This window comes from Aneurinibacillus sp. Ricciae_BoGa-3, assembly GCF_028421645.1.
GTDB lineage: Bacteria > Bacillota > Bacilli > Aneurinibacillales > Aneurinibacillaceae > Aneurinibacillus_B.
The window spans coordinates 4510515-4568185 of the sequence record NZ_CP116887.1 but is presented as its reverse complement, the minus strand read 5'-3'; the positions used below and the strand labels follow the sequence as shown (position 1 = coordinate 4568185).

Annotated in this window: 50 protein-coding genes, 1 rRNA gene and 1 riboswitch (2 of these 52 cut by a window edge); of the genes, 43 read left to right on the top strand and 8 right to left on the bottom strand. The window is 48.2% G+C overall.

What is annotated here, in order from left to right; translation table 11 throughout:
- Both PP175_RS23290 and PP175_RS23285 read left to right on the top strand, forming a co-directional pair.
- A protein-coding gene (locus PP175_RS23290; RefSeq protein WP_272440575.1) for an amino acid ABC transporter permease crosses the window boundary here: on the top strand, nucleotides 1-3 show its 3' end. Its footprint begins 666 nt before the window's first position; the window shows 3 of its 669 coding nt (coding positions 667-669); its start codon lies beyond the left edge, outside the window; its stop codon occupies nucleotides 1-3.
- 135 nt (nucleotides 4-138) lie between these two features.
- Complete coding sequence (locus tag PP175_RS23285) at nucleotides 139-336, top strand: cold shock domain-containing protein (RefSeq protein ID WP_272440574.1); 198 nt, start codon at nucleotides 139-141, stop codon at nucleotides 334-336.
- Nucleotides 337-453: 117 nt separating this feature from the next.
- On the opposite strand, the gene PP175_RS23280 is transcribed toward PP175_RS23285, so the two are convergent.
- Nucleotides 454-1521, bottom strand: coding sequence for an HD-GYP domain-containing protein (locus tag PP175_RS23280; protein ID WP_272440573.1), 1068 nt, complete (start codon nucleotides 1519-1521; stop codon nucleotides 454-456).
- Between the two features lie 198 nt (nucleotides 1522-1719).
- Between PP175_RS23280 and hpf the strand changes: the two genes are divergently transcribed.
- Entirely contained in the window at nucleotides 1720-2277 is a 558-nt protein-coding gene (gene hpf, locus PP175_RS23275; protein WP_272440572.1) for a ribosome hibernation-promoting factor, HPF/YfiA family, read from the top strand.
- Between the two features lie 98 nt (nucleotides 2278-2375).
- Here hpf and PP175_RS23270 read toward each other — a convergent pair whose 3' ends face one another.
- Complete coding sequence (locus PP175_RS23270) at nucleotides 2376-2528, bottom strand: hypothetical protein (RefSeq protein WP_272440571.1); 153 nt, start codon at nucleotides 2526-2528, stop codon at nucleotides 2376-2378.
- Nucleotides 2529-2608: 80 nt separating this feature from the next.
- Between PP175_RS23270 and secA the strand changes: the two genes are divergently transcribed.
- Together secA and prfB are read left to right on the top strand one after the other, a co-directional pair.
- A complete protein-coding gene (gene secA, locus PP175_RS23265) occupies nucleotides 2609-5125 on the top strand; it encodes a preprotein translocase subunit SecA (RefSeq protein WP_272440570.1) in 2517 nt (838 codons plus the stop codon).
- Nucleotide 5126: 1 nt separating this feature from the next.
- Nucleotides 5127-6240, top strand: a protein-coding gene (gene prfB / locus PP175_RS23260; RefSeq protein WP_272440569.1) for a peptide chain release factor 2 whose coding sequence is annotated in 2 segments (ribosomal slippage) — nucleotides 5127-5207 and nucleotides 5209-6240 — 1113 coding nt in all. Because the reading frame shifts where the segments join, the coding sequence is not laid out codon by codon here.
- A gap of 209 nt (nucleotides 6241-6449) precedes the next feature.
- Here prfB and rarD read toward each other — a convergent pair.
- Nucleotides 6450-7382, bottom strand: a complete 933-nt coding sequence (rarD, locus tag PP175_RS23255; protein WP_272440568.1) for an EamA family transporter RarD — start codon at nucleotides 7380-7382, stop codon at nucleotides 6450-6452.
- Nucleotides 7383-7701: 319 nt separating this feature from the next.
- Between rarD and PP175_RS23250 the strand changes: the two genes are divergently transcribed.
- The 3 genes from PP175_RS23250 to PP175_RS23240 all read left to right on the top strand — a co-directional run bounded on the left by PP175_RS23250 (nucleotide 7702) and on the right by PP175_RS23240 (nucleotide 10688).
- A complete protein-coding gene (locus tag PP175_RS23250) occupies nucleotides 7702-8352 on the top strand; it encodes a DsbA family oxidoreductase (protein ID WP_272440567.1) in 651 nt (216 codons plus the stop codon).
- Nucleotides 8330-9175, top strand: a complete 846-nt coding sequence (locus tag PP175_RS23245; protein ID WP_272440566.1) for a YitT family protein — start codon at nucleotides 8330-8332, stop codon at nucleotides 9173-9175. The genes PP175_RS23250 and PP175_RS23245 overlap by 23 nt, the downstream gene beginning before the upstream one ends.
- A 190-nt stretch (nucleotides 9176-9365) precedes the next feature.
- Nucleotides 9366-10688 (top strand): MFS transporter, encoded by a 1323-nt coding sequence (locus tag PP175_RS23240; protein ID WP_272440565.1) that lies wholly within the window; start codon nucleotides 9366-9368, stop codon nucleotides 10686-10688.
- 133 nt (nucleotides 10689-10821) lie between these two features.
- On the opposite strand, the gene PP175_RS23235 is transcribed toward PP175_RS23240, so the two are convergent.
- Both PP175_RS23235 and PP175_RS23230 read right to left on the bottom strand, forming a co-directional pair.
- Entirely contained in the window at nucleotides 10822-11688 is an 867-nt protein-coding gene (locus PP175_RS23235) for a uracil-DNA glycosylase family protein (RefSeq protein WP_272440564.1), read from the bottom strand.
- Between the two features lie 219 nt (nucleotides 11689-11907).
- Nucleotides 11908-12075 carry a hypothetical protein gene (locus PP175_RS23230; protein ID WP_272440563.1) on the bottom strand — a complete coding sequence of 56 codons (168 nt, stop codon included), beginning with the start codon at nucleotides 12073-12075 and terminating at the stop codon, nucleotides 11908-11910.
- A gap of 267 nt (nucleotides 12076-12342) precedes the next feature.
- Between PP175_RS23230 and argC the strand changes: the two genes are divergently transcribed.
- The 6 genes from argC (at nucleotide 12343) to argF (ending at nucleotide 20724) form a co-directional block, all read left to right on the top strand.
- The gene (argC, locus tag PP175_RS23225) at nucleotides 12343-13380 is read left to right on the top strand and encodes an N-acetyl-gamma-glutamyl-phosphate reductase (protein ID WP_272440562.1); all 1038 of its coding nucleotides are present in this window, start codon (nucleotides 12343-12345) and stop codon (nucleotides 13378-13380) included.
- Nucleotides 13381-13431: 51 nt separating this feature from the next.
- Nucleotides 13432-14229, top strand: coding sequence for an acetylglutamate kinase (argB, locus tag PP175_RS23220; protein ID WP_272440561.1), 798 nt, complete (start codon nucleotides 13432-13434; stop codon nucleotides 14227-14229).
- Complete coding sequence (locus PP175_RS23215) at nucleotides 14226-15407, top strand: acetylornithine transaminase (RefSeq protein ID WP_272440560.1); 1182 nt, start codon at nucleotides 14226-14228, stop codon at nucleotides 15405-15407. Before argB ends, PP175_RS23215 begins: the two co-directional genes overlap by 4 nt.
- Nucleotides 15408-15480: 73 nt before the next feature.
- Nucleotides 15481-16551: a carbamoyl phosphate synthase small subunit gene (locus tag PP175_RS23210; protein ID WP_272440559.1), complete on the top strand. Its 1071-nt coding sequence runs from the start codon at nucleotides 15481-15483 to the stop codon at nucleotides 16549-16551.
- Complete coding sequence (gene carB, locus PP175_RS23205; protein ID WP_272440558.1) at nucleotides 16544-19786, top strand: carbamoyl-phosphate synthase (glutamine-hydrolyzing) large subunit; 3243 nt, start codon at nucleotides 16544-16546, stop codon at nucleotides 19784-19786. Before PP175_RS23210 ends, carB begins: the two co-directional genes overlap by 8 nt.
- The gene (gene argF, locus PP175_RS23200) at nucleotides 19783-20724 is read left to right on the top strand and encodes an ornithine carbamoyltransferase (protein WP_272440557.1); all 942 of its coding nucleotides are present in this window, start codon (nucleotides 19783-19785) and stop codon (nucleotides 20722-20724) included. The genes carB and argF overlap by 4 nt, the downstream gene beginning before the upstream one ends.
- A gap of 66 nt (nucleotides 20725-20790) precedes the next feature.
- Here the strand turns inward: argF and PP175_RS23195 are convergent, their stop codons facing one another.
- The gene (locus tag PP175_RS23195; protein WP_272440556.1) at nucleotides 20791-21246 is read right to left on the bottom strand and encodes a DnaA N-terminal domain-containing protein; all 456 of its coding nucleotides are present in this window, start codon (nucleotides 21244-21246) and stop codon (nucleotides 20791-20793) included.
- Between the two features lie 197 nt (nucleotides 21247-21443).
- Here PP175_RS23195 and PP175_RS23190 point away from each other — a divergent pair, with 197 nt between their 5' ends.
- From PP175_RS23190 to PP175_RS23125, 14 genes are all read left to right on the top strand, one after another.
- Nucleotides 21444-22244, top strand: coding sequence for a hypothetical protein (locus PP175_RS23190; RefSeq protein WP_272440555.1), 801 nt, complete (start codon nucleotides 21444-21446; stop codon nucleotides 22242-22244).
- A gap of 223 nt (nucleotides 22245-22467) precedes the next feature.
- Entirely contained in the window at nucleotides 22468-23145 is a 678-nt protein-coding gene (locus PP175_RS23185; protein ID WP_272440554.1) for a response regulator transcription factor, read from the top strand.
- Nucleotides 23135-24559 (top strand): sensor histidine kinase, encoded by a 1425-nt coding sequence (locus PP175_RS23180; protein ID WP_272440553.1) that lies wholly within the window; start codon nucleotides 23135-23137, stop codon nucleotides 24557-24559. Before PP175_RS23185 ends, PP175_RS23180 begins: the two co-directional genes overlap by 11 nt.
- A gap of 140 nt (nucleotides 24560-24699) precedes the next feature.
- Complete coding sequence (locus tag PP175_RS23175) at nucleotides 24700-25953, top strand: argininosuccinate synthase (RefSeq protein WP_272440552.1); 1254 nt, start codon at nucleotides 24700-24702, stop codon at nucleotides 25951-25953.
- Complete coding sequence (gene argH, locus PP175_RS23170; protein WP_272440551.1) at nucleotides 25950-27374, top strand: argininosuccinate lyase; 1425 nt, start codon at nucleotides 25950-25952, stop codon at nucleotides 27372-27374. Before PP175_RS23175 ends, argH begins: the two co-directional genes overlap by 4 nt.
- Before the next feature lie 109 nt (nucleotides 27375-27483).
- A complete protein-coding gene (locus PP175_RS23165) occupies nucleotides 27484-27867 on the top strand; it encodes an OsmC family protein (RefSeq protein ID WP_272443358.1) in 384 nt (127 codons plus the stop codon).
- 67 nt (nucleotides 27868-27934) lie between these two features.
- Nucleotides 27935-28034, top strand: a riboswitch (SAM riboswitch).
- A 147-nt stretch (nucleotides 28035-28181) separates the two neighbouring features.
- Entirely contained in the window at nucleotides 28182-29813 is a 1632-nt protein-coding gene (locus PP175_RS23160; protein WP_272440550.1) for a sodium:solute symporter family protein, read from the top strand.
- Nucleotides 29814-30089: 276 nt separating this feature from the next.
- Complete coding sequence (locus PP175_RS23155; protein WP_272440549.1) at nucleotides 30090-32477, top strand: bifunctional YncE family protein/alkaline phosphatase family protein; 2388 nt, start codon at nucleotides 30090-30092, stop codon at nucleotides 32475-32477.
- Nucleotides 32478-33260: 783 nt separating this feature from the next.
- Nucleotides 33261-33947, top strand: a complete 687-nt coding sequence (ftsE, locus tag PP175_RS23150; protein ID WP_272440548.1) for a cell division ATP-binding protein FtsE — start codon at nucleotides 33261-33263, stop codon at nucleotides 33945-33947.
- Nucleotides 33940-34833, top strand: coding sequence for a permease-like cell division protein FtsX (gene ftsX / locus PP175_RS23145; RefSeq protein ID WP_272440547.1), 894 nt, complete (start codon nucleotides 33940-33942; stop codon nucleotides 34831-34833). Before ftsE ends, ftsX begins: the two co-directional genes overlap by 8 nt.
- A gap of 26 nt (nucleotides 34834-34859) precedes the next feature.
- On the top strand, nucleotides 34860-36071 hold the full coding sequence (locus PP175_RS23140; protein WP_272440546.1) for a murein hydrolase activator EnvC family protein: 1212 nt from the start codon (nucleotides 34860-34862) through the stop codon (nucleotides 36069-36071).
- Nucleotides 36072-36160: 89 nt separating this feature from the next.
- Complete coding sequence (locus tag PP175_RS23135) at nucleotides 36161-37618, top strand: S41 family peptidase (RefSeq protein WP_442870495.1); 1458 nt, start codon at nucleotides 36161-36163, stop codon at nucleotides 37616-37618.
- 282 nt (nucleotides 37619-37900) lie between these two features.
- Nucleotides 37901-39391: a PDZ domain-containing protein gene (locus PP175_RS23130; protein ID WP_272440544.1), complete on the top strand. Its 1491-nt coding sequence runs from the start codon at nucleotides 37901-37903 to the stop codon at nucleotides 39389-39391.
- Nucleotides 39388-39618 (top strand): DUF2198 family protein, encoded by a 231-nt coding sequence (locus PP175_RS23125; RefSeq protein ID WP_272440543.1) that lies wholly within the window; start codon nucleotides 39388-39390, stop codon nucleotides 39616-39618. The genes PP175_RS23130 and PP175_RS23125 overlap by 4 nt, the downstream gene beginning before the upstream one ends.
- Before the next feature lie 293 nt (nucleotides 39619-39911).
- Here the strand turns inward: PP175_RS23125 and PP175_RS23120 are convergent, their stop codons facing one another.
- Nucleotides 39912-40286 (bottom strand): hypothetical protein, encoded by a 375-nt coding sequence (locus tag PP175_RS23120; protein ID WP_272440542.1) that lies wholly within the window; start codon nucleotides 40284-40286, stop codon nucleotides 39912-39914.
- Nucleotides 40287-40367: 81 nt separating this feature from the next.
- Here PP175_RS23120 and uvrB point away from each other — a divergent pair, with 81 nt between their 5' ends.
- From uvrB to corA, 6 genes are all read left to right on the top strand, one after another.
- Nucleotides 40368-42347 carry an excinuclease ABC subunit UvrB gene (gene uvrB / locus PP175_RS23115; RefSeq protein ID WP_272443357.1) on the top strand — a complete coding sequence of 660 codons (1980 nt, stop codon included), beginning with the start codon at nucleotides 40368-40370 and terminating at the stop codon, nucleotides 42345-42347.
- 10 nt (nucleotides 42348-42357) lie between these two features.
- Nucleotides 42358-45231, top strand: coding sequence for an excinuclease ABC subunit UvrA (gene uvrA, locus PP175_RS23110; RefSeq protein WP_272440541.1), 2874 nt, complete (start codon nucleotides 42358-42360; stop codon nucleotides 45229-45231).
- Nucleotides 45232-45320: 89 nt separating this feature from the next.
- Nucleotides 45321-46253, top strand: a complete 933-nt coding sequence (gene hprK, locus PP175_RS23105; RefSeq protein WP_272440540.1) for an HPr(Ser) kinase/phosphatase — start codon at nucleotides 45321-45323, stop codon at nucleotides 46251-46253.
- A 16-nt stretch (nucleotides 46254-46269) separates the two neighbouring features.
- Nucleotides 46270-46923, top strand: coding sequence for a pyrophosphatase PpaX (ppaX, locus tag PP175_RS23100; RefSeq protein ID WP_272440539.1), 654 nt, complete (start codon nucleotides 46270-46272; stop codon nucleotides 46921-46923).
- A gap of 11 nt (nucleotides 46924-46934) precedes the next feature.
- On the top strand, nucleotides 46935-47450 hold the full coding sequence (locus PP175_RS23095) for an acyltransferase (RefSeq protein ID WP_272440538.1): 516 nt from the start codon (nucleotides 46935-46937) through the stop codon (nucleotides 47448-47450).
- A 49-nt stretch (nucleotides 47451-47499) separates the two neighbouring features.
- Complete coding sequence (gene corA / locus PP175_RS23090) at nucleotides 47500-48423, top strand: magnesium/cobalt transporter CorA (RefSeq protein ID WP_272440537.1); 924 nt, start codon at nucleotides 47500-47502, stop codon at nucleotides 48421-48423.
- 16 nt (nucleotides 48424-48439) lie between these two features.
- Here the strand turns inward: corA and PP175_RS23085 are convergent, their stop codons facing one another.
- Nucleotides 48440-49102 carry a trimeric intracellular cation channel family protein gene (locus PP175_RS23085; protein WP_272440536.1) on the bottom strand — a complete coding sequence of 221 codons (663 nt, stop codon included), beginning with the start codon at nucleotides 49100-49102 and terminating at the stop codon, nucleotides 48440-48442.
- A 249-nt stretch (nucleotides 49103-49351) separates the two neighbouring features.
- Here PP175_RS23085 and PP175_RS23080 point away from each other — a divergent pair, with 249 nt between their 5' ends.
- The 9 genes from PP175_RS23080 to PP175_RS23040 all read left to right on the top strand — a co-directional run.
- Entirely contained in the window at nucleotides 49352-50527 is a 1176-nt protein-coding gene (locus PP175_RS23080) for an ATP phosphoribosyltransferase regulatory subunit (RefSeq protein ID WP_272440535.1), read from the top strand.
- A complete protein-coding gene (gene hisG / locus PP175_RS23075; protein WP_272443356.1) occupies nucleotides 50527-51174 on the top strand; it encodes an ATP phosphoribosyltransferase in 648 nt (215 codons plus the stop codon). The genes PP175_RS23080 and hisG overlap by 1 nt, the downstream gene beginning before the upstream one ends.
- 2 nt (nucleotides 51175-51176) lie before the next feature.
- Complete coding sequence (hisD, locus tag PP175_RS23070) at nucleotides 51177-52448, top strand: histidinol dehydrogenase (RefSeq protein WP_272443355.1); 1272 nt, start codon at nucleotides 51177-51179, stop codon at nucleotides 52446-52448.
- A 12-nt stretch (nucleotides 52449-52460) separates the two neighbouring features.
- Complete coding sequence (gene hisB / locus PP175_RS23065) at nucleotides 52461-53045, top strand: imidazoleglycerol-phosphate dehydratase HisB (RefSeq protein WP_272440534.1); 585 nt, start codon at nucleotides 52461-52463, stop codon at nucleotides 53043-53045.
- Entirely contained in the window at nucleotides 53046-53669 is a 624-nt protein-coding gene (gene hisH, locus PP175_RS23060; protein ID WP_272440533.1) for an imidazole glycerol phosphate synthase subunit HisH, read from the top strand.
- Between the two features lie 24 nt (nucleotides 53670-53693).
- Nucleotides 53694-54431 carry a 1-(5-phosphoribosyl)-5-[(5-phosphoribosylamino)methylideneamino]imidazole-4-carboxamide isomerase gene (gene hisA, locus PP175_RS23055; protein WP_272440532.1) on the top strand — a complete coding sequence of 246 codons (738 nt, stop codon included), beginning with the start codon at nucleotides 53694-53696 and terminating at the stop codon, nucleotides 54429-54431.
- Nucleotides 54432-55190 carry an imidazole glycerol phosphate synthase subunit HisF gene (gene hisF / locus PP175_RS23050; protein WP_272440531.1) on the top strand — a complete coding sequence of 253 codons (759 nt, stop codon included), beginning with the start codon at nucleotides 54432-54434 and terminating at the stop codon, nucleotides 55188-55190. It begins immediately after the preceding gene.
- Between the two features lie 14 nt (nucleotides 55191-55204).
- Nucleotides 55205-55852 (top strand): bifunctional phosphoribosyl-AMP cyclohydrolase/phosphoribosyl-ATP diphosphatase HisIE, encoded by a 648-nt coding sequence (hisIE, locus tag PP175_RS23045; RefSeq protein WP_272440530.1) that lies wholly within the window; start codon nucleotides 55205-55207, stop codon nucleotides 55850-55852.
- 430 nt (nucleotides 55853-56282) lie between these two features.
- Nucleotides 56283-57671 (top strand): 16S ribosomal RNA (locus PP175_RS23040); it runs 146 nt beyond the window's last position.

Below are 57671 nucleotides of genomic sequence, written 5' to 3'. Positions count from 1 at the left end.
TAAATATGCGCCTATTCTTGTCGAAATTATGATTCATTCGTCGAGTGATTCCATTTGACGGGACGTTTTCCCAGATGGTATAGTCAAATTGTGAGAGGCAATGCTGATCATACTTTATTTCGGAAAGGGATGTATTGGATGCAAGGTAAAGTAAAATGGTTTAATGCAGAAAAAGGTTTTGGATTTATCGAAAGAGAAGATGGAGACGATGTGTTTGTTCACTTCTCCGCAATCCAATCTGAAGGTTTCAAAACGCTTGAAGAAGGCCAAAGCGTAGAGTTCGAAATCGTTGAAGGCGCGCGCGGACCTCAAGCAGCAAACGTAATTAAGCTGTAATACGCATCACCTTTCCATTACGAAAATGAGAAAGCCTTTACAGGCTTAACGTATATAAGGTTGAATGATGCAACGATAAAACCCCCGGACTCCGGGGGTTTTTGGCTATCCTTTCTTCTAAACCAGCAGTTCCTCTATGTAGATATCCCGCTCCTCTTTTAACTCCACAAACACATCATTCTCGACTTTAACCAAAGGACGAAGCGGCTCCTGTTCATTGTGCAGAACAATTACGCCTTCTTCACCGGTCGACAACCTCACAGTTGCTCCTGTATAAGACTTCAGTACAAAGGAGATAAAGGGCGTAACGATTTCCGGATTTAATCTCCCATTAAATTGAGATTCGTTTAAATAGGTGCACGCCTTAAACGGCGACAATTTTTTGTGATAAGGCCGGTCCGATGAAAGAGCATCAAACTTATCCGCGACGGCTACGACCTGGGCAGACAGTGGAATGTTGTTCCGCGTCAGACCGAATGGATAACCTGAACCGTCCATTCGCTCGTGGTGAAAGAGTGCCACGTCAGAATAGGCTTTGGGCAGGTCGGGCACTCTAAGCAGCATGGTATGGCCGTGCTGCGTATGCTTGCGCATAATCGCTTCTTCTTCGCGAGTGAGTTCGGATTCCTTGTTGAGAATGGCATCCGGGATAAGCATTTTTCCAATATCATGCACCAGTCCCGCTTCCCCCAATTCGAGGCATGCTTCGTCCGGCAAATATAGCAGGCGGCCAATAAGTGCGGAGAAGATTCCGACATTAATGCTGTGTCGAAATGTGATTTCATCTTTTCCTTTCATACTTTGCAGCGGATGGATGATCGTTGGGGTTTCCAGCGCCTGCTCGACTAGAGGGGAGAAACGGCGCGTAATCTCATCCGTATTGGGCGGATTGCCTGTTTTGGTTTCCAAAAAAAGCTGCTTAATCTGAGACAGCGTCTTTTTATATAGGCCTGCCTGAACAGGGTTGTATGCCCAGACAGTATGGATTTCATCCATGATCTCTTCTGATAGGTTATCGAACACGGGCTCTCGAATGGAGACTTCGTGGACGTTGCTGTTCAGCAATAAATCCAGATCCGTAGCTGTGATGGATTTGCCTGCGCTAAGCAGCAGAATTCCCTGCTCGTTATAGATATCAGTCTCCAATATTTGTCCGATCAGTTCATATGATATAGCCTGTGGCATCTTCATTCCACCCCTTTGTAGTTGGGAAAGCACTTCTATTCTTATTTATACCATATTTTATAGCATCACAAGGTAACTCTTCTGCTTCTAACTAACTTAAATTGGGGAAATTTTAGGGAAAAAAATTCTGCGGCCGAGAAGGATTTACAGAAGTGAATAGGGAATAATTAAGCATAGACGAAAGGAGGAGTATCCATTATGAATTACATCGTCCGTGGAGAAAACATTGAAGTAACACCAGCGCTTCGCGATTACGCAGAGAAGAAATTTGGGCGGCTGGAGAAATACTTCGAAAATACTTCCTCATTTACCTGCCATGTTACCATGCGCGTGCTGCGCGGCGAACAGACTGTAGAGGTTACCATTCCGATGCCGGGTTTAATCCTGCGTGCGGAAGATACGCATAGCGACCTGTATGCAGCCATTGACCTGGTAGTTGAAAAGTTAGAACGTCAAATTCGCAAATATAAAACAAAAGTAAACCGCAAAAGCCGTCAGACTGGATCACCCGCCCCGCTTTTTGTTGAGCTTGAACCTCAGGAGAACGGAGTAGAGGAAGAAGATGACGCAGGCATTTCCGTTGTGAGAACAAAGCGATTCAACCTCAAGCCTATGGATGCGGAAGAAGCGGTTCTTCAAATGGATATGCTTGGCCACAGCTTCTATGTATTCAGCAATGCTGAAACCGATGAAGTAAACGTGGTGTACCGCCGCAAAGACGGGCGCTATGGCCTCATCGAGCCCGAGCGGGTTTAATGTTCAGCAGAATTCAATTGTGATGTTTTAGACACATAATTTTAGCCATATAATAAGGAAGGAATAAGAAAAGGCCCGCATCTACGCGCTTCTTCTTCTTATCCTCTGTGATCAGAAAGGCGCCGTTTACCCGGCGTCTTTTCCCGTTTCTGCACGCCCCCTTTAATTGCTGATTTGATAAATCCTCCACCAAAAATGGCATTTTCCACTTCTATCCGGATTTGACCGGCGCAGCCTTCCTTGTCAAGCATCCGTGATACTGATAAAATGAAAATTTAGAGAGCATACTCTGCCGTCCTACCTGCAACCGACGGCCGGAAGGAGATATCCGATGTTAGGATTAATCAAAAAAATTGTTGGGGATACCAATGAGCGCGATGTAAAAAAGCTCGCCAAAAGGGTTGAGAAAATCAACGCGCTGGAGCCTTCGATTCAAGCTTTAACAGATGAACAATTACGCAATAAAACAGAAGAGTTTAAAGAGCGTCTTGCTAAAGGTGAAACGCTTGATGATATATTATACGAAGCATTTGCTGTCTGCCGGGAAGCTTCACGCCGCGTTCTTGGCATGCGCCATTACGATGTACAGCTGATCGGGGGCATGGCTCTGCACGAAGGCAGAATTGCCGAGATGCGTACCGGGGAAGGTAAAACACTTGTTGCGACCCTGCCAACGTATTTGAATGCACTTGCCGGTAAAGGGGTTCACGTGATTACGGTCAACGAATACCTGGCTGCACGCGACGCGGAAGAGATGGGCCGAATCTACAACTTCCTTGGCCTGACCTGCGCGGTGAACCTGACGGGTATGTCGCCCGAAGAAAAACGTGAAGTGTATGACGCCGATATTACGTACGGTACAAACAATGAGTTTGGCTTCGATTATCTGCGGGATAACATGGTGCTGTATAAAGAGCAAATGACACAGCGGCATCTAAATTACTGTATTGTCGATGAGGTTGACAGTATTCTCATTGACGAAGCGCGCACGCCGCTCATTATCTCAGGGGAAGCGGAGAAATCAACCGAGCTGTACTACGTGGCCGCCCGTTTTGTTACCCGTTTAAAAGAAGAAAAGCATTACACCATTGACTTAAAGGCTAACTCGGTCGCGCTCACAGAAGAGGGTGTGAGCGAAGTCGAGCGTGCTTTTAATATTGATAACCTGTATGACACAGAACATATCTTGCTGAACCACCATGTCAACACGGCGCTCAGAGCCCGCGTTCTCATGAAGCGCGATGTGGATTATGTCGTCAGCGACGGTGAAATTATTATTGTGGATGAATTCACCGGCCGCCTAATGCAGGGCCGCCGTTACAGCGACGGGCTGCACCAGGCGATTGAAGCGAAGGAAGGCCTTGTTGTACAGAATGAAAGCATGACGCTGGCTACCATTACGCTTCAGAACTACTTCCGTATGTATGATAAACTGGGCGGAATGACCGGTACGGCCAAAACAGAGGAAGAAGAGTTCAAGAAAATATACGGCCTCGAGGTTATCGTCATCCCGACCAATAAACCGGTTATCCGGGAGGACAAGCCGGATGCGATTTACAAGTCCGAACGAGGGAAATACGATGCGGTTGTAAAGGATATTGTCAAGCATCATGAAGTAGGCCGCCCGGTGCTTGTAGGTACGACTTCCATTGAGAAATCAGAGTTAATCTCCGACCTGCTTCGCAAACAGGGCGTTCCTCACCATGTGCTCAATGCCAAACAGCACGAGCGTGAGGCTGAAATTGTTGCGGCTGCCGGACAGCGGGGCGCGGTTACCATTGCGACTAACATGGCCGGACGCGGAACCGACATTAAGTTAGGTGAGGGTGTCGCGGAAATCGGGGGCCTTCATATTATAGGTACGGAGCGGCACGAAAGCCGCCGAATCGACAACCAGCTGCGCGGTCGTGCCGGGCGCCAGGGAGATCCAGGTTCATCCCAGTTCTTTATTTCGCTGGAAGATGAATTGATGCGCAAATTTGGTTCAGAAAACATTATGAGCATGATGGACCGGCTCGGTATGGAAGAGGATATGCCGATTGAAAGTAAAATGGTTTCACGTGCGATTGAATCTTCCCAGAAGCGTGTGGAAGGTGCGAACTTCGATATGCGCCGGGTTGTCCTGCAGTATGATGATGTCATGAACCAGCAGCGGACTGTTATTTACAAGCAGCGCCGGGAAGTGCTTGAGTCCGAATCGCTGCGTGATGTTGTAATTGGTATGATTATGTCCCATGCCGAGCGTCTGGTGGACGCGCACTGTCCGGATGAAGTGGTCCAGGAAGAATGGGATCTGGATGCGCTAATGGATCACTTTAACGGCACCTTCCTGTATGAAGGCCAGCTGGATAAAAAGGACATTTGGGGTAAGGATAAAGAAGAGATTGTTTCTATTATTCGGGAACTGGTTGAAAATCTGTACACCCAGCGCGAAGCCGAAATCGGCGATGAAACCATTCGCGAGTTCGAGAAGGTTGTCGTTCTCCGTGCCGTCGATAGCAAGTGGATGGAGCATATCGATGCCATGGATCAGTTCCGCCAGGGTATCCACCTTCGCGCGTATGGCCAGACCGATCCGCTGCGTGAATACCAGATGGAAGGCTTCGAGATGTTCAATGAAATGATTGCCACGATTGAAGAAGAAGTGGCAACCTACATCATGAAGGCCCAAGTTGGAAACAACCTTGAGCGCCAGGAAGTTGCAAAAGGCCAGGCGGTTATGGCTTCAGATGAGCCCGCACCGAAGAAGCCTTCCCGCCGCAACGAGCCAAAGGTAGGCCGCAATGATCCGTGCTACTGCGGAAGCGGAAAGAAATACAAGAACTGCCACGGATTGCAGGAGGGATAATATGTCTGTTTCGTCTTTAACAGAAGCCAAACAGCAGATGACGACAATCGGTAACCGGTTGGATGATATCAGGGGGTCTCTTTGACCTCCCTGAGAAGGAAAAGCAAATTGCGGCCTTAGAAGTAAAAATGGCTGTGCCAAATTTCTGGGATGACAACGATGCTGCCCAGAAAGTCATCGCAGAGGTAAATGCCTTAAAACAGGCGGCTGATGCGTATAAGGCGATGCAGAGTGCTTATGAGGATATTCAGGTCATGATGGAGCTGGCTGCCGAAGAGGACGATGAGTCTCTGCTTCCAGATATCGCTTCCTCTGTTGAAGATCTGAATAAAAAACTCAACGATTATGAACTCGAACTGCTGCTGAGCCAGCCGTATGATAAGAATAATGCCATCCTGGAAATTCACCCGGGGGCTGGCGGTACGGAGTCACAGGACTGGGCGGATATGCTGCTGCGCATGTATATGCGCTGGGCAGATAAACAGGGTTTCAAAGTTGAAACGCTCAACTACCTTCCAGGTGATGAAGCGGGTGTGAAAAGCGTGACCCTTCTCATTAAAGGCCACAATGCATATGGCTATCTGAAGGCGGAAAAGGGCGTGCACCGGCTTGTGCGGATTTCTCCGTTTGACGCGTCAGGCCGCCGGCATACGTCTTTCGTATCCTGCGAGGTGATGCCTGAACTCGATGATGATATTGAGATAGAAATTCGCCCGGATCAGCTTAAAATTGACACGTATCGTGCGACAGGTGCTGGCGGGCAGCACATCAATACGACGGATTCAGCGGTCCGCATTACCCACCTTCCCACAGGGGTAGTGGTAACGTGCCAGACCGAACGTTCTCAGATTAAAAACCGGGAACGTGCGATGAAAATGCTGAAATCGAAACTGTATGAGCTGAAAATTCGCGAGCAGGAAGAAGAAGCGGCGAAACTGCGCGGCGAGCAAAAGGAAATCGGCTGGGGCAGCCAGATCCGCTCGTATGTCTTCCATCCGTACAGTATGGTAAAAGATCACCGCACCGGCGAAGAAACAGGCAACGTGCAGGCCGTAATGGATGGAGATGTAACGCCGTTTATCGATGCCTACCTTCGCCAGCAGCTGCGCAGCTGATCTACCCACCGTTTAATCATGTAGATATCGTACGCTAGACATCAGTCAGTAGCTCTTTTATTTATAAACCGAAATAGAGATTTCCATAATAAAAACCGCTATCTTCTCGATAGCGGTTTTTATTGTGAAATGTCTATCCGACTGCTTGAGGCACGAGCACTCAGAGTCAATGCCTCTTCTAAGCCACTTTGCAAATCATGAACGTTACATTAATGCGATTGCCTTACAAGGCCGGCTTGCGTCCGTTTTTTGATTTGGGGAATCGTAAACAAAACTAAAGCTCCCCATATAAAAACAAACGCAACCAAATCCATGGTTGTAAACATTTCATGATACAAGAAAACTCCAAGCAATAGCGTAATTGTGGGCGACAAGTATTGAAGGAATCCTAGTATAGAAAGGTCAAGTATCTTAGCGGCAATACCAAACCAAAGCAGCGGAGTCGCGGTGGCAACGCCTGCCATAAGTAACAATACCATGCTAAGAGGAGGTAAGGTGAAAACTGTGTCCGTTCCTTTCACATGAAGTACAATAACATAAATTAAAGAGAGCGGGAAAACGATCATCGTTTCCCAAGCAAGACCCACAGTCGAATCCACGGAAACCTTCTTTTTTGCCAGTGCATAAAAACCAAAGGAAAATGCAAGCATAAAGGCCATCCATGGAAACTTGCCGTATGCGAATGTCATGATGGAAACACCAACCAAAGCCAATGCAATTGCAAGCCATCGTAAAAGCGAAAAACGCTCTCGAAGAAAAACAACCCCAAGGAGCACATTGATAATGGGATTCATGTAGTAACCGAGGCTTGCTTCAACCATGTGTCCAGAGTTCACAGCAAAGATGTAGACGACCCAATTAGTCGTGATTAACAACGAAGACAGAACCATCATGAACAAACGTTTAGCGTCTTTAGCAGCTTGCAAAAAATCGTTTAACTTTCTAGAAGCTACAATCAAAATTAAAACAAATACAAAAGACCAAATGATGCGTTGCGCAAGTATCTCGGTCGCGATCATTTTATCAAATAGTTTCCAGTACAAAGGAAGAAGCCCCCAAGAACTGTACGCTAAAATCGCATAGAGCGCGCCCTTTTTATTCATTTCCGATGCCATCCTTTCTGCTAGTAGCGATGAAATCATAATCATAGACTCCTAAACAAATTATATAGAAATTAATACATATGTAAATTTGGAGATATGTTATTAGAAAAGTAAAAATTCGATATAAACTTATAGCGATTGTTGTATCCCTCATTGAAAGTGGAAAGCTATATACAGAAGACACAAACATAAACATGCACTTGACACCTCAATCTACGATGTTTAGTATTTATAGTAACTTTTAAAAAGTTATCTACTTGTATTTGTTAGATGGACAATGTATTGTTCGATCCCATGTCAAAAATGGTGTTTCACTTTGCTCATTTAAGGGATAAATAAACTTTAAAGGATGATTCATATGAAATTGAAGATAAAAGTTTACTCGGATTATGTCTGCCCTTTTTGTTTTTTAGCAGAAAAGCCGCTTGAGGAAGCGATTGAAGGTAAAGATGTAGAAGTTGAGTGGATGCCATATGAGCTTCGTCCTTATCCTAATGAAACGCTCCGCCCAGAAGAAAACTATTTGCAAAGCACGTGGAAACAAGCTGTCTATCCAATGGCTGAGCAAATGGGTATTGATATTGTATTGCCCAACGTTTCTCCACAGCCTTATACGCATTTGGCCTTTGAGGGATACCAGTATGCAAAAGAAAAAGGGAAAGCAAATGAATATAACGATCGGATGCTTCGTGCCTTCTTTCAGGAACAACAGGATATCGGAAATGTTGACATCCTAACAAAATTAGCGGGTGAAATCGGTCTAGATGAAACGGAGTACCGGGAAGCCCTGGTAACAAGAAAATACAAAGAAGCCCATCAGAAAGCTTTGGCACACAGTTATAACGAAGCAAATATTACGGCTGTCCCAACATTTGTGATAGGAAATACAACCGTTACTGGCGTTCGATCAAAGGAAACATTAGAGCAGATCATAAATGACGAAATGAAAAAACAGCCTCTAGAAATCTTAACGGAAGGCATGGCTTGTGGAGTTGACGGTTGTAAGTAAACATTTGCGCCAGTTCATTCTTCTCACAGCCGGTTCCTTCATTGTGGCCGTGGCGTTCAATCTTTTTCTAAATCCATTTCACATTGCTTCCGGCGGTGTGAGCGGCATTAGCATCATTGCTGGAAGCAAGCTCGGGATTCGTCCTGCTTATACACAATGGGCGCTGAATTTCCTGTTCATTATCATTGGATTTTTCACACTGGGCCGCCAGTTTGGCATCAAAACGTTGTATGGCACATTTGTGCTGCCGCTTTTTGTTCTGATGACGGAGCATTGGCCGACCATCACCCATGAGCCGCTGCTGGCCGCCCTGTATGGCGGGGTGGGGATCGGCGTTGGGATTGGGATTGTATTCCGCGCTTCCGCTTCTACAGGGGGAACAGACCTGCTGGCCCAGATTGCCCATAAATATTTAGGGATTGGCTTAGGGGTAGCCGTGTTGTTTATTGACGGCTTAATAGTGTTGACAGCCGCCTTCGCTTTTGGGCCGGAAAAGGCGCTCTATGCTCTGATCACGCTTTTTATTACAGGAAAGACAATCGATGCGGTTCAAATTGGCCTAGGCTATGCGAAGATGGCGTTCATTATTTCAGATAAACGCGACGAGATTCGCGATGCCATTTACAATGAGATTCACAGGGGTATCACTCGCATATCGGCACAGGGCGGCTATACGGAGCAGGATCGGCCCATTCTCATGTGTGTCCTCAACCAGAACCAGATAGCGCGCCTGAAAAATATTGTAAAGCGGCTTGACCCGGATGCATTTGTTATCGTAAGCAATACGAATGAAGTGCTGGGCAGAGGCTTTAGAAATACTTAATGAATCACGGAAGCCTCCAGCTTGCATCTTTAAATTGATGCAGGCTTTTTTGACTTTTTTGAAAAAGTTGGATTTAAAAGGGTTTTCCTGAAGTATGATGAGGGTAAGAGATAGCAACCATCAAAACATAGGCGCATACGCTAGTTGAAATGAAGGCGGATACCCAGACCTGGAGAGGGTGAATCAAGCGATGCAAAAAGGCAGCGGAAAGAAATGGATTCTGGTTCTCTTATTTACGGGGACACTTATTAATGCGATTGACCGGGCCAGCCTGGCAACGGCCAATACAGCTATCGCAAACGACCTTCATCTCAATATGGAGACGATGGGGCTTGTTTTATCGGCATTTGGCTGGACGTATTTGTTGTTCAACCTGCCCATGGGCTGGTTGTGCGACAAGTTTGGCACGAAGAAAGTGTATGGGATATCGGCGCTTATCTGGTCATTGGCTTCAGCGTTAACCGGTGCAGTGAAGGGCTTAAGTATGCTATTGTTCAGTCGGGTTATGGTCGGGGCGGGGGAGGCCGCCAATTTTCCTGCCGCCACCAAAGCAATTGTCGACAACTTCGATGAATCGGAGCGCGGAACAGCGACAGGCATTTATCTGTCAGGGCTGCGGCTTGGCTCTGCGATTACGCCCGCTTTAATGGTGGCCCTTATGCTGTTCTTTGGGAACGAGGCACATCCTAATTGGCGTATTGCGTTTTATGTGACAGGTTTTGGCAGTCTTATATGGGTAGTGCTCTGGTTTCTGACATTTAAGAACAGCAAGAAGCGGAGCCAGCCGCTGCAGTCGTCTGTCCGTACAACGAGTGAACAAGCACCTAAAATGAGCCTGATGCAGCTTCTCAAATACCGGAATACGTGGGCGATTTTCTTTATTAAATTCTTCCAGGACTATTTGTACTATTTATTTCTGACATGGCTTCCAGGTTACCTCTCAACTGCTCGCCACATGGATCTCAAACACGTGGCCTTCTATGCTACGCTTCCCTGGATTGCTGGCATGCTGGCGCAGCCGCTCGTCGGGGTTATATCGGATCGGCTTGTTAAGCGGGGCTATAACGTTACCCGGGTCAAAAAGACGCTGATTGTTATCTCTCAGCTGCTATCGGTGTCCGTGATAGGGGCGGCTTATGCCGGCTCAGCCATATCAGCTGCTGTGCTGCTCGTGATTACGATGGCTGCTGAGTCTGCGTCGACGGCAATCCTATGGTCCATTCCGCAGGACCTGGCACCGGAGGGGAGTGCCGGTGCGCTAGGAGGCCTCATGAACACCGCAGGGGCGTTTGCCTCTATTGTATCTCCCATTCTCACAGGCTTCATTGCCCAGCGGTATGGTTTTGCCTCTGCACTTGTGCTGGGGGGAAGCATGATGATTGCGGCAGCGCTTTCTGTTGTGTTCTTCTTAACAAAGATAAGACCTCTCGATATGCTGAAAAGCGAGCTGCAAATCGAACCCATCGCCTTTAACACAAAGACAGCGGCGAAAAACTCAGCGAACCTCCCGTAATAAATTGAAAGGTCTGCTATTGTAATAAACAGGCCTCAACACAAGCCTCGAATCAATAGAAGCTCAGCAATCCTATAGATGTTGCTGAGCTCCTTTTAATTCTTCATACATTTAAAGTGGATACAGTACCTCTTTATGTTCCCGCATTTTGATTATTATCAATACACTTGCTTCCATTTGAAATATATTTTATAGCTAATTCACCTATTTCTTCCTCGCCTATTATGCTAGCGTTGTAGAGTCCTTGAGCTACTTCCCAAAAGTAGAACATCTTACGTACTTTATTTTTTGTTCTACCAGCGGGGTGAGGTAAATAATAAACATGCTGATGGGGCATTAAATTTTTAACCCATTTGTGTACATTTTTGCTAAATGCAAAAATAACTTCTGGCTGTACAATCTCGATTTCCTGTTTGAGAAAATTGTTAAAGCAGTTATGAATACATTCTGAAGGGTAATATTCTATTCCTTTGAATTCACCTTGGTCGTTATTCAAGCCGCATTTTACTAGATTGGTAACATAAGCATTCTTTAATTTAAAGGTGTTTATTATACTGAGTACTAGGTTTCCATAGTGCTTTCCTTCAAAATGTTGTGGAAATTCTTTATAAGTTCTATCTCTATGAATCCAATACCACTCCTTCACCGGCATTTTTTTTACACCTTCATATGTAATGGACTCATAGGTTTCATTTATTTTGCTTGGTGACTCGAATATAAACATAACCGATTGTTCGTTCCATGAGCTAATGTCGGGTTTGTTTATGTTGATTGCATCAACAAAATCGATGGTATGTGTCCCGTGTGAAATGGTAGATAACTTGTACTCCAGTGATTTTAAGGAGGAATTAATATTTTTCTCTTCACAAGAAGTACAGAAGCCATGTATGTTATGTTTGAAACCATTCTGGCGATAGTTATTAAACGAGTAATTGGAGACATCTTCGTCCGTAATTTTAATTAAATTTGTGAAATTTAGCTGTTTTAATTTATCAATCAATATTCTGTTTCTCCTTACAATTATTCCATTTTCTCATAATATCCACAGAAACTGCTGCAAACCCAAGCTGGATGAATTACATCGATTTTTGTCGAGCCGTCAGGTAAAAATTCAATCTCTTCGAATGCATCATCGATCATTTTACTTTTGCATAGTGGGCAGAACTCAATTCTTTTGTGATACATTTCATTCATAAATTACTTCACGTTCCCTTTAGGATTAAATAAATATCTTCTTCATAACTTTTATGATTTTAATATCCGACTCGTTAATTGATCCCCTATAGACACCTGATGTAGAAAAATTAATTTCTTCCCCATCCTCAAAAATACCATTTACAAACATTTTACTTTGAACTACAAGACTTTCATATAATTTTGTTTCCATTAACAGTCTCCTATCTATCTTCGAATGTGGGGCCACCTGCGAGAAAGTTAATCCCCGTGAATCACAAGCTGATAGCCTGTTCCTGTTACCGTTTACCTATTTGTTACTATATTAACCGCAGTTGCTTAAATTGGCTAACATAAATTTACATATGAATAAAAGTTATGGGAGGATGCATGATTATACTTTTTATTCTTGAATTATTATGAACTAAACTGTATAATAATTCATAAATTGAATCGTACGTAGAGATGGGAGAGAGAGACGGTGAACATTTCAATTATCGGGGCGACTGGATACAGCGGCGTAGAGCTTATTCGTCTGCTGCTCCGGCATCCGGAGGCTAACATTACAGCAGTATATTCTAATTCTCAGGCAGGAAGCTATCTGCAGGATATTTACCCTCATTTAAGCCATACAGCGGTGGATACTCTACAGGAGATTGACACCGCTCGAATTCAGCAGGAGTCGGACGTTGTATTTATCGCAACCCCTTCAGGAGTAAGCGGCAAGCTCGTGCCGCAGCTGATGAATGATACCCTGCGGATTATAGATTTATCCGGCGATTTTCGCTTAGAAACTCCGGAATTATATAAGAAATGGTACGCCAAAGATACCGCGGAGCAGCCGTATCTGGAGCAGGCTGTATATGGACTAACCGAGTGGATGGCGGATGCGGTTCAAGGAGCAAGGCTAATCGCCAATCCGGGGTGCTATCCGACGGCTTCGCTCTTAAGCCTTCTGCCGCTTACGGTTAACGGGCTCATTGATGAGAAATCCATCATTATTGACGCTAAATCCGGTGTAACAGGCGCAGGGCGCTCCGTGAGCCTTGGCAGCCAGTTCTGCGAAGTGAACGAAAGCATCGCCGCTTATAAAGTGGCAAAGCACCAGCATACGCCGGAGATTGAGCAAACGCTGGGCAGGCTGTCAGGCAGAGAGGTAATCATCTCATTCACACCTCATCTTGTACCAATGAACCGGGGAATCCTGACGACCGCCTACGCTTCACTTACTCCGGGCACGGGGCATGAGGCTATCCATCAGGCATTCCACTCGGCATATGAGGGAAAGCCGTTCGTGCGGCTGCGAAAGCCGGGTTCGAATCCGAAAACAAAGGAAGTATACGGGTCCAACTACTGTGACATTGCCTGGCACGTTGATGAGAGGACCAACCGAATTATTGTGCTCGCGGTCATCGATAACGTTGTAAAAGGCGCTGCAGGCCAGGCTGTCCAGAATATGAACGTGATGGCTGGGCTGCCGGAAACGGCGGGGCTGGATTTCACGCCAGTATATCCATAAAAGTTAGAATACCTGCAAAAATCAACCAACCTTGAGAGAGATGGAGGCCTTATGGATAAAGTAGTCATCAAATGCGGCGGAAGCACGCTGGACCAGCTGCCGGACACTTTTTACAGCGATATCGTCTCCCTTCAGAACAGCGGGTTAGCCCCCGTCATTGTACATGGCGGCGGACCGGCAATTTCAGCGGTGCTACATCAGATGGGAATCGAAGCAAAATTTATTGACGGGTTACGGGTCACAGACGAACAAACCCTGCAAGTCGCCCAGATGGTTCTTATCGGGCAGACAAACAAACAGCTAGTCAGGCGCATCCAGCAGGCTGGCGGCCGATCCGCAGGCATCAGCGGCATTGACAGCTCAACCCTGCTGGTTGCACAGGGGCCGGAGCACCTGGGATTCGTTGGCATCGTGGAAAAAGTAGATCCATATCTCATCGAAGCCTTATGCGCTGCCGGGTGCATTCCGGTGATTGCCCCAATCGGTGTAGACCAGGGGGGCCAATTTTATAATGTGAACGCGGATACGGCGGCAGGCGCTGTCGCCGGTGCGCTGGGTGCAGCCAGGCTTCTGATGGTGACCGATGTGCCAGGTGTGCTGCGCGAGAGAAACGGCGTTCGCGAGCTGATTGCCGAATTAAACGAGAGCGAAATTAAGCAACTCATTCAGGATGGCGTAATATACGGCGGGATGATCCCTAAAGTAACAGCCGCGCTCGACGCGCTGGGCCAGCAGGTAGAGGAAGTTGTTATTGTGAGCGGATATGAACCAGGCATCCTTATCGAAGCAGCAAACGGAGCAAAAGAGGGGACAAAAATTATAAAACAAGGAAAGGCGGTATTAGGATGAGTAGTTTATTTCCAAACTATGGTCGCTGGCCAATTCGCATTGTACGGGGAGAGGGAAATCTTCTCTATGATGATACGGGCAAAGAGTATCTGGATCTGGTATCGGGAATTGCGGTTACTTCCCTTGGCAATGTTCCGCCTAAAGTAAAAGCAAAGGTTGCCGAGCAGCTGGATACGCTGTGGCACTGCTCGAACCTTTTTGAAATACCGGTACAGGAACAGCTGGCCGAGAAACTGGTGTCTCTCACTTGTGGGGATAGGGCGTTCTTCTGCAACAGCGGAGCCGAAGCCAATGAGGCAGCCATTAAACTGGCGCGCAAATACACGCAAAAGGTGCTGGGTGAACCTCGCTATGAAATTATTACGTTTACCCAATCGTTTCACGGCAGGACGCTTGCGACCCTAACCGCGACCGGGCAGGATAAAGTAAAAGTTGGTTTTGGCCCGCTGCCGGAAGGTTTTGTCACGGTTCCTTATAATGATGCTGACGCACTTCAGGCGGCGGTAAACGAAAAGACATGTGCCATTATGCTGGAGATGATTCAGGGTGAAGGCGGGGTTAACCCTGCAGACGCGGGCTTCGTGGAACGGATTAAACAATTGTGTTCGGAGCACAATTTGCTGCTGATTGTAGATGAGGTGCAGACGGGAATTGGGCGGACTGGCAAATGGTTCGCCTATCAGCACTACAATATCGAACCGGATATTATCACCATGGCGAAGGGGCTGGGCAGCGGTTTTCCGATGGGAGCGATCGTCGGCAAGGAAAAACTGGCGGAAGCTTTTGGACCGGGCAGCCATGGAACGACATTTGGCGGCAATCCACTGGCTTCAAGCGCAGGGCTTGCCACACTGCAAACGATGGATGAGGACGGCTATTTGCAACGCGTTAAGGAAATGGGGGCTTATCTACAGGTGAAGCTCGAAGAACTGGCACGCGATAATCAAGAGATTAAAGCCGTACGGGGCCTTGGCCTCATGATAGGTGTCGAGATGAAGGAAGATACAGCAGGGCTGGTAGCACAGATGCGCGACAGGGGCATACTACTGCTCCAGGCTGGCCCGAATGTGCTCCGCATTCTGCCTCCATTCACAATTGAGAAGGAACAGATCGATTGGGCTGTGGCCGTTCTCGGTGAAGTGCTTGCCGGGGCAAAGGAAGCAGCAGCCAGTAAATGATAAAACAGCAGCAAGAAATACATGCAGGGTCCGCGCAGGCACACGGCGGGCTCGGACAAAAGGAGTTGGAGACATGAAGGGCTATCTGGTGTTAAGTACGGGAGACATTTTCGAAGGGGAATGGTTTGGATGTACGGAAGCCTGCACAGGAGAAGTCGTATTTAATACAGGTATGACAGGCTACCAGGAGGTACTGTCTGACCCCTCCTATGCCGGGCAGATCGTGACATTCACTTATCCCCTTATTGGGAATTACGGAATAAATGACATGGATTTTGAGAGTGTAAAACCCGCCTGCAGAGGCTTAATCGTAGGGGATCTGTGCCAGGAACCAAGCCATTACCAATCCGGACGCACGCTGGCGGAAACGGCGCAGGAATTTGGATTAGGCGGACTGACTGGCGTGGACACACGCGCGATCACCAATATTGTCCGGACGCACGGTGAGGTGTATGGACTGCTCACATCGGATCCGGCAGCCATTTGTCCACCGCAGCCGCTGCTGGGTGCCGTTGCCCAGGTTGCTGTAAAAGAACCAAAGAGCTATGGCACGGAAGCGGACGGTCCGCATATTGCCCTCTTTGATTTTGGATATAAGAAGTCGATTCTCACCTGTCTACTGGATCTTGGCTGCCGGGTAACGGTTGTCCCTTATCATGTATCTCCGGATGAAATCAACAGACTGAAGCCGGACGGAATCTTTTTGTCCAATGGGCCCGGAGATCCGAAAGAAATGACGCCTTACCTGAGCGGCCTCAAAACAATTGCAGAGAAATACCCAACGATGGGCATCTGCCTGGGCCATCAGCTGATCTCGCTGATGTATGGCTGCGATACGGAGCGCCTGCCGTATGGGCACAGGGGCAGCAACCACCCGGTTAAAAATCTGGAGACGGGTAAAGTTTATCTAACCTCACAAAATCATGGATATGTTGTAAAGACAGAGAAACTGGCCAGTACGCCGCTAATCCAAACGTTCCGCAATGTAAACGATGGTTCGTGTGAAGGGATCCGCCATAAATACCTGCCGATTTCATCCGTACAGTTTCATCCGGAGGCACATGCGGGCCCGCAGGATACACACCATCTGTTTGAGCAGTTCGTACAGCAGTGCCAGGTAATAGGAGAGAGAAGCTATGCCTAAAAAAACAGAGATAAAGAAAGTTCTGGTGCTGGGCTCCGGCCCCATCGTGATTGGTCAGGCGGCCGAGTTCGATTACGCGGGCGCGCAGGCCTGTCTCGCCCTGCGGGAAGAAGGGGTGGAGGTTATTCTCGTTAATAATAACCCTGCAACCATTATGACCGATGACGAAGTGGCGGACCGGATTTATATGGAGCCCCTGACAGTGGAGTCCGTAGAAAAAATTATCGCCAGGGAACGCCCGGATGGCGTGCTGCCGACACTAGGCGGGCAGACTGGCCTGAACCTTGCCGTGGCACTGTCAGATGCTGGCGTCCTGGAGAAATACAATGTAGAGCTTCTTGGTACCCCGCTTGATACGATCATGAAAGGCGAAGACCGGGAGCAGTTTAAGCAGGTGATGCAGGAGATAGGTGAACCTGTAGCGGAGAGCGAAACCGTACAGACGGTTGAAGATGCGTTGGTCTTCGCTTCCCGCATCGGCTATCCGGTTATTGTCCGGCCGGCGTACACGCTTGGCGGTGCAGGCGGCGGCATTGCGGATACAGAAGAAGAACTGTTAGCGGTGGCTGCACGGGGACTGCAGGCGAGCCCGATTCAGCAAATATTAGTGGAGCGAAGCGTAAAGGGCTGGAAAGAAATTGAATATGAAGTGATGCGAGATGCGAATGATACCTGTATAATCGTCTGCAACATGGAAAATTTCGATGCGGTAGGAATCCATACCGGTGATTCGATTGTATTTGCCCCGTCCCAGACGCTGACGGATAGGCAGTACCAGATGCTCCGTTCGGTTTCATGTAAAGTGATTCGCGCACTTGGCGTAGTAGGGGGCTGCAACATCCAGTTTGCCCTTGATCCGAACAGTGAACAGTATTATTTGATCGAAGTCAACCCGCGCGTGAGCCGTTCCTCCGCGCTGGCTTCCAAGGCGACAGGGTATCCAATTGCCCGGACGGCGGCTAAGCTGGCCTTGGGTTACCACCTCGATGAAGTGATCAACCCGATTACAGGTTACACATACGCTAGTTTTGAACCGGCCATCGACTATGTCGTAGCCAAAATTCCACGCTGGCCTTTTGATAAATTCCCGCATGCAGACCGTGCGCTTGGGACGCAGATGAAGGCAACCGGTGAAGTGATGTCGATCGACCGGACACTGGAAGGAGCCCTGCTTAAGGGGATTCGCTCCCTTGAAATCGGCGTGCAGCACGTTGAACTTTCCTATGTAAAAGAGGCTGACGAGGCCGAGCTAGAGGAAGCTCTGACAGCTGCTACGGATGAGCGTATTTTCTATATTGCTGAAGCGCTCCGCCGCGGCATGAGCGTGGATGACCTGTACGTAAAAACACAGGTGGATCGCTATTTCCTCCGTGCGCTTGAGCGAATTGTCGCTATTGAAAACAAATTGAAGGATGTTCGCTGGGCTGGAGTAGACCGGGAGCTTTTAAAAGAAGCGAAATTGCGCGGCTTTGCGGATAGCACGATTGCCAGCCTGTGCGGGGTAAGCTTCGAGGAAGTACGGGCCCGGCTGAAGGAATGGGGGATGGCGCCGGCTTTCAAGCTGGTGGATACATGTGCGGCCGAATTTGTCGCACAGACGCCATACTATTTCTCAACTTGGCAGGGTGCGGACGAGGTGCCTGTTGAGACAGCGGATAAAAAAGTTCTCGTTCTTGGCTCCGGCCCAATCCGTATCGGGCAGGGAATTGAGTTTGACTATTGCTCCGTGCACGCGGCGAAAGCGTTGCGCAAACACGATGTAAAAGCGGTTGTCATCAATAACAATCCGGAGACCGTATCGACGGATTATAACACGGCGGATCAGCTTTATTTCGAGCCACTCTCGCTCGAAGACGTGCTAAATGTGATAGAAAAGGAAAAAGTAGACGGTGTGATGGTTCAGTTCGGCGGCCAGACAGCCATTAACCTGGCAGATAAGCTTCTCAGAGCCGGCGTACATGTATACGGTACATCCGTCGATGCGATTGATAGGGTAGAGGACCGGGAGCGTTTCTATGAAATGCTGCGAAAGCTGGAAATCCCGCATATCCCGGGTGAGGGCGTGAACAGCCAGCAGGGAGCCCACCTTGTCGCTGAAGAAATTGGCTATCCGGTGTTGATTCGTCCGTCCTACGTAATTGGCGGGCGCGGCATGGCAGTGCTTAACAATCCGGAAGAGCTGGATCAGTATTTCGCAGACTGGAACCGGTATACATCATCCGGTGCACTGTTCCCGCTTCTCATCGATAAATATGTTTCCGGAATGGAAGTGGAAGTCGATGCGGTCTGTGACGGCGAGGATGTGCTTATCCCAGGTATTTTTGAACATATCGAGCGGGCCGGCGTGCATTCCGGCGACAGCATGGCGATTTTTCCAACGCCAAATTTATCGCAACAACAGTGCGGCGAAATCGCCCGCTATACGAAGCTCATTGCAGCTGAGATGCAAGCGTGCGGCTTAATTAATATTCAGCTTGTTATCGATACAGAGGGTACGATTTATGTGCTGGAGGTGAACCCGCGCGCATCCCGTACGATACCGATTGTAAGCAAAGTGACCGGCATTCCGATGGTGCCGCTGGCGACGCGTGTGCAACTGGGCGAAAAGCTGGCAGACATCGGCTGCGGAACGGGGCTTATGCCGCGCATTCCGTTCTTTGCTGTAAAAGGGCCAGTCTTCTCCACGATTAAATTAAACGGGGTCGACCCCGCACTAGGGCCGGAAATGAAATCGACCGGTGAAGTTATCGGGCTGTCTTACTCAGTCGAGGAAGCTGTGGCCAAGGCGATCGGCTGGAAGGAAGGAATTTGTGATTGGCTCGAACCGGAGGACGCTATCCTTATTTCACTGTCTGATCCGGATAAACAGGCTTTCATCCCATATCTTCCTAAGCTGAAAGAATTAAATCTGTCGATTCTTGCGACGCCGGGAACCGCCGCTTTTCTCGCACAGCATGATGTTCCAGTAAAAGAAATTGTGGAAACACCTGAACAGGTGAAAGAACTATGCACGCAGATGCCTGTTAAAGCGTTTGTAAATACACCAACACTCGGAAATAAGCGGGGCCGCCTTGGGTTCGCGCTGAGACAGCTGGCGCTTTCGCTTAATATTACGTGTTTTACCTTCCTTGATACGTTTGCTTCATACCTGGCTGTTCATGGCCATAAATTAGGTGAAGCACAGGACTTGGGCCGGTATCTGCTGGAGGAGAAAAGAAAGGAGCCTGTACAATGATCGCAACACAACAATTAAAGGGGAGAGACTTTCTTTGTCTCTCTGATTATACAAAGGAAGAAATCTACTATTTGCTTGACCTGGCCGCTAAATTAAAGCATGAGCAGAAGAATGGAATTTCCCATCCTCTGCTTGCGGGCAAAACGCTCGGGATGATTTTTGAGAAGTCCTCAACCCGCACGCGGGTATCATTCGAGGTAGGAATGTTCCAGCTTGGCGGATCAGCGTTATTCCTGAGCGGCAGGGATCTGCAGATTGGGCGTGGGGAACCGATTCCGGACACAGCGCGTGTTCTGTCGCGCTACCTGGATGGCATTATGATTCGGACGTTTTCCCATGAATTGGTGCAGCAGCTGGCCGAATATGCGGATATTCCGATAATTAACGGCCTCACCGATCTACAGCACCCCTGCCAGGTAATGGCTGACTTCCAGACGATAATCGAGCACAAAGGGAAGCTGGAAGGACTAAAATTAGCTTATATCGGGGACGGAAACAATATGGCCCATTCGCTCATGATTGGAGCTGCAAAAGTCGGCATGAATGTGGCGGTAGCGGCACCGGAAGGCTATCTTCCTGATAAGGGTGTGACCGATCAGACGCGTTCGTTTGCTGCGCAGAGCGGCAGCCAGGTACTTGTTACAACAGACCCGCTGGAAGCGGCAGCCAATGCGGATATTATTTATACAGACGTATGGGCAAGCATGGGCCAGGAGGCGGAACAGCAGGAGCGCATTCAAAAGTTTGCGGGATTCCAGGTTAATGCGGAGCTGGCCCGGGTGGCGAAACCGGATTACCTGTTCTTCCACTGCCTGCCCGCCCACCGCGGGGAGGAAGTGTCCGCTGATGTGATCGACGGTCCAAACTCCGTCGTGTTTGATGAGGCCGAGAACCGTCTGCATGCACAGAAGGCGATTTTAGTAGCGACTATGGCATAATCGATTAAAAATGCGAAAGAGCCCCGGATCAACCTTGGGCTCTTTCGCATTTTTTTGCAGCGTACGTTACCGCGGACGTGGTATTTTTTTCGTTTCCGCTTTCTTAACTTCTGTTTTTATTTCCCGCAATTCAACTTCAAAACGGTCCATGCGGTGGTTTAGCAATCTCAATTCATTCAGAATGTCATGCAGAAGCTCCTGGTTGTTCTTTTCTTCTGCTTCGCGGGGATCCACTTTTGGGGGAACCGTTTCCATGCTGTACCGGACATAATCATTAACCCGAACTGCGAATGATAGGCTGTACCGCTGGCCGGATACCTCATACAATGTATCTTGCAGCAGTTCTTTTAGGCGGGTTTCTACCCACTGGCGTGTGAATTCATTTTCTACGCCTATAATAATTTTATCCCGATCAATGGATTGAATGGAAAGCTCTTTAATCCAGGCATCAAAACTGGGGCGGGATAATTTGGTGCGAAGGCGATTTACTACCTCTCTCCAAACCTGTTCAAACGTCTTCATCGTCTCGTCCCTTCTTTATTCACAGATGTAGGGCTGTATACTATAGTTTTCGGATCGTTTTATTGATTTTGGGATAGGTGATCCCTCAAAAAAATTTTTGTGCTATTAGACCGGGCTCTCGACATATTCCTGACATGATACACGATTATTATAACAATATCCTTACATAAGGACCTACGTTACAGGAGGTAGTGGTTATGAAAAAGAAATTGACAGTACTGGCGGTTGCCGCTTCTCTTTCAATGATGTCTGTTTCGGCGTTCGCGGCAACATCGCCATCATCGGCCCAACAGGCATCTGCAGCCGTGCAGAATGTCCATAAGGCATTGAATCCGCAGATGCAGGCTGTTCAGAACCTTCAAGACTCCTTAAAGGGACTCCGCCAGCAAGAAAAGCAGATAAATGCCCAGCTAAAAGAACTGTGGAGTAAAAACAAAGCAGCCGTTAAGGCCGTACGCGGACAAATTGACTCGGCTAAACAGGCGGAAATGAAGTCCCTTGCACCACAAATAAAGGCGGTAAAAGAACAGATCCAGCCGATCGCAGCGGATATCAAAGCCGAAAAAGCAGCACTGAAAACAGCTAAAGCGAATAAAGATACAGCTGGAGTTCAAGCTGCTAAAGATAAACTAACAGCTGATATGGCACAATTAAAATCAATTCAGGCATCACACCAAGCGGATTTTGATAAGCTAAAAGAGCTTCGCGGTACAGTAGCCTCACAGAAGGCCGGCGTAAAATCTACGCTACAGCCGCTGCAAGATTTATATGCCCAGTCTAAAAACGCACGCAGCCAGCTTAAAACGCTAAATCAGAGCATGAAAGCACAGCTTCAATCTCTGCGCACAGCAAAGAAGAACAAAGACGTAAATGGTGCCACACAAGCCCTAAACGAGCTTATCACGTTGGAGCAGCAGACGATTGCACAGAAGCAGGTTCTCCTTAATTTTGCTCAAAAGGCCAACACTGCCCTTCAGGCGACAACGCCGACCGCCTGACTTCAACTGCTCACCAAATTCAAAGCTTAAACGTTGTTTCCTGCCCCCGGCTATCTTAGCCGGGGATTTATTTATGAACAGGGATTGATATCACTTTAACCGTAACAGTGTTCACCTCTTACATGGGGACCGCAGTCCTGTGCAAAGGCTTGGCGTTGGCCGAATTTTCTACTATGATTAGTTAAAACATAGATGCGAATAAAAAGTCAAAGGAGCCTAAACGATGCAGCGTATTCTGATTGTGGAAGACGAATTTCCAATTGCGCGCCTCGTAATGGCCTATTTGAAAAAGGCTGATTATGAGGTGTGTCATGCTTCAACAGGTGAAGAAGCGGTTGCTTCTTTTTCTTCCTATAAACCCGATCTCGTACTGCTCGACCTGATGCTGCCTGACATGGATGGGTGGGAAGTGCTTCGGGCGATCCGCCAGAACAGCAGTTGTCCGGTGATTGTCATTACAGCCAGGGGCGAAGTGCAGGACAGGTTATACGGATTCAAACAGGGGGCGGACGATTACATGCCGAAACCGTTCGACCCGGATGAGATGGTTGCACGGGTACAGGCTGTATTACGGCGGCCTGCCCATCTTATAGAAGCGGAACAGGTCCAGTTTGGCAGGCTTGTGCTTGATTTTACGGCAAGACAGGTAACGTGTGGGGGGAATTATATCCAGTTAACGCCGCGCGACTGGGATCTGCTTGCTTTTCTGGCGCGCAATCCAAACCAGTGCTTCAGCAGGGATCAGCTGCTGGACCACGTGTGGGGAATGGACTATGACGGGGGCGATCGGGCAGTAGATGTGGCGGTGAAACGCCTCCGCAAGTCTCTGCAGGAATGGCCTTCATCCGAGGGTGAAATCGTTACAATCCGGGGAATGGGGTATATGCTGCGTGTTACGTAAAAAGAAAACCGAATCGTACCCGCTGCTTCGTGTTTGGACAGGCCGCTATCTGCTCATGCTTATCTCCGGGCTTTTTGTGATTGCTTTGCTGCTGGGCATTTGGGTTAGGTCCAATGTTTATGAACAAAGCTACCAGCTGCTTACGGTGCGGGCCGAACAAATCTCCGAGACGTACCAGAGGCTTGCAGAAGAGGATAAGTCCATCCCCATTAATCTGTATCACTCACTACAAGCGATACGGTCACGTCAGTTTATCTGCCAGGTTGTCAACGCTTCTGGAAACGTGGACATTGCGATTGGCATCCAGCCAGTTCCGCCTGATCTGCTGAAGGTTCCGCCAACCTACCAGGAAGTACTGGCAGGACAGGTTACAAGGGAAGTGACGCAGATTAACGGGCAGAACTGGCAGCGGGTCGGTGTTCCCATATTTGAAAATCAGCAGATCACGAAAGTTTTGTACCTGAGCGCTCCCGCTAAAGGGACGCTGCAGGAGATGCAGCGCCAGTTCACATTACTCGGTATTTTTACAGCTGGAATCGGGCTTGTAGGCTGGCTGGTAATCTACTTCTTATCCCGCCGGTTAACCCAACCGCTGCGGGAGCTTGCAGAGGCAGCCAGGGAAGTTGCAGAAGGGCAATACCATCCCGTGCTCCCTGATGAAAATATGAAGGAAGAGGAGCTGCGTCAGCTTGTGATTTCATTCGCCTATATGGCTTCGCGCTTAGAACAGCTTGAGAGGCTTCGCATTGATCTGCTGGCGGGCGTTTCCCACGAACTTCGCACGCCGATCACTTCAATCCGGGGAATGATACAGGCGGTGCAGGGGCGCGTGGTAACAGGGGAAGAAGCGGCTGAATTTCTCGAAATTTCGCTGGGGGAAGCGGTTCGGCTGCAGGGTATGGTAGAAGATTTACTTTCCTTTTCTTCGCTTGAGGCGGGGGCTGTGCAGGTAGAACGACAGCCTGTGGAACTAACCAGAATTATCAAAGGCATTATTTCGCAGATAAAATCGCTGGATGAATTTTTGGGCCTTGCCCTTAACATGCATTTGCGCTTGGAAGAGGGGGAGATCTGGGTACTGGGCGATGCTGATAAACTGCGGCAGATTCTTATGAACCTGCTTACAAACAGCCGGGAAGCAGGAGCGAACAACATTACGATCACCCTCACCCCCCGGGAAGAACAGAACAAGATCTTTATAGATGTGCAGGATGATGGCAAAGGCATTCCGGAAAACCAGCAATCCTATATTTTTGAACGGTATTACCGTGGAAAGAAAGAACGGGCAAAAACCCACGGCCTCGGCCTTGGCCTTCCTTTGAGCCGCCTGCTCGCCCGCGCGTTAGGAGGAGACCTGCAACTGCTTCATACATCAGAATCAGGCACGGTGTTTCGGCTGGAACTTTCTCTTTAATATGCGGTCTCATAGACGATTATTCATCTGAATTGCGCGACTATTGGTAAATGACAAAAACGGTATTGCATTTTTATAAATAAAGATGCATAATATTGCATAACGATACAAACGCATTTGCGAGGGGAAGGGTGTAAACAATGGCGAAAGATAAAATCGTCCTAGCATATTCTGGTGGATTGGATACTTCTGTTGCTATTAAATGGCTGCAGGAGAAATATAATTACGATGTAATCGCGGTAGCGCTTGATGTAGGGGAAGGAAAAGACCTTGACTTTGTGCGTGACAAAGCGCTGCAGGTTGGCGCTATTAAATCCTATGTAGTCGATGCAAAAGAGCTTTTTGCAAACGAGTTTGTTCTGCCTGCATTGAAAGCCAATGCGATGTATGAAGGGAAATATCCGGTTGTATCGGCGCTGTCCCGCCCGCTGATCTCAAAAGTTCTGGTCGATATTGCGGCTGAAGAAAGCGCGGTGGCTATCGCACACGGCTGTACGGGAAAAGGAAATGATCAGGTGCGCTTTGATGTGTCGATTGGCGCATTGAACCCGGATTTAAAAATTGTGGCGCCTGTACGTGAATGGGGCATGAGCCGGGATGAAGAAATCGAGTATGCCATTGAACACAATATTCCGATTCCGATAGACCTGGATAATCCGTTCAGTATTGACCAGAACTTGTGGGGACGGGCCTGCGAATGCGGAGAGCTCGAAAACCCATGGAACGAGCCTCCAAAAGGTGCCTATGATTTAACCGCTCATCTCGAAGATACGCCGGATACACCGGAAGAGATTGAAATTGAATTTGTCCAGGGAAAACCGGTTGCTGTAAACGGAAAACAGCTTCCGCTTAGCGAACTGATTCTTGAGCTGAATAAAGTAGCAGGTAAACACGGTGTGGGCCGCATTGACCATGTGGAAAACCGCCTGGTAGGCATCAAATCCCGTGAAGTTTATGAAGCGCCGGGTGCTATGACACTCATTCTGGCACACCGTGAATTGGAATTCCTGACACAGCCGCGCGAAGTGGCTCAGTTTAAGCCTGTTATCGAACTTAAAGTAGCGCAGGCCATCTATGAAGGACTCTGGTTCTCTCCTATTATGGATGCACTGAAAGCTTTTGTCGAAGAAACCCAGCGTTTTGTTACTGGAACCATTCGCGTGAAACTATTCAAAGGACACGCTATCGTGGTAGGCAGAAAATCAGAATCATCCCTGTATGATGAGAAGCTGGCCACATACGGTAAGGAAGATACATTTGATCACAATGCGGCGCTTGGTTTTATTAAGCTATATGGCATGCCGACACAGGTCTATGTACAGGTAAACAAAGATAAACTCGATAACACGCCAAAAGCGGTTGTAATCGATAAGAAGGAAGCTATAAAACAATGAAGCTGTGGGGCGGAAGATTTACTAAGGCAACAGACAAACTTGTAGAAGAATATACAGCATCGATTCAGTTCGACCAGCAGCTGTGGAAAGAAGATATTACAGGTAGTCTCGCCCATGTAGCTATGCTTGGAAAATGCGGCATTATACCGGAAGATGAGGCGGCGGTTATCGCGGAAGGGCTCAAGCAAGTGGCCGCTAAAATCGAAGCCGGTGCAGCTGAATTTACTGTAGCCAATGAAGATGTGCATATGAATGTGGAGAAAATGCTGCTAGACCTGGTTGGTCCTGTTGGCGGCAAGCTCCACACCGGCCGCAGCCGCAACGATCAGGTTGCGACCGACATGCATCTTTATCTGCGTTCCCGGGTTGTGCAACTCGTCGAGTTAACGGTTAACGTGCAGGAAGCCCTTCTTGCGCAGGCCGAGGACAATACGGACACGCTGCTTCCTGGCTACACGCATCTGCAGCGGGCGCAGCCTGTGCTATTTGCCCATCACTTGATGGCGTATTATTCGATGCTCCAGCGCGATGCGGAACGCTTGATGGACAGCTTTAAGCGGATCAATGTGCTTCCGCTTGGAGCCGGGGCTCTCGCCGGGACTACTTTTTCTATTGATCGCGAATATGTCGCACAACTGCTCCGGTTTGATGGTGTGTATACAAACAGCATGGATGCGGTTAGCGACCGGGATTTTATTGTCGAGTTTTTGTCAGCATCCTCATTGATGATGGCTCACCTCTCGCGGCTTTGCGAAGAGTTCGTGCTGTGGATGAGCAACGAGTTTAATTTTGTTGAATTAGACGATGCATTCTGCACCGGCTCAAGTATTATGCCTCAAAAGAAAAACCCTGACGTTGCAGAGCTTGTCCGCGGCAAAACAGGCAGGGTGTACGGCAACCTGATGGGAATGCTTACGGTACTGAAGGGCCTGCCGCTCGCCTACAACAAAGACATGCAGGAAGATAAGGAGGGCATGTTCGACACGGTTGCTACGCTTCATGGAGCGCTGTCACTGTTTGCCCCAATGATTCGGACGATGAAGGTGCGCAAGGAAAATATGCGCCAGGCTGTCGCTGAAGACTTCTCTAACGCAACAGATCTTGCTGACTACCTCGTTAACAAAGGCATGCCGTTCCGCCAGGCGCATGAGGTAGTTGGCAGAAGCGTACTGTACTGCATTGAAAACCAGAAATACCTTCTCGATTTAACACTGGAAGAGTTCAAAGAATTCTCCGGGCTATTTGAGGATGATATATATGCGGCTCTTGATCCGGTCCAGGTCGTAAATGCTAGAAATGTACTGGGTGGAACCGCGAAAGTTCAGGTTGAGAAACAAATAGCCGCTGCAACCAGCCAACTTGTTCAAACAAAGGACTGGGTGGAACAGCATGGCAGCAAAATTAAAATAGATTTACTTTGAAAAAGGCTGCCCTGTTAAAAATGTGATAAAATTGAGAGAAAAGAGAGCTGAGAAGCTCTCTTTTGAGTTTCACGGTTTGTTTAAAATGAAAAAAGGAGCTACTGAAATTATGGAATTCTATATGAAAGAAAATGGGTTTGCAACAAAATTCCCATTTGGTGAACTAAACATTTCTGGGGACGACAATTTCGGATTTCGCCCTTATCAATTATTAGTTTCTTCCGTCGCTGTATGCAGTGGAGGTGTACTAAGAAAAGTGTTAGAAAAGATGCGGATGTCTTATGAGGATATTAAAGTAGCTGTAAATGTAGAAAGAAATGAGGCGGAAGCCAATCGTGTTGAAAAAATTCATCTGCATTTTGTAATCAAAGGGGAAAACCTCCAAGAGGCAAAAGTCGGAAAAGCTCTCGAAGTAACCCGAAAAAATTGCGCGATGGTGCAGTCTGTTAAAGATAGTATTCAAATTACGGAATCTTTTGAGTTAATCGGATAAACTAAATGTTAAGTTGACATATAGGAATTATCAGTTTAGAATAAAGAATAATTTTATAGCGGATTCATTCTTATCAAGAGAGATTGAGGGTTCTGGCCCAATGACATCTCAGCAACCTGTGTACACAAGGTGCTACTTCCAGCAGAGATTTTTCTGGCAGATAAGAAGATGGAAAATAATTTATTATAAATCCTCTTCTATCTCGGAAGGGGATTTTTGTTATTCATCGATGGGAAAGAAGCAAAGATAGAAAATTAGGTATTTAAAACCGAGTAAATAAATATAAAAAGTCCATTTTGAGAGGAGTGTTCCGTGTGACATCGATAGGTTATTGGTTTGTTGGGTTTGCACTTGCTTATACGATTTTGCTCATATCAATCGGCAGAATTGCGAGAAAAAGGGCAGGCAGTGGAAAGGGGTATTTCGTAGGAGGGCGAAATTTCAGTTCGTTTTTTGTTACCGTATGCATTACTGGATTGTTTTCTGGTTCTTCTTATATTTCAATTATTGAATTGTCTTACTTAAAAGGGGTATCCGCTATATGGTATGGTGTAGCGGAAACGCTGCAAGTGCTATTGATTGCCACATTATTGCTTGCTTCGTTTAGGAAAAAACTTGTGGTTACGATTTCAGGGTTAATTGGCGATCATTTCGGGAGAAAATCCCGGGCGCTTGCCGGAGTGATTACAGCTTTTTCCTTCCCGATGTGGTCGGTGGCTACCGCACTGGCATTTGCTTCGGCTCTTCACGTATTTACCGGTGTTTCCCTGCTCAGCGCCGTGGCTATTACAGCAATTCTCTTATTCGCGTATTTACAGTTTGGAGGTATGTGGGCAATTGGGTATACACAGTTTTTAAACACGATTGTTTTTTATATCATGCTGATCGTTGGATTTACTGCTGTGTTTATTTATCCCGGAGTGGAAGGTTTGAAGCAGTTTGCCTTAGCTAAGCCCCAGATGTTTTCTTTCTCAAGTGTGGGGATTCAAACGATTGTTGCCTGGTTTGGCACATTCATTGTCAATGTGATTTTAGCACAAGCGGCCTTTCAAATGGCCTTGTCCTGCCGGACACCGGAAGAAGGGAAAAAAGGCCTGTTATGGGCAGCTGTTTTAGGTATCCCTCTTATTATAGGGGCTGTTGTATTTGGCCTGGCGGCTGCTAGTGTTATTCCTGGGGAAACCCTTGGGCTAGTTGCTATTCCTCATTATCTAATGCGGGTACTTCCCGCCCCGTTTGTTGCGCTGTTTTTCCTTGGATTCTGGGCTTGCGCATTAAGTTGGGGTGCTCCATGCCAATTTTCTGGGGCAACAAGTCTTGGGAAAGATGTAGGAGAGGCGGCCTTTCCCGGACGAAGCGAAGACACTTATATCCGTTATACCAAATGGTCGTTAGCTCTGCTTACCGTATTTATGGTGATTTTTGCCTCTTTACGCGCTGAACAGTCGGCATGGTGGAATGTTCTTGCATGGGTTGCGCGAAATTCAGCTACCTTTGCTCCTGTCGTAGCGGCCCTTTTTTGGCCGCTGGCTACCTCACGTGCTGTGCTTTCATCGATGGTGGTTGGAACATGCGCAGGTCTGCTTTGGTATCATCTTGGCGGATGGCAGGTTAATCAATTTTTCTTACAAGTCCATCCGGTTTGGCCAGGAATGATAGCCAACATTATGACGCTAATGATTGTTACGTTGGCTGAGAATGCAAGCTGTATTACATGGAGGGCAAATGTAGCCTACGCTCGTGTGGGGGTTTTATATATTGGGGTTAGTCTATTAACAACTCTGATTTCTATTTTTAATTTCGCCTGGCTGTATCAAAAAGGTCTGTTTGGCCTTTGCCTATTTATTATCGTTGTAGGTCTGTTTGCTGCCACTATGATATTTGCCAAGCAAAAACATCAAGCGCGGCGTACTGAGGGCAAGGAAAAGGCTGAGGCTGTTTCATAACTTCGGTTAAAAAACTAGGTAAATAAAAGTCGCCATGAGATGGCGGCTTTTATTTTTTCATGTGCACCTGGCATGGGCATTATCCATAGGGTTAGAGCCGCAAACGGCGAAGTCAGTAGTAGCCGGTAGCCAGCAGAAAGGCTTTGGCCTGTCTAAATTGTGAATAATCTTTATATAAACTGCTCTAAAAGTTAACATTCTATTTATCTTCTATTTACACCTTATTGATAGAGTTATTAACGGAACAACTCTAACTGATAAAAGGGGATGGATGTAATGAAGTGTAAGGGCAACAAGCGTAAAAAAATGATTGCTGGAATTGCACTGGCAACAGTGCTGGTTGGTTCTAGTACAGCATTTGCCGCTTCTATGATGGTGGCCGGCCCGCAGGGTAATGGTACAGGAGTTACACCTAACCACTGGATGTTAACGCCCGCAGGAAAACAATTAAACTTGGGGAATAAACCTTTTGGCGCTGCAGTAAGTCCAGACCATCGGTATCTAATCGTTTCAAATGATGGATCTCCTAAATCCTTGCAAGTAGTAGACTTACAGCAACAAAAGGTTGTTTCTGAGGTAAAACCCCCAGAAGGACTTTACATAGGAGTAGCTTTTAGCCCGGATGGAAAGACCGTGTATGCATCCGGAACAAAAAATAAAATCGCGGTCTTCAATTTTGACAATGGAGTTCTTAAAGAACAAAACCCTATTGTCATGAAAAATGCCGGCAGCAATACAACTTATTCACCTGCAGGAATATCAGTTTCTGCTGATGGGAAGACGCTGATTGTGGCTAATAATCTAAATCAATCGGTTTCACGCGTTGACCTTGCAACAGGCCAGTTGACCGCAACGACTCCGGTTGGGAAAAATCCTTATATGCCGCTCATCACTAGTGATGGAAATACTATCTATGTAAGCAACTGGGGAGAAAGCAGTGTAAGTGTATTAGACGCGAAGGATTTGACTGTGAAAAAGTCGATCCCAGTCGGGTTACATCCAAATGCGATGATCCAAAATCCTGTAAACGGATTGATATATGTAGCTAATTCGGATAGTGATGAAATTTCAGTGATTAACCCGGATACACAAGCGGTGGTTAAAACCATTTCTCTGTCTCCTTATCAGGGTGCCCCGACCGGGAGTCAACCTAACGCTTTGGCCGTTAGCAAAGATGGAAACACCCTTTATGTTTCTAATGCGGGAAATAATGATATTGCTGTCATTGATTTAGGCGAAGAAAAGGGTAAATCAGAGCCAGCGATCAAAGGACTCATACCAACAGCGTGGTATCCTTCAGGTGTTTTCCTTAGCGAAGATGGAAAACAGCTCATGGTCTTGAACGCTAAAGGACTTGGAGCAGGACCAAATGCACAACACCAGTATATTGGCAGTTTAATTAACGGAACGATGTCTTTTATTGATGTTCCCGATAACCAAAGTTTAAAGAAATATACAAAGCAAGTTGAAGAAAATAATCAAATGGATAAAACGGAAGGCTCTGGCTGGCTGAAGCAGCTAGAGGGAAAGAAAAGCGATCCAATTCCACGATTTGCGGGTGGAAAGTCTCCTATTAAACATGCTATTTATGTTATCAAAGAGAATCGTACCTATGATCAGGTGCTGGGTGATTTAAAGAGAGGAAATGGTGATGCAAGTTTAACAGAATTTGGGCAAACCATTACCCCTAACCAACATAAGCTTGCGACTCAATTTGTAACCCTGGATAATTTTTATGTGGATGGAGAATGCAGTGCAGATGGACACGATTGGACTACTGCAGCTAAGGCGAATGATTATAAGGAAAAAGGGTACAGGGCGTCCGATCATATCTACGATTTTAGAGGGCAGGATCCTGCAGACTATTCGAAAGAAGGCCATTTATGGAACAACGCGGCTAAGTCGGGTGTTTCTTTCCGAAATTATGGTGAGTTCATGACTTTTAATAAGACGCAAAACCAGTGGACACCAACAGATAGTACGATGCAGAATAATTATGATCCTCTTTATCCCGGCTGGGATCTGAATACGCGTGATGTTGTACGTTACAATGAGTGGGAAAAAGAATTTAAGCAATTTGAACAAAATGATAACTTACCACAGCTTGAAATGGTGTATCTACCGAACGATCATACATCTGGCACGACGGCCGGCAAGCAAACACCGCAGGCAATGGTTGCGGAAAATGATTATGTTCTAGGCAAGCTTGTTGATACCGTAAGTCACTCGAAATATTGGAAGGACACAGCGATTTTTGTCGTAGAAGATGACGCACAGGCTGGCCCCGATCATGTGGATGCCCACCGAACAATCGCACAAGTTATTAGTCCCTATACGCAAATAGGAAAAGTAGATAGTACTTTCTATGATACTGCCTCAATGATTAAGACTATGGAGTTAATTTTAGGTATGAAACCAATGAGTCAATTTGACGCTGCAGCAACACCCATGCTAAATGCTTTTACCAATCGTCCAAATTTAGCCCCGTATGCGGTGGAAAATCCACAATATCCAATTGATGCCATAAATGGCCAGAGTACACCAGCGGTAGCAGTCTCCAAACCGTTGGATTTTTCAGCTCCAGATGCAGCGAACACTGATGAGCTTAACCATCAAATATGGAAAGCAACGAAAGGAAACAAGCCCTACCCTGTAAAGGGATAACAACATTTTATAATTTAACCATGTGATGCATTACACCCCTAAAGGGCATTGGATATTCCTAGAGGAATTCCAATTTCCTATAGGGGTGTTTTTGGATGAAAGAAGCAGGTGCAGTGGAAACATTGAGACAGGGTATTTCAAATTTTCAAATCTACAAAATGAAAGGTATGTTGGTCCCCTTTCAGGAAATGAACTGATAGCCTATCGACTGGCTTCAAAACTGCACTTACCGGCTGCCCGCGTGGAAGCGGCAACGATTGAAGGGCGGCTCGGTGTTGTATCACTGGCACGACCTGAGCCTCGACTATATAGTTGGAACCAATTAAATAGACAGATCGACCGTAATATTTCAAGCTTTATTGTTCGACCCGAGAGATTGCTCAAAATGTTTGTTTTTGATGTTTGGATTTGTAACATTGACCGGCATGGGAGAAATTTGATTGTTTATCCGGTAGGGGGAAAAGAAATTGCATACAATTGTGCAACAGTGGATCAAAGATTACAAAAAAACTCCAGAATCATAATCTGCTAGGGTTATATGTTTGTTCATTAGTTTCTGAACACCAAAACATCTTTTTTATTCACAAGAGGGTTTTGGTGTTCAGCATGAGTTTCTTCGGTACCCAGAGTTTTCCCACTAAAAATGTGCCAAAAACCATGCGTTTTCGCGGAACAATGGTATAATAGTGTAGGGTTTTGGTGTGGAATGGTGTCATTTCCTAGGCAATAATTGCGGAATCGCGTGAGATAAACGCGAAATTAATAGTAGTTTGGGTGATATTTTTGATAGAAATGCAGGATGTTTGGAAAACGTACCCGAACGGTACGATTGCGCTGCAGGCGATAGATGTACATATTAAAAGCGGCGAATTCGTGTATGTTGTGGGTCCCAGTGGAGCAGGGAAATCAACTTTTATCAAATTGATGTATCGGGAAGAAAAGGCCTCAAAAGGCCAGATTGTGCTGAACAACTTTCAGATTAATAGATTAAAAGAAAAGCAAATACCGCTTGTCCGGCGGTCGATAGGCGTTGTATTCCAGGACTTCAAGCTTCTTCCCAAGTTGACAGCCTATGAAAATGTCGCATTTGCTATGGAGGTTATTGAAGCGCCTCCCAAGGTTATCAGACCGCGTGTCATGGAAGTTTTAGAGCTTGTAAGATTGAAGCACAAAGCCCGCTCTCTACCAGATGAACTGTCTGGCGGCGAGCAGCAGCGCGTTGCGATTGCGCGGGCAATTGTCAACAGTCCGGGCATTATCATTGCGGATGAACCGACGGGTAACCTCGATCCAGAGACCTCGCTCGACATTATGGACATTTTCCAGAAGATCAACCGGCAGGGAACCACAGTGGTCATGGCTACACACAACAGAGAAATTGTGAACAGCAGACGAAAGCGCGTTATTGCTATTGAAGGCGGCCGTATTGTTCGCGATGAGCAGAGAGGGGAATACGGATACGATGAATAGCGTAACTTTCAGGCGCCATTTTCGCGAAGGTGTCCGCAATCTGCGACGAAACGGCTGGATGTCTTTCGCTTCTATTAGTGCTGTAACGATAACCCTGCTTATTCTGGGTGTTTTTCTTTTAATTGCTATGAACGTTAACTACCTCGTATCGAACGTGGAGAAACAAGTTGAAATACGGGTGATGCTCGATGTTACGACGAGCCGAACGGCCGCTATGGATATTGGCAATCAAATAAAAGCCATTCCTGGCGTTGGAACGGCGACATTTGTATCGAAGGAGGAAGGCCTGGCCGAGCTCAAAAAAAGCTTCGGCAGCAACGGATCGGTACTTCAGGGTTTAGAGAAAGAAAATCCGCTGCCAGATTCGTTTACGGTTAAGGCCAGTTCGCCTCAGCAGACGGGTACGATTGCCGAAAAGATTCAACATATCCAGGGCGTAAAGAAGGTCAACTACGCCCAGCAGACTGCCGATAAACTGTTTGCGATCACCAGCGTGATTCGCGTTGTGATTATCGCCTTTATCATCGCGCTTGCGTTTACGGCCATGTTTTTGATATCGAATACGATTAAGCTGACCATTGTCGCGCGGCGCAAAGAAATAGAAATTATGAAGCTTGTTGGTGCCACCAACAGCTTTATTCGCGGCCCATTCTTTGTAGAGGGAGCGTTTATGGGAATTGGTGGAGCTCTTCTGCCGATTATCCTGCTTTTACTAGGTTATGATTACTTAATCAATCTATTGAAACAGCAGCTTTCCCTTTATTTCATAGATTTGCTGCCCTTATATCCGCTAGCTTTCCAGATTGCACTTATCCTACTGGGCATAGGGGCGTTCATAGGGATATGGGGGAGTATCATGTCCGTGCGCCGTTTCTTGCGCATCTAAAAATATAGAAAACTCGGGAGGAACGAATGAGAAAGAAGAAAGTCCTGATTCCACTTGTGACGACGATGGTTATGGCCGCACTTCTGCCTGTAACAGGTTATGCAAACCAAATCTCCGATGTTTCTAATGAAATACAGCAGATTAAGAAACAGGCTGCAGCCAAGAAAACGAATGCCAATGCGATCAAAAATCAAATTGACGCCGTAAAACAGCAGCAGCAGAATACCAAAGATGACATTATGAGCCTGGATTTAAAAATGAACGATACACAGGCAAAAATAGATGACTTAAACGGACAGATCAAAAGCGAATCGGCTAAAGCGAAGCAGGCGGCCAAAGATCTGCAGGCAGCGATGGACCGTGTCGCCAAGCGGGACGGGCTCTTGAAAAGCCGGGTCAATGCCATGTATGAAGGAGGCAACATCTCCTACCTCGATGTGCTGATGGGATCCCAGGGTATTTCTGATTTTATCAGCCGTCTTGATGCCGTGCAGTCTATTGTGGATCAGGATGTCCAAATCCTGCAGGATAATAAACATGATCGCGATACGATTCAGCAGAAGAAGCAGCAGATTGAAGCTAATCTCGCGAACCTGAAAAAATTAGAAACGAATGCGCAACAGCTTGTTGCCACATTAACCGAGCAAAAGAAAGAGCGGCAAAAGATACTGGCCGATCTACAGAAAAAAGAAGGCACTCTGGAAGAAGCAAAAGCAGCTCAGGAACAGGCGGCACTCGATCTCGTTAACCAGCTCCAGCAAAAAATCGATGCACAGCGCCAGGCTGAAGCACAAGCTGTCCAGGCAGGCGGCGGCTCGTACACACCTCCTGTCCAGTACACCGGCGGTCGCTTTGCCGTTCCGGTTCCTGGAGCGGTTATTTCTTCCCCGTTTGGATGGCGGGAACATCCGATCTTGCACACCCGCAAATTCCATGATGGGGTAGACTTTGCAGCGCCTGAGGGCACAACCATTGAGGCGGCCGCGGACGGCGTGGTTGCATCAGCAGGCTATATTAGTGGATATGGAAACGCGGTTGTTATTTATCATGGAAATGGAATTAGTACGCTTTATGGACATATCCGCAATGGCGGGATTAAAGTTTCCGAGGGACAAAGCGTGAAAGCAGGCCAGAAAATTGCAGAGGTTGGCAGCACCGGCATGTCCACCGGCCCGCACTGCCATTTCTCTGTTATCGTAAATGGCCAAAAAGTTGATCCGATGAACTATTTACGATAATCCAACAATTGATAGATATATTATTTCTAATTTTGTCATATACTACTTGTTAAAGTCGGATTAGCATAAAGGTGGTGCTGTCGATGTTAATGAAACGTCGTACGCTTTTCTTAATCATTCTCGTGACTGTATTATCGACAGGCATCCTTACTCTTGCGGGCGTTAAAATCTATGGACAAGTCTCGGGGCGGCAGGTGGATTCCCAGACAGCGAAAGCAGTCCTTGGGACAGGTGATTCAACTGGAAAAAACGCTGACCTGAAAAAGGTGATGGAAGCCTACCTGATGATCCAGAGCACGGCGCTGGAGAAAGTGGATAAGAAGAAATTGATTGACGGTGCGGTTGAAGGAATGGTTTCGAAATTGAACGACCCGTTTTCAAACTATATGAACCAACAGCAAACCAGCGAGTTCAATTCATCGATTCAATCCACTTTTCAGGGGATTGGCGCGGAAGTCACACTGAAAAACGGCAAGGTTACAATTGTTTCGCCGTTTAAAGGCTCTCCAGCGGAAAAAGCTGGCCTGAAGCCGGATGATCAGATCGTTAAAGTTAACGGTTCTTCCACGGAAGGTTTAAACCTCAATGAAACTGTGACCAAAATTCGCGGCCCTAAAGGTACAAAAGTTGTCCTGCAAATCATGCGGACAGGGCTCTCCAGCCCGATGAGTGTCTCCGTTACGCGTGATGATATACCGATTGAAACGGTTTATGCGGATACCGTTACGAAAGACGGCAAAACGTTCGGGAAAATTGAAATCACCCAGTTCTCGGAGAATACGGCCAAGCACTTCCACACGGAACTGCAGAAGCTTGAGAGCAAGCATATTGCCGGTCTCATTGTAGACGTGAGGGACGACCCGGGCGGCCTGCTTAACGCGGTGTCAGCGATAGGCAATGAGCTTATTCCGAACAAGGGAATCATCCTCCAAGTTCAGTATGGTGACGGCCAGAAGCAGATTTTCCATTCTCAGCTTCAGAAGGCGCCATTCCCGGTTGTAGCCCTGATTAACAAGGGAAGCGCCAGCGCCTCGGAAATATTGGGTGGGGCTCTGCAGGACAACGGGTATAAGCTTGTCGGCACACAGTCTTTTGGCAAGGGTACCGTGCAAAGTACAATCCCGCTCCAGGACGACAGCCAATTAAAGCTAACGGTAGCGAAATGGCTGACACCTAAGGGCAGATGGATCCACAAAAAAGGGCTTACGCCAGATGTGAAAGTGGACCAGCCGGAGTACTTTAGTGCCGCTCCGCTTCCGGCGGGGAAAGAGTTGAAGCTGGATATGAACGGAGCCGATGTTCGGAATCTGCAGGTCATCCTCAAGGGCTTAGATCTTGCTCCGGGACGATCCGATGGTTATTTTGACAACGGCACGATGCAGGCGGTGAAGACATTCCAGAATCAGCATTCTCTTCCTGGGACAGGGGTGGTAGACGCAAAAACCGCTCAAAGCCTTCAGGCGGAAATTGTGAAACGGATTAAGGATCCGAAAAATGACCTGCAGCTGCAAGCGGCGATCGATGTGCTTGCTCAATCGGCAAAATAACCAGTTTGCAGGGATCATACCGATTCATGTCGAAAAGATAAACCACGGCCTTTTCTGTGCCGTGGTTTATTTTGTCCTATGAGAAACTATATGTTTCTTTAATCGTTATACTGGTTCGGGATGGGGACCACTAGGTCCCTCTTTTATGGAAAGTTTATTGGCTTCACAGTGTTGAAGTGCCTTGATTCATTTTTTAAATGGGACCTCCGGTCCCGAAACACCCAAAAAAAACATCGTGAGGCGCATGTCCGCACCTTTCTTTCCCCCAGGCCGAAAGGTGTGATGTTGGACCTAAACGGTATAAAGGAACCTAAGGCCATCGCCTGCGCTTACGCTTGCCGCCAGCCAAGATTCCCTAATGCCGGTCCGCCCGTCGTACCACAAAGCGGCCGTATAAACTTCTGGAAAGAAGAGAGCGGCATGGCCCGCGATGTTTTTCTCAATTTGCAACTAGAGGGGAGAATTCGATTGGACATCTGGTCAATTCCTCGTTTTTTTATGAACCCGGCCTTGTACGTTTTTATCGCTTTTATTTATCTTTTATTCCGGCGGCAGGTGCTGCTGGAGCGGAGGCTTTTTCACGTGCGCATAACAACAACGCGGGCTGAAGTGTTTCGATCGATCGGATTTGGCCTTGTCGGTGGCGTGGGAGCCTCTGTTGTGCTGCTTGCTTTCGGCGTTTCTTTAACATATAAAGAGCTTTTATCCCTATGGGTGATAAGCGGGGTCCTGGCCCTTATCCATGCCCGTTTTCTTAGCTTTTCCTATGCGGGAGGGCTGCTAGGTGTTCTTGCCTTTGTGGTGCCGCTTTTTGAGGGGATGCATTCGCCGCTGATTGGGTGGGCTGCTGATTGGCTAGGTGCGCTTAACATTCCGTCCATCCTGGCGCTGGTGAGCATTCTACTTATGGCAGAAGGGCTGCTGGTGCGTTGCCAGGCCGAATCTGGCGCTTCACCTGTGCTCGTCGCTAGCAAACGTGGAAGGATAATTGGTGCGTTTCAGTTGAATAGGTTGTGGATGATGCCGCTTTTAATATTCACGCCCGCTGCCTCAGGCGGGTTTGACCTGCAGCATCTGCCTGGCTGGTGGCCGTGGTTTTATGCGGGCGCTGCGTCGCTCAGCCTGCTGCCTATTCCTGCTGTTATTGGCTATCAGGATACGGCCACAACCGTGGCTCCTGGTGAAAAAGCGCGCCAGGCTGGAAAGGTTATTTTTCTTTATGGATTGGGTTTGCTTATGATTGCGTACGCGGCAAAATATTGGATGCCGCTCGCCCTCATAGGTTCGCTGGGTTCATTCGCTCTGCCTGAAATGATGAGATACAACAGCAGACAGAAGGAAAAAATAGAAAAGCCGCTGTATGTGCAGGCGGGCAACGGGGTGAGAGTTCTGGCTGTTATTCCAGGAAGCCCGGCAGACTTAATGGAGATCGTAACAGGGGACGTTATTATTAAGATAAATGGTGTTCGTGTTGTGACCAAAGACGATATTTACCCCGCCTTGCAGCAACAATCCGCTTTCTGTAAAATGGAAGTAAAAAATCGGGACGGAAATATCAAATATGTACAGCGCTCCTTATATCAGGGAGAGCACCATGAACTTGGCGTTATTTTAGCTCCTGACATGTCAGCAGCGCAATATGCTGACGTCAGACGGGCAAGCATTTTTGACTTGTTCCGAATCAAATTGAATTCGATTCAGGGAACAACAGAAGTCCGTCCAGACGAACAGCATCAAGGGCTGGAACAGCAGGGAAAGGATGTATCTCTTTGATTCTCAAGTTTATCATTGCACTCATTCTGCCATTTATTCTGGTAGCCTTAATTTCGCGCATTTCGTTGAATATCTGGGTTGGCCTTATCGCTTCGCTTGGTATTCTAATGGCTGCATTTAATGGGGCTCATCAGCCGATATCTGTCATTTTGCTGGGTGTGGTCTCCGGATTGGCAGGAGCATGGTTCGGATCCAGACTCATTGAGAGAAAAAATCGCACGCAATAGCAGGAATCATGCTTTAGAGCCGCCTAACAAGGAGGCTCTTTTTTGTAAATAAGCGCGGCATGTCCGCGATGTTTATTCTTGAGAACGTAGGTTCGAAAATTTAGCCGGGGAACATGTTTTCGTATAGTGAATGTGCTATAATGGATTGCAGCATCTTATGAAGACTCCCCCACTTAGTTCCTTCGGACCTTGAAGTCGGGGTTTCTGATCTCACAAGACGAATGGTTTGGGCGAAGAAAGGGTTGCCTTTCTTCTCACACGTCGCAGTGTGCCAATCCCGCCCGCAGGAGCGATCAGCAACACGAACGGTTTTCTTTCGCCGACCGCAAACCGGGCAGGTTTGCCCATGCGCCCTGCCGGGCGCGAAGATAGCGGTGGCAGACCGATTGGATACACTGGCTGTGCATCGGGAACTGTTTTTTAACTGTCTTCTGCAGAGTGGACTTGTCGATCCAGATTCCCGTTTGAAGGTGATGCGCACGTGCTTCATCAAGGCATCTGTTCCAGACCTCAGCCGACAGCCGGTTGAGTGCAAACAACGCATCTACCGTCGTTTTGGATGCAAGAAACGGTACTTTTTGGGTGCGATACATGAGGTAGCCTCTATTCGTATGGGGATATCTACCTATAGTATACCACAAAAGCAAACGAACGTATGGACGATTCATCCCCCACCCACGATAATAGTGTTGAGGAAAGGGTCTTCTCGCCGACCATGTTAAAAAAGGATGGGTGAACAAGTGGAAAAACTGGCAAAAAAATTTGAACTGGCGTCTGAGTACGAGCCAAAGGGAGATCAGCCTACAGCCATTAAGCAGCTGACTGAAGGCATCTTTAACGGCCGCAAACACCAGACATTGCTTGGTGCGACAGGCACGGGGAAAACCTTTACGATGGCACAGGTTATTTCGAAAGTAAACAAACCGACGCTTGTCATCGCCCACAATAAAACGCTGGCTGCCCAGCTGGCGAGTGAATTTAAAGAATTCTTTCCGAACAATGCGGTTGAGTACTTCGTCAGCTACTACGATTATTATCAGCCTGAAGCTTACATTCCGCATACGGATACGTATATAGAGAAAGACGCAAGCACGAACGACGAGATAGATAAACTGCGCCACTCCGCAACGAGTGCGCTTTTTGAACGCGACGATGTGATTATCGTGGCCAGCGTTTCCTGTATTTACGGTTTAGGTTCGCCGCAGGAATATGCGTCGATGCTTCTTTCGCTGCGCCGCGGCATGGAAAAAAGCCGGGACGAAGTGCTGCACAAGCTGATCGATATTCAATATGACCGCAATGACATTAACTTTACGCGCGGTACGTTTCGCGTTCGTGGGGATGTCGTGGAAATCTTTCCGGCGTCTAACAGTGAGCATGCGATGCGGGTTGAGTTTTTCGGGGATGAGATCGAGCGTATTACAGAAATTGATACGCTGACAGGTGAAATCATCGGCGAACGGGAGCACGTAGCCATTTTTCCGGCTTCCCACTATGTTACCGGAGCCGGCAAGATGCAGCAGGCTATTAAGAGCATCGAAGCCGAACTGGAAGAACAGCTGGCGAAGTTTAAAGCGGAAGGCAAGCTGCTCGAAGCCCAGCGGCTTGAACAGCGGACACGGTATGATATTGAAATGCTGCAGGAGATGGGCTTCTGCTCAGGCGTTGAGAATTACTCGCGCCATCTGACCGGCCTTCCGGCGGGAGCGCCGCCGTACACCTTGATTGACTATTTTCCAAAAGATTTTCTTATTATGGTGGACGAATCCCATATTATGCTGCCGCAGATTCGCGGGATGTATAATGGGGACAAGGCGCGTAAGGATATGCTGATTACCCATGGCTTCCGTCTGCCGTCCGCCGCAGATAACCGGCCATTAAAATTTTCGGAATTTGAGGATCATGTAAACCAGATCGTGTATGTATCGGCTACGCCTGGCGATTATGAGCTGGAGAAAGCACCCGATGTGGCTGAACAGGTCATCCGTCCCACAGGTCTGCTCGATCCTACCATTGATATCCGTCCAAGTAAGGGACAAATTGATGACTTGCTCGGGGAGATCAATGAGCGCATCGCCCGCAATGAACGGGTGCTTGTGACCACATTGACAAAGAAAATGTCTGAGGATTTGACGGACTTTCTTAAAGATGTCGGCATCAAAGTCAATTACCTGCATTCAGACATTAAAACCATTGAACGGATGCAAATTCTTCGCGATTTGCGGCTTGGAACATTCGATGTGCTGATTGGAATCAACCTTCTGCGGGAAGGATTGGATATACCGGAAGTATCGCTTGTTGCTATTTTGGATGCAGACAAGGAAGGTTTTCTCCGCAACGAACGTTCTCTTATTCAAACGATCGGCCGGGCTGCGCGTAACGCAAACGGCCATGTTATTATGTATGCGGATAAGATGACCCGCTCGATTGAGGCGGCATTAAGTGAAACGAACCGGCGCCGGGAGCGCCAGATTGCTTATAACGAAGAGCACGGCATTACGCCGCAGACCATTCAGAAGTCGATTCGCGATGTGATTGAGGCGACGAGGGTTGCAGAGGATTCAGAGGACTATCTTCCGAAGAAGGCTTACAGCAAGCTGACGAAGAAAGAGCGCAAGGATCTCATGATGCGCATGGAAGAAGAAATGAAGGAGGCAGCCCGCCAGCTCGATTTCGAGCGCGCAGCCGAACTTCGCGATTTAATTATGGAGATGAAAGCGGAAGGATGATAAGAAGCCGATGAGCCGCGAAAATATAGTAATCAAGGGCGCCCGCGCCCACAATCTTAAGAATGTGGATATAACGATTCCCCGCGACAAGTTTGTTGTGTTAACCGGCCTGTCCGGTTCGGGGAAATCCTCGCTTGCTTTTGATACCATCTACGCCGAGGGACAGCGGCGTTATGTGGAATCTCTTTCCGCGTACGCCCGCCAGTTTCTTGGTCAAATGGAGAAGCCGGATGTAGATTCCATTGACGGTCTGTCACCGGCTATCTCGATTGACCAGAAAACGACCAGCCGCAATCCCCGTTCAACGGTGGGTACGGTTACTGAAATTTACGATTACCTGCGCCTGCTGTTTGCGCGCATCGGCCACCCGCACTGCCCGGTGCATGGGATCGAAATCACGTCGCAGACGATTGAGCAGATGGTCGATCGCATCATAGGTTACCCCGAGAAAACGAGGCTGCAAATTCTCGCTCCGCTTGTGCAGGGGCGCAAAGGTGAACACAAGAAGCTCATTGACGATATCCGTACGCAAGGCTATGTTCGTGTACGAATAAACGGCGAAGTGCGTGATTTGTCCGAGACCATTGAGCTGGAGAAAAATAAAAAACACTCTATTGAAGTTGTCATTGATAGGATCGTTGTAAAAGAAGGAATTGAGGCGCGCCTCGCCGATTCACTCGAAACTGCCCTCCGGTTAGCAGATGGCCGGGTGCTGGTAGACGTTATGGGTGAAGAGGAACTTCTCTTCAGCCAGAATCTCGCCTGTCCGATTTGCGGTTTTAGCATTGAAGAGCTGGAACCACGGATGTTCTCTTTCAACAGTCCATTCGGCGCCTGCCCAACATGTGATGGGCTGGGAAGCCGACTTGAAGTCGATCCAGACTTGATCGTGCCACACCCGGAGAAAAGCATTGAGGAAGGGGCGCTTGAACCGTGGCACAACTCGACGTCTAACTACTACGAGCAGATTATTGACTGTGTGGCGAAGCATTATAAGATCGACCTTAATAAGCCATTTGAAGAGCTGACAGAGAAACAGCAAAATGTCCTGCTTTTCGGAAGCGGCAGCGAGAAGCTTCATTTCCGCTACAAAAGCGACTTTAGCACGAAGATCCGCGACACATATATGGTTTTCGAGGGCGTTGTGCATAATGTGCACCGCCGTTATCGGGAAACCGGGTCCGAACAAATTCGTGAGCAGCTTGAAACGTATATGAGCCAGAAGGATTGCCCGGCCTGTAAAGGACACCGCCTGCGTCCTGAATCGCTTGCTGTGCTCATTAACGGGCAAAATATCGCGTATGCAACGGATCTGCCTGTTGTGGAGGCTCTTGCGTTTTTTGATGGGCTAACGTTGACGGAGAAGGAAACGCAGATCGCCCGGTTAATTTTAAAGGAGATCAAATCACGCCTTGGCTTCCTGGTGGATGTCGGCCTGGATTACTTAACGATGAGCCGCGCTGCAGGCACGCTTTCCGGAGGGGAAGCACAACGCATTCGGTTAGCGACCCAGATCGGTTCCAGCCTGATGGGTGTGCTGTATATCCTGGATGAGCCAAGCATAGGCCTGCACCAGCGGGACAATGAACGTCTCATCAAGACGCTCAGCCATATGCGCGACCTCGGCAATACGCTCATTGTGGTCGAACATGATGAGGATACGATGCTTGCTTCCGACTATATCATCGATATCGGGCCGGGTGCCGGTATGCATGGCGGCGAGGTGGTAGCACAGGGCACGCCGCGGGAAGTCATGGACAATCCCAAATCGCTTACGGGCCAGTACTTAAGCGGGCGCAGGTTTATCCCTGTACCGCTGCAGCGGCGTGAGCCGAACGGCAAATGGATTAAAGTGCTGGGTGCGAAGGAAAACAATCTGAAAAACGTGAACCTGAAAGTTCCCCTCGGTGTTTTCACCTGTGTTACCGGCGTATCTGGCTCAGGCAAATCCACCCTGATTAATGAAATCCTGCATAAGTCGCTTGCCAGGGAACTAAACCGGGCCAAGCAGAAACCCGGCGCTTATCGGAAGCTGGAGGGCCTGGAAAATCTTGAAAAGGTGATTGACATTGATCAGTCGCCAATTGGGCGAACCCCGCGCTCGAACCCGGCTACTTACACCGGTGTATTTGACGACATCCGCGACTTGTTTGCGCAGACCAACGAAGCAAAAATGCGCGGCTACCAGAAGGGGCGGTTCAGCTTTAATGTAAAAGGCGGGCGCTGCGAAGCTTGCCGCGGGGATGGCATTATCAAAATTGAGATGCATTTTCTCCCTGACATTTATGTCCCTTGTGAAGTCTGCCACGGCAAACGTTATAACCGGGAGACGCTGGATGTAAAATATAAAGGCAAAAACATTGCGGATGTACTGCATATGACGATTGAGAACGCGGTGGATTTCTTTAAAAACATTCCGCGCATTAATCGCAAGCTCCAGACGCTGTTTGATGTAGGGGTTGGCTATATGAAACTCGGCCAGCCTGCAACCACGCTTTCCGGCGGGGAGGCGCAGCGCGTGAAGCTTGCCTCCGAACTGCATCGCCGCAGCAATGGCAAAACGCTCTATATTCTGGACGAGCCGACAACCGGTCTGCATGTGGACGATATTGACCGACTGCTGAAAGTGCTGCAGCGGCTCGTAGATAACGGGGATAGTGTGCTCGTTATCGAACATAATCTGGATGTGATTAAAACCGCTGACTATGTCATCGATCTCGGGCCTGAGGGAGGCTATCGCGGCGGTACCATTGTGGCTGAAGGAACCCCTGAAGACGTGGTAACTGTTCCAGAATCGTATACAGGCCGTTTCCTAAAACCTGTTCTCGAGCGTGATCGCAAGCGTTCCGAGGAAAGGGTGAAGCTGCACGCTTCAGCCCAGTAGAACGATACACGCGGCACAGCGAATTACAGGCTGTGCCGTTTTATGTGTTAAAATGGAACAAGACTGCCAATAGAAGGGGAGAGCATCCTTTGAGAAAAACATATGTTCGAGATATTGTTCAGCATTTCCACTGGAAGGTGATAAGCGGTCAAGACGGTCTGATGCGCGAAGTCACCGTAAGTGATATTAGCCGTCCAGGTTTAGAAATGGCCGGATATTTTAACTTTTACCCGTCGCAGCGTGTCCAGCTTCTGGGTCGATCTGAGCTGAGCTTTTATTACACACTCCCGAAGGAAGAGCGGATGAAGCGAATGGAAGCGCTTCTTGGTGAGGACACGCCATGCATATGTGTCGCGCATGGGTCAGAGGTGCCTGAAGAGCTGATCCAGTATTCGAATGAGAAGCAGGTACCTGTTCTTATGACGACGCTGGCTACTACTAAATTATCAAGCAAATTAACCACCTATCTTGAAGGGCGGCTAGCCCCTACTACCACCATACATGGCGTACTTGTGGACGTATATGGCGTCGGTGTGTTGATTGTTGGCCAGAGTTCCATCGGAAAGAGTGAAACGGCACTTGAACTAGTGAAGCGAGGCCACCGTCTCGTAGCGGATGACGCGGTAGAAATCCGGCGGACACAGGAAAACCAGCTGGTTGGGAGCGCGCCTGAACTGATTCAGCACCTTCTGGAAATTCGTGGGCTTGGGATCATTAATGTGATGACACTATTTGGCGCGGGTGCTGTGCGCACCTACAAAAGTGTCTCGCTTGTGATTAGCCTGGAAATTTGGGATCCGCAAAAGATGTATGACCGGCTTGGATTGGATGAAGAAAAAATGGAAATCCTTGATGCCCATGTTCCGCAAATTACTATTCCGGTACGCCCTGGACGAAATCTGGCTGTTATCGTTGAGGTAGCCGCTATGAACTTCCGCCTGAAACGCATGGGCTACAATGCCGCGGTCCATTTCAGCAAGAAGTTAACGGATACAATTGAAGAAGCAGTTGAAGATATGTAACAAAGGAGAAGAATAGATGCTTAAATATACGCACGTCTTGTTCGATTTGGATGGCACACTCATTGATACGAATAACTTAATCATTACTTCTTTTTTGCATGCGCTGGATAAATATTTTCCAGGTAAGTACACAACTGAGGATATAATCCCGCACATGGGAAAAACTCTTCATGACCAGATGGCTATATTTGGTCCGGACCGGGTAGAGGAACTGGTACAGGTATATCGGGAGCATAACGAGCAGGTTCATGACGAATTGGTAAAAGAGTTTCCGAATGTTTTGGAGACCATCGAAGAATTAGCTAAGCTGGGTGTCAAAATGGGCATCGTAACAACCAAACAGCGCAAAACAGCCGAAATGGGCCTCAAGCTGTTTGGGTTGGACAGATTTATGGATACGGTGGTGTGTTTTCAGGACACAGTGGAGCACAAACCGCACCCTGCTCCTGTACTAAAAGCAATGGAGGCAATTGGCGCTGTACCGGGAAGTACGCTAATGGTGGGGGACAGCCAGTTTGACATTGGAGCGGCCCATAATGCTTCCATCGATTCCGCAGGTGTTGCCTGGAGTTTAAAGGGCGCCTCTTTTCTGTCCACCTTCCACCCTACTGTTATTTTACAAGATATATCTGATTTGATTCAGGTTGTGAAAAATCCTGTAAACAGCTGAGGAGTGCGGGCATGACAAAACGGCAAACCGAGCGTTACCCTGTTGAAGGGCCTAATTCCCTCTGGCAGCTCTATAAGACGGTCAGTTTCTGGAAGGTTGTCAAATGTTTTGCGGTTGCTCAAACAGCCCGGTATGTACCGTGGATGTCTCTGAAAAACTGGATGTACAGGCGCTTGCTCGGCATGAAAATCGGCGACCATACAGCCGTCGCGCTGATGGTGATGATGGACACGATGTTTCCGGAGAGAATCTCGATCGGCTCGAACAGTATAATTGGGTACAATACAACCATTCTGGCTCATGAATATTTGATCACTGAATACCGGCTGGGCGATGTCCGTATCGGTTCGCGGGTTATGGTTGGGGCGAACTCCACCTTGCTTCCCGGGATTTCTATAGGGGATGGTGCGATTGTGTCGGCAGGCACGCTCGTAAACCGCGATGTACCAGCCGGAGCTTTTGTCGGTGGCAACCCGATGCAGATTATCCGCCTGGCTGATCCTGTACAACAGACGTCACGAACTTAATTGTATCTGGCGTACTAACTATCACGTACATACCATAAGGAGTTATGAAATGCTTGTATATAAGGATGGCGCTGTGGCAAGCGTCGATACGAGAAAACCTGATGAGGGGGAAGTTGGCTTTCTCCAGCTTTTAAATCCTACGGATGAAGAAATTCAGCGGGTGGTGGGTGAGATGTACGGCTGCCATCCTCTCGTAGTGGAGGACTGTGTGTATGTAAACCGGCAGCGTCCTAAGCTGGATATGTACAACGACCATGCCCTTGTGGTTTTCTTCAGCATGAAAGAAAACTGGGCTGCACGTCCTTTTGCTATGGTCATCGGCAAAAATTTTGTCATTACGATTTGCAAAAAGGAAATTAGCACACTGGATAGGGTTCGCAAAGAATTTGTGGAAACGCCGGAAAAGATGCGGCAGCCAGGCCTCATTGTGTATCATCTGCTTGACCGCTGTGTGGACGAGTACATGACGGTTGTGGATGGGGTGGAAGAAAGGCTGGAACAGATGGAAAATAAGCTGTTTGCCAATCCTTTTGAAAAAGTGGGGCAGCGGATTTTCAACATGAAACGTACTTTGCATAAGCTGCGCCGGCTTTTTGTTGAGGAAAGGGACGTAATCGGGATGCTGATGCACTCCCAGTTTCCGTACATAAAAGATGAGACGAATGTGTACTTGATTGATGTGGCTGACCACCTGAACCGTGTGGTTGACTCCATTGACACGTTTCGTGAGTCATTAAGCGGTTTGATTGAACTGCAGGTTTCCTTAAAAGGCGACCGCATGAATGAAATCATGAAAACATTGACTGTAGTCAGCACATTCTTTCTTCCGCTTACGTTTATCGTGGGGCTGTACGGAATGAATCTGAAAGTCCCCGAATTCCAGTGGAAGTACGGCTACGCGTATGTGTGGGGACTCATGATTACGGTTGTTCTTGGCATGGCCATTTATTTTAAACGGAAAAAGTGGTTTTGAATCAACCAGCAGGCGACTAGTGGAGGCTGGTAAAAATCTTCTTCCAGTTATTCACGGACTGTGTATCACTGTCACTGTCAAGATTGCGCAGCCTTAAGTGCCATTTGTAAATGATCGACAGAATCCTCAGAACGGAAATAACGACAAACAGCACAAATAATTGGCCGGAATTATCTGTCTGTATCCATCCTTCACCAAGGATCAGGCCTACGATTAACGCCCATACCGCATAAATCTCCTGGGAGAAAAGGATGGGCTTTCTTCCCGCCAGTACATCCCGGATGATTCCTCCGCCTATTCCTGTTATAACCGACGACAGGATGATACCACCGAGGGGAAGGTTCAGCTGGATAGCAAAAATGGCTCCCTGTATCGTAAAGGCTGATAGCCCAATGGCGTCAAAAAAGTCATTCCAGCGGTTCCAGGAAGTAATCCATTTCCTTGGAAGAAAATAAATAACCGTAATGGCAACGAGTGCTGTCTGCAGCAGGATACCCTGCTCCCAGATCGGTTTAATCGGAACGCCAATTAGCAGGTTGCGTATAATCCCGCCGCCAAAAGATGCTGTCAAACCCAATATATAAACACCAAAAACATCATATTTTTCCTGCAGGGCAACAATTGCGCCGCTGAATGAAAAAGCAATAATCGCTATGATGTTTAAAACATTCCATTCCACTGCGCTCACCTTTTCATGACAATTATTTGAAAACACACGTTTTATAGTATAAATCCATAGCCTCTTTTTGTTCTATGTGCAGGATAAAGAAAGTATCCTACTATCTTTGTTGATTTCCACAAAAAACAGTGCGGCATTTAATTAAATAACGCTAAAAGGTTGACGATTTCTTTTACCTCATGGTAGACTACATTCAACAAATGCTTTAGTTCGCTACCAAGCTAAAGCGAAAGACTGGAGTGAAAACAGATGTCAAAGCCTCTTGGATTTGAGAAACCGCTTGGCATGCGTGATGTGCTGCCGAATTCGCTCGAAAAACAACGGTGGCTGGAAGCCAGGCTTAAAAGCTGCATGAAGCAGTGGGGGTACCGCGAGATTTCAACCCCTACCCTTGAATATTACGATACAGTGGGAGGCGCGAGCGCCACCCTTGATAATAAGTTGTTTAAACTGCTCGACAGGGAAGGCAAGACACTTGTGCTGCGTCCGGACATGACGGCTCCAATCGCCCGTGTCGCCAGCTCGCTCTTAAAAAATGAACCGCTGCCGCTTCGCTTGATGTATACGTCTAATGTATTCCGGGCACAGGCGAATGAAGCGGGCCGCAATGCAGAATTTGGCCAGACGGGGGTCGAATTAATCGGATCCGGTTCAGTTGACGCAGATGCGGAAGCGCTGGCTCTCGCGATTTCGGTATTAAAAGCCGCCGGGGTTGAGACGTTTAAGATTGCCATCGGCCATATTGGATTCCTTGAAGGCCTTTTTGAAGAGACGGTTCCAGAGCCCGATGATAGAGTAGCGTTAAAGGAGTTCCTCTATTACCGCGATTATGTAGGATTTAAAAAATACGTAAAGTCGCTATCGCTAAGCAGGGAAAGTGAATACCGCTTATGCGAACTGCTGACCCTCAGAGGCGGACAGGAATTGCTGGATAAGGCACAGTCCATAACGGTGAATGGAAGGGCCCGCAAAGCCGTCATTCATCTGCGTGAACTGTGGGAAGCATTGGAAGCATACCAGGTCGCCGACAACATTTTATTCGATCTAAATCTCCTAAGCAGCCTGGATTATTACACAGGCATCTTCTTCGAAGGCTACGCGGCCAACCAGGGATTTGCGCTCTGTATGGGTGGACGCTATGACGGATTGATGGCCCAATTCGGCCGCCCCTGTCCGGCTACCGGATTTGCTGTGCAAATGGATCGCTTAATGGAAGCGGCTGTTTATGAAGCCGAGAAAAAAGACAAAATTCTTGTTCTATACAGCGTGGAGAACAGAAGAGATGCGCTTGAGCGGGCAAATGAACTGCGCAGAAATTCAGATGCCATTGTTGTCACCGAGCGTGTGGAAGACTACCAGCCTGATGGCCAGCATGAGGAGTATATCGAAGTTATAAAAATGTTCAGGGAGGAGGATGCAAAGTGATGCATGCTGATGAGAAGTTGATCATTGCGATGCCGAAAGGCCGCATTTTTGAAGAAGCGGCAGATTTGCTCCGGCGCGCTGGTGTGCCTCTCCCGCCAGAGTTTGACGACTCCCGCAAATTGATCGTACCGGTTCCTGAAGCAAACATGGATTTTATTCTCGCAAAACCAACAGATGTACCGACGTATGTAGAATACGGAGTAGCCGATATCGGCGTTGTAGGCAAGGATGTGCTGCTTGAAGAAGACCGCGATGTCTACGAACTGCTGGACTTGCAGATTAGCCGCTGTCGCATATCGGTAGCCGGCCTTCCTGGATGGAAGCCTACATCGTCTTCACCGCGCGTCGCCACCAAATATCCACGCGTGGCTTCGAAATATTTTCGCGAGCAGGGACAGCAGGTTGAGGTTATTAAGCTCAACGGCTCCATCGAGCTGGCGCCTCTGATTGGCTTAGCCGATCGAATTGTGGACATCGTCTCAACTGGGCGGACGCTGCAAGAGAATGGCCTCGTCGAGCTGGAAGAGATTATGCCGATCACCACCCGGTTAATCGCGAACCGGGTAAGCTACCGGATGAAAAGCAATGCGGTTGACTACGTTTATGAGAAGTTTGCTTCCATAGTAGAGAAAGGGGAGCAACGCTGATGATGCGAATCGTGGAAGCTCATAATTTTTCTACGCGGCGTGATGTCGAAACAGGTACAGAACAACAGCGGCGAGCCGTTTTGGATATTTTAGAGTCGGTAAAAAAGGATGGGGACCAGGCTGTTCTGGCCTATACAGAAAAGTTCGATGGGGTGGCGCTATCGGATATGAGAGTTTCCCAGGAAGCATGCAAAGCCGCCTGTGATAAAGTTGAACCAGACGTGCTGCAAGCGATCCGGGAAGCGGCCGCTAACATCCGCGATTACCACAGCAGGCAAATGCGCCAGTCGTGGCTGACCACTAAAGAATCGGGCACGATGCTGGGCCAGATCATCCGACCGCTGCAGCGGGTGGGACTGTACGTACCGGGTGGGACGGCAGCCTACCCTTCATCTGTTTTGATGAATGCCATCCCGGCTCAGGTGGCGGGGGTTGAAGAGATCGTGATGGTTACGCCACCGGGTAAAGACGGCCAGCTAAACCCGGGCGTTCTAGCCGCGGCCCATGAGTTAGGCGTTAAGGAGATATACAGCATAGGCGGAGCACAGGCGATTGCCGCTCTGGCATACGGAACGGAAACGATTAAACCGGTCGATAAAATCGTTGGACCAGGCAATATTTATGTCGCGTTGGCTAAACGCGAGGTTTTTGGAATGGTTGACATTGATATGGTCGCCGGCCCTAGTGAAATTGTTGTACTGGCGGATGATTCAGCGAACCCTGCCTTTGTAGCAGCTGATCTGCTGTCCCAGGCCGAGCATGACCCAATGGCATCAGCTGTGCTCGTGACACCGTCGCGTCCGTTTGCTGAAGCTGTCAGGCAGCAAGTAGAAGTGCAGGTAAGTACGCTCCCGCGCCGGGAGATCGCGGAAGCATCGATACGGGATTACGGTGCAATATGCGTGGTAGACAGTCTGGACAAGGGTTTTGAGGTCGTAAACCGACTCGCGCCCGAGCACTTTGAATTAATGGTCCGCGAGCCAATGGATCATCTGGGTAAAATAAAAAATGCGGGCGCTATTTTTATCGGTCCATACAGTTCGGAGCCTGTCGGTGATTATTTTGCGGGACCGAACCATGTTCTGCCTACGAATGGCACAGCGCGGTTTTCTTCCCCGCTTAATATAGATGATTTTCTGAAAAAGTCGAGCCTTATTGCCTACAGCCGTGCTGATTTTTTGGCCAATGGCAGCAAAATCACGGCTTTTGCGCGGCAGGAGGGCTTAGAGGCGCATGCCCGGGCCATCCAAATACGGCTTGATAACGAACAATAAGGAGGACAACGAATGCGTCAGGCATCTATTAACCGTAAAACAAATGAAACCGACATTTCCCTTACGTTTGGGATTGATGGAGAGGGAACGGGAAGCCTAGACACAGGTGTCCCCTTCCTCGAACATATGCTGGATCTGTTCACCAAGCACGGCCAGTTTCATCTGGATGTTAAAGCAAAAGGCGATATTGAAATCGATTACCACCATACAACGGAAGACATTGCGATCTGCCTTGGCCAGGCGCTTCGTCAAGCGCTGGGGGATAAGAAGGGCATCAAGCGCTACAGCAGCGTGTTTATTCCGATGGACGAAGCGCTGGCGCAGGTTGTGGTTGATATTAGCAACCGCCCGCATTTTGAATACAGAGCGGAATATCCGTCAAGCGTGGTAGGTGACTTTCCAACCGAGCTTGTACATGAATTTTTATGGAAACTGGCGCTGGAGGCCCGGATCACGCTCCACGTCATTGTTCATTACGGCCGCAATACGCACCACATGGTAGAGGCTGTTTTCAAAGCGCTGGGCAGGGCGATTGACGAGGCAACCACGGTAGACCCGCGTGTTAAAGGGGTACCTTCGACGAAGGGAATGTTGTAGATGATTGCGATTATCGATTATGGCATGGGCAATCTTTACAGTGTCAGTAAGGCAATAGAGCGGCTCGGCCATTCGTACGAATTTGTATCCAGCGGAGAAGATTTGCTTCGTGCAGATGGTGTCATCCTGCCCGGGGTAGGGGCATTCGGCGACGCGATGTCGAATCTGCGGGATCTGAAGTTGGTGGATCCAATTCGACAGTATGCAGGGACTGGTAAGCCGCTGCTTGGCATATGCCTTGGCATGCAGCTTCTTTTCGAAAGCAGCAGTGAATACGGGGAGCATCAAGGCCTTGGGCTATTACCCGGACATATCCGCCGTTTTACAGGTGATTATAAAATTCCACATATGGGCTGGAACAAGCTGTCCTTTTTGCAAAAAGAAAACCGTATTGTTGACGGAGTTGATCAAGGTTATGTGTATTTTGTGCATTCCTACTTTCTGCAGCCGGATGATACAAACAGGGAGATCCTATTAGCTGCCGCTGATTACTACCAGGAAGTGCCGGGTGTAGTGGGACGCGGCAATGTGTACGGGATGCAGTTTCACCCGGAAAAAAGCGGCGATGTTGGCATGAAGTTGCTGGATAATTTTACTGATCTGTGTGCAAAAGCGCGCGTATAAGCGGTGAGAAAAGGGGAGAAAGTCATGAGTTTCACGATATATCCGGCCATTGACATACGCGGAGGAAAATGCGTTCGCTTGCTCCAGGGCGATTACGGGAAAGAAACTGTGTATGGGGATTCGCCGCTTGATATGGCCAAAGAGTGGGCTTTCCAGGGAGCCGCCTGGATTCACATGGTTGATTTGGATGGAGCCAAGGCGGGCGCGCCGGTTAATGATGAACTTGTGCTGTCGGCTGCACGGGCGCTCGGCATCCCTGTGCAGATTGGCGGGGGTCTTCGCCGGATGAAAGATGTTGACCGCTACCTTTTCGGTGGTGTGCAGCGGGTGATTATTGGGACTGCAGCGATACAGGACCAGCCTTTTGCAGAGGAAGTGCTGGCTAAATATGGCGACAGGGTAGCTATTGGCATTGATGCACGAAACGGTTTTGTAGCGACACACGGCTGGCTTGAAACATCCGAAGTCACTGCGGAAGAATTGGTGAAGGTGCTGGTAGGTAAAGGGGCACAGACGTTTATTTATACCGACATCTCGCGTGACGGCACACTGGAAGGTCCCAATACAGAGGCGACAGCGGCGCTTGCCAAAAATACCGGCGCTGAAATTATTGCGTCGGGCGGGGTGAGTGTTCAGCAGGATCTGCTCGAACTTGCAGGCTACCAAGCTGAAGGGGTAACCGGTGCAATTGTTGGAAAAGCTCTGTACACCGGGCGCATTCGGCTTTCTGAGGCAATTAAGCAGGTTAAGGAGTTGAAGTAAATGCTGGCAAAAAGGATTATTCCCTGCCTCGATGTAAAGGACGGCCGTGTCGTTAAGGGAGTGAGCTTCGTTAATCTGCGGGATGCAGGCGACCCGGTTGAACTGGCTAAGCGTTACAGTGAAGAAGGGGCTGATGAGCTTGTGTTTCTGGATATTTCCGCTTCTCATGAAGGCCGCGAGACCATGGTAACCGTGATAGAACAGACGGCCGCAAATGTAACCATTCCTTTTACGGTAGGTGGAGGGATTAATTCTGTTGAGGATATGCGGCGCGTATTGCGGGCGGGAGCGGATAAAGTATCGATGAATACATCTGCGGTTAAAAGGCCCGAACTGATAAGAGAAGGTGCGGAGGTATTCGGCAGCCAGTGTATAGTCGTGGCGATTGATGCGAAGGCGAAGGAAGGCGGCGGCTGGGAAGTTTATACACATGGGGGCCGCCAGGCTGTCGGGTTGGATGCGGTTGAATGGGCCAAAAAAGCCGAGGCGTTAGGTGCAGGTGAAATCCTGCTGACCAGTATGGATTGTGACGGTCAAAAAGCAGGGTTTGACCTTAATTTGACCCGCGCCATCTCAGAGACGGTCCAAATCCCGGTTATCGCTTCTGGCGGAGCCGGCACCCGGGAGCATTTCTATGATGCCTTTGCATCGGGAAAAGCAGATGCTGCACTGGCCGCATCAATTTTTCATTATGAAGAAACATCCATCAATGAAGTGAAACAATACTTGCAAGACCATCACATTGAGGTCCGTCGATAGAGGAGACGATATATATGGATTGGCAGAACATTAAATTTAACGAAGATGGTTTAATTCCGGCTGTTGTTCAGGATGCGCAGAGCAAAGAAGTTTTAACCCTGGCTTATATGAATGAAGAATCACTGAAGAAAACCCTTGAAACGAAGGAAACCTGGTTCTGGAGCCGTTCCCGCCAGGAGCTGTGGCACAAAGGAGAAACTTCCGGCAATAAACAGCAAGTTGTAGACATTGTGTACGACTGCGACGGTGATGCCTTACTGGTGAAGGTGATCCCAGCTGGGCCTGCATGCCATAATGGCCGTTACAGCTGCTTTACTGATTCCCTTCTTAATGGGGCAGGCGGTGAAAAGGCGGCTGAAGATGGCGCATTAAAAAGCCGCTTTGATATTATTAACCGCCTGGAACAAGTTATCGCGTCAAGAGAAGCGGAAATGCCGGAAGGGGCTTATACAACCTATTTGTTTACCAATGGCGTAGACAAGATTTTGAAGAAGGTTGGGGAAGAAGCCGGGGAGGTCATTATCGCCGCTAAAAATAGAAGCCATGATGAGCTGCAATGGGAAGTGGCGGACTTGGTGTTCCATACGCTTGTTTTGCTTCGCGAACAGAAGCTTCCACTGGATGATGTTCTTCGGGTGCTTGAAGAGAGACATGCGAAGTGAGGTTATAACTTTTAAAAACCCGGCCGACGTGTAAAATGCTGAAGCCGGGTTCTTCTATGGTTGATAGTATGGACATGTTTTCTTATCCACACAACAGCATCTAGGTTTTTCTTCCTTCGCCTCGCTTGGCGTCAGCCGCGTTTTCTAATGTTAAAAAATGTTCTTGCCAGCTTGCTTAAAGGATGATATATTATTTCTTGTCGCTGTGAATGAATAAGTTGTCCAAGCGAAGTGTATAATAAAAGGATTTAGTAAAAAAGCTTGACTCATTCGTTGATAAGTGATAAGATATAAAAGTCGCTGATTGAGTGGCTGACTGATAGAGTTCCTTGAAAACTGAACAGTGAAATGCCAAATGTGCGATTGACCCAGAATTCAATTCTGGATATAAAGTAAGACCAGCTCGTATGAGCAGATACAGCATCAGACCTTTTTGGAGAGTTTGATCCTGGCTCAGGACGAACGCTGGCGGCGTGCCTAATACATGCAAGTCGAGCGGACTTTGGAAAGCTTGCTTTTCAAAGTTAGCGGCGGACGGGTGAGTAACACGTGGGCAACCTGCCTGTAAGCCTGGGATAACTTCGGGAAACCGAAGCTAATACCGGATAGGATGCAGAACCGCATGGTTCTGGATGGAAAGTTTTCGGACACTTACAGATGGGCCCGCGGCGCATTAGCTAGTTGGTGGGGTAGTGGCCTACCAAGGCGACGATGCGTAGCCGACCTGAGAGGGTGATCGGCCACACTGGGACTGAGACACGGCCCAGACTCCTACGGGAGGCAGCAGTAGGGAATCTTCCGCAATGGACGAAAGTCTGACGGAGCAACGCCGCGTGAGCGATGAAGGTTTTCGGATCGTAAAGCTCTGTTGTCAGGGAAGAACCGCCGGGAAGACCTCCCGGTCTGACGGTACCTGACGAGAAAGCCCCGGCTAACTACGTGCCAGCAGCCGCGGTAATACGTAGGGGGCAAGCGTTGTCCGGAATTATTGGGCGTAAAGCGCGCGCAGGCGGTTTCTTAAGTCAGGTGTGAAAGCCCACGGCTCAACCGTGGAGGGCCACCTGAAACTGGGAGGCTTGAGTGCAGAAGAGGAGAGTGGAATTCCACGTGTAGCGGTGAAATGCGTAGAGATGTGGAGGAACACCAGTGGCGAAGGCGACTCTCTGGTCTGTAACTGACGCTGAGGCGCGAAAGCGTGGGGAGCAAACAGGATTAGATACCCTGGTAGTCCACGCCGTAAACGATGAGTGCTAGGTGTTGGGGACTCCAATCCTCAGTGCCGCAGCTAACGCAATAAGCACTCCGCCTGGGGAGTACGGCCGCAAGGCTGAAACTCAAAGGAATTGACGGGGACCCGCACAAGCGGTGGAGCATGTGGTTTAATTCGAAGCAACGCGAAGAACCTTACCAGGGCTTGACATCCCGCTGACCCCTCTGGAGACAGAGGCTTCCTTCGGGACAGTGGTGACAGGTGGTGCATGGTTGTCGTCAGCTCGTGTCGTGAGATGTTGGGTTAAGTCCCGCAACGAGCGCAACCCTTGTCCTTAGTTGCCAGCATTCAGTTGGGCACTCTAGGGAGACTGCCGTCGACAAGACGGAGGAAGGTGGGGATGACGTCAAATCATCATGCCCCTTATGTCCTGGGCTACACACGTGCTACAATGGATGGTACAACGGGCTGCTAACTCGCGAGAGTATGCCAATCCCTAAAAACCATTCTCAGTTCGGATTGCAGGCTGCAACTCGCCTGCATGAAGCCGGAATCGCTAGTAATCGCGGATCAGCATGCCGCGGTGAATACGTTCCCGGGTCTTGTACA

What these genes read in the sequence shown, in the direction of transcription:
- PP175_RS23285 (WP_272440574.1), top strand. Translation starts at nt 139, where the DNA reads ATGCAAGGTAAAGTAAAATGGTTTAATGCAGAAAAAGGTTTTGGATTT.
- PP175_RS23280 (WP_272440573.1), bottom strand. Translation starts at nt 1,521, where the DNA reads ATGCCACAGGCTATATCATATGAACTGATCGGACAAATATTGGAGACT.
- hpf (WP_272440572.1), top strand. Translation starts at nt 1,720, where the DNA reads ATGAATTACATCGTCCGTGGAGAAAACATTGAAGTAACACCAGCGCTT.
- PP175_RS23270 (WP_272440571.1), bottom strand. Translation starts at nt 2,528, where the DNA reads ATGCTTGACAAGGAAGGCTGCGCCGGTCAAATCCGGATAGAAGTGGAA.
- secA (WP_272440570.1), top strand. Translation starts at nt 2,609, where the DNA reads ATGTTAGGATTAATCAAAAAAATTGTTGGGGATACCAATGAGCGCGAT.
- rarD (WP_272440568.1), bottom strand. Translation starts at nt 7,382, where the DNA reads ATGATTTCATCGCTACTAGCAGAAAGGATGGCATCGGAAATGAATAAA.
- PP175_RS23250 (WP_272440567.1), top strand. Translation starts at nt 7,702, where the DNA reads ATGAAATTGAAGATAAAAGTTTACTCGGATTATGTCTGCCCTTTTTGT.
- PP175_RS23240 (WP_272440565.1), top strand. Translation starts at nt 9,366, where the DNA reads ATGCAAAAAGGCAGCGGAAAGAAATGGATTCTGGTTCTCTTATTTACG.
- PP175_RS23230 (WP_272440563.1), bottom strand. Translation starts at nt 12,075, where the DNA reads ATGGAAACAAAATTATATGAAAGTCTTGTAGTTCAAAGTAAAATGTTT.
- argB (WP_272440561.1), top strand. Translation starts at nt 13,432, where the DNA reads ATGGATAAAGTAGTCATCAAATGCGGCGGAAGCACGCTGGACCAGCTG.
- PP175_RS23215 (WP_272440560.1), top strand. Translation starts at nt 14,226, where the DNA reads ATGAGTAGTTTATTTCCAAACTATGGTCGCTGGCCAATTCGCATTGTA.
- PP175_RS23210 (WP_272440559.1), top strand. Translation starts at nt 15,481, where the DNA reads ATGAAGGGCTATCTGGTGTTAAGTACGGGAGACATTTTCGAAGGGGAA.
- carB (WP_272440558.1), top strand. Translation starts at nt 16,544, where the DNA reads ATGCCTAAAAAAACAGAGATAAAGAAAGTTCTGGTGCTGGGCTCCGGC.
- argF (WP_272440557.1), top strand. Translation starts at nt 19,783, where the DNA reads ATGATCGCAACACAACAATTAAAGGGGAGAGACTTTCTTTGTCTCTCT.
- PP175_RS23195 (WP_272440556.1), bottom strand. Translation starts at nt 21,246, where the DNA reads ATGAAGACGTTTGAACAGGTTTGGAGAGAGGTAGTAAATCGCCTTCGC.
- PP175_RS23190 (WP_272440555.1), top strand. Translation starts at nt 21,444, where the DNA reads ATGAAAAAGAAATTGACAGTACTGGCGGTTGCCGCTTCTCTTTCAATG.
- PP175_RS23185 (WP_272440554.1), top strand. Translation starts at nt 22,468, where the DNA reads ATGCAGCGTATTCTGATTGTGGAAGACGAATTTCCAATTGCGCGCCTC.
- PP175_RS23175 (WP_272440552.1), top strand. Translation starts at nt 24,700, where the DNA reads ATGGCGAAAGATAAAATCGTCCTAGCATATTCTGGTGGATTGGATACT.
- argH (WP_272440551.1), top strand. Translation starts at nt 25,950, where the DNA reads ATGAAGCTGTGGGGCGGAAGATTTACTAAGGCAACAGACAAACTTGTA.
- PP175_RS23165 (WP_272443358.1), top strand. Translation starts at nt 27,484, where the DNA reads ATGGAATTCTATATGAAAGAAAATGGGTTTGCAACAAAATTCCCATTT.
- PP175_RS23155 (WP_272440549.1), top strand. Translation starts at nt 30,090, where the DNA reads ATGAAGTGTAAGGGCAACAAGCGTAAAAAAATGATTGCTGGAATTGCA.
- ftsX (WP_272440547.1), top strand. Translation starts at nt 33,940, where the DNA reads ATGAATAGCGTAACTTTCAGGCGCCATTTTCGCGAAGGTGTCCGCAAT.
- PP175_RS23140 (WP_272440546.1), top strand. Translation starts at nt 34,860, where the DNA reads ATGAGAAAGAAGAAAGTCCTGATTCCACTTGTGACGACGATGGTTATG.
- PP175_RS23135 (WP_442870495.1), top strand. Translation starts at nt 36,161, where the DNA reads ATGAAACGTCGTACGCTTTTCTTAATCATTCTCGTGACTGTATTATCG.
- PP175_RS23130 (WP_272440544.1), top strand. Translation starts at nt 37,901, where the DNA reads ATGTTGGACCTAAACGGTATAAAGGAACCTAAGGCCATCGCCTGCGCT.
- PP175_RS23120 (WP_272440542.1), bottom strand. Translation starts at nt 40,286, where the DNA reads ATGAATCGTCCATACGTTCGTTTGCTTTTGTGGTATACTATAGGTAGA.
- uvrA (WP_272440541.1), top strand. Translation starts at nt 42,358, where the DNA reads ATGAGCCGCGAAAATATAGTAATCAAGGGCGCCCGCGCCCACAATCTT.
- ppaX (WP_272440539.1), top strand. Translation starts at nt 46,270, where the DNA reads ATGCTTAAATATACGCACGTCTTGTTCGATTTGGATGGCACACTCATT.
- PP175_RS23095 (WP_272440538.1), top strand. Translation starts at nt 46,935, where the DNA reads ATGACAAAACGGCAAACCGAGCGTTACCCTGTTGAAGGGCCTAATTCC.
- corA (WP_272440537.1), top strand. Translation starts at nt 47,500, where the DNA reads ATGCTTGTATATAAGGATGGCGCTGTGGCAAGCGTCGATACGAGAAAA.
- PP175_RS23080 (WP_272440535.1), top strand. Translation starts at nt 49,352, where the DNA reads ATGTCAAAGCCTCTTGGATTTGAGAAACCGCTTGGCATGCGTGATGTG.
- hisG (WP_272443356.1), top strand. Translation starts at nt 50,527, where the DNA reads ATGCATGCTGATGAGAAGTTGATCATTGCGATGCCGAAAGGCCGCATT.
- hisD (WP_272443355.1), top strand. Translation starts at nt 51,177, where the DNA reads ATGCGAATCGTGGAAGCTCATAATTTTTCTACGCGGCGTGATGTCGAA.
- hisB (WP_272440534.1), top strand. Translation starts at nt 52,461, where the DNA reads ATGCGTCAGGCATCTATTAACCGTAAAACAAATGAAACCGACATTTCC.
- hisH (WP_272440533.1), top strand. Translation starts at nt 53,046, where the DNA reads ATGATTGCGATTATCGATTATGGCATGGGCAATCTTTACAGTGTCAGT.
- hisA (WP_272440532.1), top strand. Translation starts at nt 53,694, where the DNA reads ATGAGTTTCACGATATATCCGGCCATTGACATACGCGGAGGAAAATGC.
- hisF (WP_272440531.1), top strand. Translation starts at nt 54,432, where the DNA reads ATGCTGGCAAAAAGGATTATTCCCTGCCTCGATGTAAAGGACGGCCGT.
- hisIE (WP_272440530.1), top strand. Translation starts at nt 55,205, where the DNA reads ATGGATTGGCAGAACATTAAATTTAACGAAGATGGTTTAATTCCGGCT.